This is a genomic window from Pseudomonas onubensis, from assembly GCF_965653655.1.
GTDB lineage: Bacteria > Pseudomonadota > Gammaproteobacteria > Pseudomonadales > Pseudomonadaceae > Aquipseudomonas.
Window position 1 is genome coordinate 1 of record NZ_CBFHAZ010000040.1, and the last position, 50,308, is coordinate 50,308.

45 protein-coding genes and 1 other RNA gene are annotated in these 50,308 nt (G+C 61.0%); 25 read left to right on the plus strand and 21 right to left on the minus strand.

From position 1 onward, the window contains the following. Positions 1-148 precede the first annotated feature (148 nt). From ACTD9P_RS15090 to ACTD9P_RS15105, 4 genes are all read right to left on the minus strand, one after another. Complete coding sequence (locus ACTD9P_RS15090) at positions 149-730, minus strand: BON domain-containing protein (RefSeq protein WP_017138196.1); 582 nt, start codon at positions 728-730, stop codon at positions 149-151. Then, entirely contained in the window at positions 727-1,320 is a 594-nt protein-coding gene (locus ACTD9P_RS15095; protein WP_007904374.1) for a phosphoheptose isomerase, read from the minus strand. Before ACTD9P_RS15095 ends, ACTD9P_RS15090 begins: the two co-directional genes overlap by 4 nt. Before the next feature lie 92 nt (positions 1,321-1,412). Further along, positions 1,413-1,784: a YraN family protein gene (locus tag ACTD9P_RS15100; protein WP_305459986.1), complete on the minus strand. Its 372-nt coding sequence runs from the start codon at positions 1,782-1,784 to the stop codon at positions 1,413-1,415. After that, positions 1,784-3,595: a penicillin-binding protein activator gene (locus ACTD9P_RS15105; RefSeq protein ID WP_438868287.1), complete on the minus strand. Its 1,812-nt coding sequence runs from the start codon at positions 3,593-3,595 to the stop codon at positions 1,784-1,786. Before ACTD9P_RS15105 ends, ACTD9P_RS15100 begins: the two co-directional genes overlap by 1 nt. 165 nt (positions 3,596-3,760) lie before the next feature. Between ACTD9P_RS15105 and rsmI the strand changes: the two genes are divergently transcribed. From rsmI to lpxC, 18 genes are all read left to right on the plus strand, one after another. Further along, a complete protein-coding gene (rsmI, locus tag ACTD9P_RS15110) occupies positions 3,761-4,666 on the plus strand; it encodes a 16S rRNA (cytidine(1402)-2'-O)-methyltransferase (protein ID WP_200430832.1) in 906 nt (301 codons plus the stop codon). A gap of 96 nt (positions 4,667-4,762) precedes the next feature. After that, an RNA gene (gene rnpB / locus ACTD9P_RS15115) (RNase P RNA component class A) lies at positions 4,763-5,116 on the plus strand. Positions 5,117-5,471: 355 nt separating this feature from the next. Beyond that, complete coding sequence (gene mraZ / locus ACTD9P_RS15120) at positions 5,472-5,927, plus strand: division/cell wall cluster transcriptional repressor MraZ (RefSeq protein WP_003171868.1); 456 nt, start codon at positions 5,472-5,474, stop codon at positions 5,925-5,927. Beyond that, positions 5,924-6,871, plus strand: coding sequence for a 16S rRNA (cytosine(1402)-N(4))-methyltransferase RsmH (rsmH, locus tag ACTD9P_RS15125; protein ID WP_017138192.1), 948 nt, complete (start codon positions 5,924-5,926; stop codon positions 6,869-6,871). Before mraZ ends, rsmH begins: the two co-directional genes overlap by 4 nt. Continuing rightward, positions 6,868-7,161: a cell division protein FtsL gene (gene ftsL / locus ACTD9P_RS15130; RefSeq protein ID WP_016974244.1), complete on the plus strand. Its 294-nt coding sequence runs from the start codon at positions 6,868-6,870 to the stop codon at positions 7,159-7,161. The genes rsmH and ftsL overlap by 4 nt, the downstream gene beginning before the upstream one ends. Continuing rightward, positions 7,161-8,903 (plus strand): peptidoglycan D,D-transpeptidase FtsI family protein, encoded by a 1,743-nt coding sequence (locus ACTD9P_RS15135; protein ID WP_438868310.1) that lies wholly within the window; start codon positions 7,161-7,163, stop codon positions 8,901-8,903. The genes ftsL and ACTD9P_RS15135 overlap by 1 nt, the downstream gene beginning before the upstream one ends. Further along, a complete protein-coding gene (locus ACTD9P_RS15140; protein ID WP_438868288.1) occupies positions 8,903-10,366 on the plus strand; it encodes a UDP-N-acetylmuramoyl-L-alanyl-D-glutamate--2,6-diaminopimelate ligase in 1,464 nt (487 codons plus the stop codon). Before ACTD9P_RS15135 ends, ACTD9P_RS15140 begins: the two co-directional genes overlap by 1 nt. Further along, on the plus strand, positions 10,359-11,729 hold the full coding sequence (locus tag ACTD9P_RS15145; protein WP_438868289.1) for a UDP-N-acetylmuramoyl-tripeptide--D-alanyl-D-alanine ligase: 1,371 nt from the start codon (positions 10,359-10,361) through the stop codon (positions 11,727-11,729). The genes ACTD9P_RS15140 and ACTD9P_RS15145 overlap by 8 nt, the downstream gene beginning before the upstream one ends. Beyond that, positions 11,729-12,811 (plus strand): phospho-N-acetylmuramoyl-pentapeptide-transferase, encoded by a 1,083-nt coding sequence (gene mraY, locus ACTD9P_RS15150; RefSeq protein ID WP_017138188.1) that lies wholly within the window; start codon positions 11,729-11,731, stop codon positions 12,809-12,811. The genes ACTD9P_RS15145 and mraY overlap by 1 nt, the downstream gene beginning before the upstream one ends. Before the next feature lie 6 nt (positions 12,812-12,817). After that, the gene (gene murD, locus ACTD9P_RS15155) at positions 12,818-14,164 is read left to right on the plus strand and encodes a UDP-N-acetylmuramoyl-L-alanine--D-glutamate ligase (RefSeq protein ID WP_438868290.1); all 1,347 of its coding nucleotides are present in this window, start codon (positions 12,818-12,820) and stop codon (positions 14,162-14,164) included. Then, positions 14,161-15,378 carry a putative lipid II flippase FtsW gene (ftsW, locus tag ACTD9P_RS15160; protein WP_138816789.1) on the plus strand — a complete coding sequence of 406 codons (1,218 nt, stop codon included), beginning with the start codon at positions 14,161-14,163 and terminating at the stop codon, positions 15,376-15,378. The genes murD and ftsW overlap by 4 nt, the downstream gene beginning before the upstream one ends. After that, a complete protein-coding gene (gene murG, locus ACTD9P_RS15165) occupies positions 15,368-16,438 on the plus strand; it encodes an undecaprenyldiphospho-muramoylpentapeptide beta-N-acetylglucosaminyltransferase (RefSeq protein ID WP_200430836.1) in 1,071 nt (356 codons plus the stop codon). Before ftsW ends, murG begins: the two co-directional genes overlap by 11 nt. Next, a complete protein-coding gene (murC, locus tag ACTD9P_RS15170) occupies positions 16,431-17,876 on the plus strand; it encodes a UDP-N-acetylmuramate--L-alanine ligase (protein WP_138816787.1) in 1,446 nt (481 codons plus the stop codon). Before murG ends, murC begins: the two co-directional genes overlap by 8 nt. Further along, positions 17,873-18,829: a D-alanine--D-alanine ligase gene (locus ACTD9P_RS15175; protein ID WP_219266757.1), complete on the plus strand. Its 957-nt coding sequence runs from the start codon at positions 17,873-17,875 to the stop codon at positions 18,827-18,829. Before murC ends, ACTD9P_RS15175 begins: the two co-directional genes overlap by 4 nt. A gap of 4 nt (positions 18,830-18,833) precedes the next feature. Next, the gene (locus ACTD9P_RS15180) at positions 18,834-19,703 is read left to right on the plus strand and encodes a cell division protein FtsQ/DivIB (protein ID WP_017138182.1); all 870 of its coding nucleotides are present in this window, start codon (positions 18,834-18,836) and stop codon (positions 19,701-19,703) included. A 15-nt stretch (positions 19,704-19,718) separates the two neighbouring features. Next, a complete protein-coding gene (gene ftsA / locus ACTD9P_RS15185; RefSeq protein WP_138816785.1) occupies positions 19,719-20,984 on the plus strand; it encodes a cell division protein FtsA in 1,266 nt (421 codons plus the stop codon). Positions 20,985-21,050: 66 nt separating this feature from the next. Beyond that, the gene (ftsZ, locus tag ACTD9P_RS15190) at positions 21,051-22,256 is read left to right on the plus strand and encodes a cell division protein FtsZ (RefSeq protein ID WP_056858975.1); all 1,206 of its coding nucleotides are present in this window, start codon (positions 21,051-21,053) and stop codon (positions 22,254-22,256) included. Positions 22,257-22,368: 112 nt separating this feature from the next. Then, positions 22,369-23,280: a UDP-3-O-acyl-N-acetylglucosamine deacetylase gene (gene lpxC / locus ACTD9P_RS15195; RefSeq protein ID WP_003171886.1), complete on the plus strand. Its 912-nt coding sequence runs from the start codon at positions 22,369-22,371 to the stop codon at positions 23,278-23,280. A 167-nt stretch (positions 23,281-23,447) separates the two neighbouring features. Here lpxC and ACTD9P_RS15200 read toward each other — a convergent pair whose 3' ends face one another. From ACTD9P_RS15200 to ACTD9P_RS15225, 6 genes are all read right to left on the minus strand, one after another. After that, complete coding sequence (locus tag ACTD9P_RS15200; RefSeq protein WP_438868291.1) at positions 23,448-24,938, minus strand: diguanylate cyclase; 1,491 nt, start codon at positions 24,936-24,938, stop codon at positions 23,448-23,450. A gap of 185 nt (positions 24,939-25,123) precedes the next feature. Next, positions 25,124-26,446, minus strand: coding sequence for an OprD family porin (locus ACTD9P_RS15205; RefSeq protein ID WP_438868292.1), 1,323 nt, complete (start codon positions 26,444-26,446; stop codon positions 25,124-25,126). 283 nt (positions 26,447-26,729) lie between these two features. Further along, on the minus strand, positions 26,730-28,094 hold the full coding sequence (locus ACTD9P_RS15210; RefSeq protein WP_438868293.1) for a heavy metal sensor histidine kinase: 1,365 nt from the start codon (positions 28,092-28,094) through the stop codon (positions 26,730-26,732). Continuing rightward, a complete protein-coding gene (locus tag ACTD9P_RS15215; protein ID WP_017138176.1) occupies positions 28,084-28,761 on the minus strand; it encodes a heavy metal response regulator transcription factor in 678 nt (225 codons plus the stop codon). Before ACTD9P_RS15215 ends, ACTD9P_RS15210 begins: the two co-directional genes overlap by 11 nt. A gap of 10 nt (positions 28,762-28,771) precedes the next feature. Continuing rightward, a complete protein-coding gene (locus tag ACTD9P_RS15220; protein WP_438868294.1) occupies positions 28,772-31,867 on the minus strand; it encodes a multidrug efflux RND transporter permease subunit in 3,096 nt (1,031 codons plus the stop codon). After that, entirely contained in the window at positions 31,864-33,030 is a 1,167-nt protein-coding gene (locus tag ACTD9P_RS15225; protein WP_438868295.1) for an efflux RND transporter periplasmic adaptor subunit, read from the minus strand. The genes ACTD9P_RS15220 and ACTD9P_RS15225 overlap by 4 nt, the downstream gene beginning before the upstream one ends. A gap of 218 nt (positions 33,031-33,248) precedes the next feature. On the opposite strand from ACTD9P_RS15225, the gene ACTD9P_RS15230 reads away from it, so the two are divergent. Both ACTD9P_RS15230 and ACTD9P_RS15235 read left to right on the plus strand, forming a co-directional pair. Beyond that, on the plus strand, positions 33,249-33,482 hold the full coding sequence (locus ACTD9P_RS15230; protein WP_438868296.1) for a hypothetical protein: 234 nt from the start codon (positions 33,249-33,251) through the stop codon (positions 33,480-33,482). Positions 33,483-33,651: 169 nt separating this feature from the next. Then, positions 33,652-34,434, plus strand: coding sequence for a transporter substrate-binding domain-containing protein (locus tag ACTD9P_RS15235; protein ID WP_438868297.1), 783 nt, complete (start codon positions 33,652-33,654; stop codon positions 34,432-34,434). 92 nt (positions 34,435-34,526) lie between these two features. Here the strand turns inward: ACTD9P_RS15235 and ACTD9P_RS15240 are convergent, their stop codons facing one another. The 5 genes from ACTD9P_RS15240 to ACTD9P_RS15260 form a co-directional block, all read right to left on the minus strand. Next, positions 34,527-35,270, minus strand: a complete 744-nt coding sequence (locus ACTD9P_RS15240; RefSeq protein WP_438868298.1) for a YkgJ family cysteine cluster protein — start codon at positions 35,268-35,270, stop codon at positions 34,527-34,529. Between the two features lie 108 nt (positions 35,271-35,378). After that, positions 35,379-35,861, minus strand: a complete 483-nt coding sequence (locus ACTD9P_RS15245; RefSeq protein ID WP_438868299.1) for a GNAT family N-acetyltransferase — start codon at positions 35,859-35,861, stop codon at positions 35,379-35,381. A 3-nt stretch (positions 35,862-35,864) separates the two neighbouring features. Further along, entirely contained in the window at positions 35,865-36,767 is a 903-nt protein-coding gene (locus ACTD9P_RS15250; protein ID WP_145166225.1) for a chemotaxis protein CheV, read from the minus strand. Between the two features lie 197 nt (positions 36,768-36,964). Then, positions 36,965-37,939 (minus strand): 2-hydroxyacid dehydrogenase, encoded by a 975-nt coding sequence (locus tag ACTD9P_RS15255; protein WP_438868300.1) that lies wholly within the window; start codon positions 37,937-37,939, stop codon positions 36,965-36,967. 117 nt (positions 37,940-38,056) lie between these two features. Next, a complete protein-coding gene (locus ACTD9P_RS15260) occupies positions 38,057-39,025 on the minus strand; it encodes a LysR family transcriptional regulator (protein WP_017138167.1) in 969 nt (322 codons plus the stop codon). 122 nt (positions 39,026-39,147) lie between these two features. Between ACTD9P_RS15260 and ACTD9P_RS15265 the strand changes: the two genes are divergently transcribed. Genes ACTD9P_RS15265 through ACTD9P_RS15280 form a run of 4 tightly spaced genes read left to right on the plus strand, consistent with a single transcriptional unit; the run spans position 39,148 to position 44,013 of the window. Further along, positions 39,148-40,767 carry an efflux transporter outer membrane subunit gene (locus ACTD9P_RS15265; RefSeq protein WP_438868301.1) on the plus strand — a complete coding sequence of 540 codons (1,620 nt, stop codon included), beginning with the start codon at positions 39,148-39,150 and terminating at the stop codon, positions 40,765-40,767. Between the two features lie 10 nt (positions 40,768-40,777). After that, positions 40,778-42,955: an FUSC family protein gene (locus tag ACTD9P_RS15270; protein WP_438868302.1), complete on the plus strand. Its 2,178-nt coding sequence runs from the start codon at positions 40,778-40,780 to the stop codon at positions 42,953-42,955. After that, positions 42,945-43,145 (plus strand): DUF1656 domain-containing protein, encoded by a 201-nt coding sequence (locus tag ACTD9P_RS15275; protein ID WP_003171907.1) that lies wholly within the window; start codon positions 42,945-42,947, stop codon positions 43,143-43,145. Before ACTD9P_RS15270 ends, ACTD9P_RS15275 begins: the two co-directional genes overlap by 11 nt. A 10-nt stretch (positions 43,146-43,155) precedes the next feature. Further along, positions 43,156-44,013 (plus strand): efflux RND transporter periplasmic adaptor subunit, encoded by an 858-nt coding sequence (locus tag ACTD9P_RS15280; RefSeq protein ID WP_438868303.1) that lies wholly within the window; start codon positions 43,156-43,158, stop codon positions 44,011-44,013. 18 nt (positions 44,014-44,031) lie between these two features. Here the strand turns inward: ACTD9P_RS15280 and ACTD9P_RS15285 are convergent, their stop codons facing one another. The 3 genes from ACTD9P_RS15285 to ACTD9P_RS15295 all read right to left on the minus strand — a co-directional run bounded on the left by ACTD9P_RS15285 (position 44,032) and on the right by ACTD9P_RS15295 (position 47,047). Beyond that, entirely contained in the window at positions 44,032-45,318 is a 1,287-nt protein-coding gene (locus ACTD9P_RS15285) for a delta-60 repeat domain-containing protein (protein ID WP_438868304.1), read from the minus strand. Positions 45,319-45,461: 143 nt separating this feature from the next. Then, entirely contained in the window at positions 45,462-45,866 is a 405-nt protein-coding gene (locus ACTD9P_RS15290) for a DUF4440 domain-containing protein (RefSeq protein ID WP_438868306.1), read from the minus strand. A gap of 2 nt (positions 45,867-45,868) precedes the next feature. Further along, complete coding sequence (locus ACTD9P_RS15295; RefSeq protein ID WP_438868307.1) at positions 45,869-47,047, minus strand: MFS transporter; 1,179 nt, start codon at positions 47,045-47,047, stop codon at positions 45,869-45,871. Positions 47,048-47,158: 111 nt separating this feature from the next. Here ACTD9P_RS15295 and ACTD9P_RS15300 point away from each other — a divergent pair, with 111 nt between their 5' ends. After that, entirely contained in the window at positions 47,159-48,016 is an 858-nt protein-coding gene (locus ACTD9P_RS15300) for a LysR family transcriptional regulator (protein ID WP_438868308.1), read from the plus strand. Here ACTD9P_RS15300 and ACTD9P_RS15305 read toward each other — a convergent pair. The 3 genes from ACTD9P_RS15305 to ACTD9P_RS15315 form a co-directional block, all read right to left on the minus strand. Further along, positions 48,013-48,825 (minus strand): SDR family oxidoreductase, encoded by an 813-nt coding sequence (locus tag ACTD9P_RS15305; RefSeq protein WP_438868309.1) that lies wholly within the window; start codon positions 48,823-48,825, stop codon positions 48,013-48,015. The two genes, ACTD9P_RS15300 and ACTD9P_RS15305, sit on opposite strands and share 4 nt — an antisense overlap. A 14-nt stretch (positions 48,826-48,839) precedes the next feature. Next, complete coding sequence (locus ACTD9P_RS15310) at positions 48,840-49,304, minus strand: multidrug transporter (protein WP_069786112.1); 465 nt, start codon at positions 49,302-49,304, stop codon at positions 48,840-48,842. Positions 49,305-49,465: 161 nt separating this feature from the next. Further along, positions 49,466-49,741 carry a DUF3077 domain-containing protein gene (locus ACTD9P_RS15315; RefSeq protein ID WP_177016454.1) on the minus strand — a complete coding sequence of 92 codons (276 nt, stop codon included), beginning with the start codon at positions 49,739-49,741 and terminating at the stop codon, positions 49,466-49,468. Positions 49,742-50,308 lie beyond the last annotated feature (567 nt).

Consider the following 50,308-nt stretch of genomic DNA (forward strand, 5'->3'; position numbering starts at 1 on the left):
AAGGAAGGAAAGTATTAATATCACGCATAAGAACGCCGGTTTGTTAGATGTGTTTGCTCGCACGAACATCATCAACCAAATCGGCGTTCTTGTTTCTGTGTTTCCCGGGATTCCGTGAAGAACCTTTTTTTTGTGGCTGGCGATTACATCAGTCGATGTATTCGAAGACCTTCACGATCTTCTGCACACCGGACACGCCCTGAACCAGGTTGGCCGCACGGGTGGCTTCCGCCTGGGTCAGCAGGCCCATCATGTAGACGATGCCATTATCGGTGACGATCTTGATGCGCGAGCCGGGTACACCACTGTCGGTAAGCATCTGCGCCTTGATCTTGGTGGTCAGCAACGCATCGTTGCTGATGGCCAGCAGCGTGATCGGGTCCATGACCTGCAGCTCGTTGTGGACCTTCTTGACCCGCTGAACCGTCGAGGCGGCTTGTTCGGCCTGGGCCTTGAGATCAGCTCGCGGCGTCTGCCCGGCCAGCAGCACCACGCCGTTGAAGCTGGTGACCACAATGCGCGAGGCACCGTTGCCCAGGTCGGTAGCGGCCTTGGCGACGTTGACCTTGACCTTGGTTTCGATCAGCGAGTCGTCGATGGTGCTGCCGAAAGTGCGTGTGCCCCGGTCATCCTGAATGGGTGTGTCACGTGTCGCAGTGATTGCCGTGCTGCAGCCGCTGATGGCGAGGCACAGCGTAATGGCCAAAAGGCTGAGGCGGTTAACGGTCATTCTTCACTCCCGAACAATTGGCTGTCGATCAGATCGCACAGGCAGTGGATCGCCAGCAGGTGGACTTCTTGAATGCGTGCAGTGACGTTGGCCGGGACACGGATCTCCACGTCCTCAGGCAATAACAGCGAGGCCATGCCGCCGCCGTCGCGCCCGGTCAAGGCTACGACAATCATTTCGCGGTCATGTGCGGCCTGGATCGCTTGAATAATGTTCGCCGAGTTGCCGCTGGTGGAAATCGCCAGCAACACGTCGCCGGGTTGGCCCAGGGCGCGAATCTGCTTGGAGAAGATTTCGTTGTAACTGTAGTCGTTGGCGATCGAGGTGATCGTCGACGAGTCGGTGGTCAGGGCGATGGCCGGCAGGCTCGGGCGCTCGCGCTCGAAGCGGTTGAGCAGCTCGGAGGAAAAGTGCTGGGCATCACCGGCCGAACCGCCGTTGCCGCACGAAAGCATTTTGCCCTCGTTGAGCAAGGCATTGACCATGACCTGACTGGCTTGCTCGATGTGCGGTGCAAGTACGTCCATCGCCTGTTGCTTGGTGTCGATGCTGGCCTGGAAAAGCTGGCGAATTCGGGATTGCATGTCCATCTGTGTGACCTTAAGTAGCGCGGCTGTTCGGCACAGAAATGTGCAGCCCGCAAAGCAAAGAGCAAAAGTGTGTGGTGAAGATATCCGGGCATTCAGCTGTCGAAGGCATTCTTGAGCCAGTTCAAATCAGCTGGGCCTGCCGGTGTGCTTTCCATGGCAACCACATCGAAACGGCAGGGGCTGTCAGCCCAGCGATGCTCTTTTTGCAGGAAAAACTGCGCGGCGAGTATCAGCTTCTGACGCTTGCGCCCGTCGATACTGGCGAGCGCGCCACCCCATTGTGCGTGTTTTCTGTAGCGGACTTCGACGAATACTACTGTATCGCCGTCAAGCATGACCAGATCAAGCTCACCGCGTTTACATAACCAGTTCTGCGCCAGAAGGCGCAGACCCTGTTGTTGCAGATAGTTCAGAGCTTGCAGTTCGGCGTCCTTGCCGCTTTGTGCGCTGGACCGCTCGGGCATCAGCGCGGGGTGTCCGGCAGGCGTTGAATCTCGCCACCGACGAACTTCGCCCATGGCATCTGGCGGTCGACACGCTGGTAGGCGCCGATGCCCAGGTTGCCCGACAGGCCGTCGACGCGGGTGTCTGGCAGTGCCTTGAGTTGGCCCAGGCGCGGTGCCAGGCGGTAGGCATCCACACCCATCGCATACAGGCGGCCAAGGCTGCCATTGGCCTGTGGCCATTGCGCGGCAACCTGGTTGCGCAGCGGGTCGGTGGTGTTAAGCAGCCATGGGGTTTCGCAGAACATCACGTTAGTCATGTCCAGGTACTGGTTTTTGTCGCCGCTGGCGCTGAACACATGGGACGTCGCATACACAGGCACATCACCGGCGTACTGGAAGTTCAGTGTCGGCTTGATCTGCTGGGCCAGTTGCGGGGTTACAGCCAGGAAGATGAACTCGATGTCCTGGCGGCGCGAAGGTTGCGCGGCGACGTCGGTGCCGACCGTGCTTTGCAGGCTCTTGGCGCGGCCTTCGCTTTTACGCAGTTGGAACAGGTCGGCAATCTGCTGGGCGAGGGCGACCGGCTGATCAACGTACTCGACGCCCACCACGGTGCCGCCATTGGCTTCCCAGTCCTGACGGAAGGCTTTATAAACACGCTCGCCCCATTCACCACGCGGCACCATGGCGGCGGCGCGGTGCAGGCCGTCGGCACGGGCGCGGCGCGAGACTTCGCGGGCTTCGTCTTCAGCGGCCAGGCCGAACTGGAACAGTTGCGGCGGGTTTTCGTTAAGTTCGCTGTAGTTGAGGCCCAGGGTGGTGATCGGCAATTGCCCGCGGGAGGCGAGCTGCTTGACCAAGGGTTTCTCCAGCGGGCCGACCACCAGTTGCACGCCGGCGGCCTGGGCCTTGGCGTAGAAGTCGTCGAGGGAGGTCAGGCGCGAGCTGTCATAGAACTCGATGACCGGCGGTTTCTGCCCGGCCTGTTCAGCCTGGAAGTGCGCGGCCATGAAACCTTCACGCAGTGCCTTGCCGACCGCCGCCAACGGGCCTTCCTGCGGCAGCAGCAACGCGATTTTGGTCAATGGCTGGCTGGCCAGCTCCTTGAGCTTGGTCAGCGGGGTCGGCAGGTCGATTGCCGCCGGGTGGCCTGGGTTCTGCGCGCGCCAGGTATCAATGGCGGCTTGCTGTTGTTCCAGGGTGCCGGCGCCTTTGATCGCCTGGGCCAGGGTGATCCAGCCGTCGAGGGTCGGGTTGCCGCTGGCTTGCAGTTGCTCAGCAGGCAGTGCGGCGACCAGCGCCCAGATGGCTTCGTGGTTGCTCTTGGCGGCATCACCCGTCAGCAAGGGGGCCATGGCGACCCGCTCACGCGCGGCAGCCAGGGTCTGGCCATCGGCTTCATAGGCGCGCGCATGCACGGTGCCGGTACGCACCTGCTGGTCAGTCGGCAGCTCCTTCAGGCTTTGCAGGCTGGGGTGGTTCAGGGCAGCGAGCGCAGCTTTGGGCTGGTTGCGCGCCATGGCCAGTTCCGCGGACAGGGTGCTGGCAAAGACTTGTGCGGCCGGCTTCAGGACATCCAGGGGCACCTGCGCAAGAATCTGCGCCGAGCGGCCAGGGTTGTTCTGGTGGTAGGCCAGGTCTGCCGCACTCAGGCGCAACATCGCGGCCTTTTCTGGCGTACTGGCGTTGGTGGCCTGTTCGAGCAGTTGCTCGATACTGGCATCTGGGGTCCGAGGGAGGTCGCCAAGGCTGGACGAGGGCGAGCTGGCGCACGCGGCCAGTAAGGCAGCGAGGCAGAGGGCGGAGAGCAGCCGCAGGCAAGCGATCATGTAAGTGTTCCTGATACCGATCAAATTAGCGTGGAATTGTACCCAAGCACTGGCCCAGGCGCGATGTTACTGGCGTGAAACCATCGATTTAGGTCGTGTAAATGTTGCGAACCGGCGTCGATGGCCGAACCCGAGGGCATATTATCGAGGCGCCTACGCGCTACAATGCGACTTTTCCTAACCATCGAGGTGTGCGTTTTGACTGCTCCAGGTCCTTTGAATTCCACTGCAGGCTCGCTTTTTGTCGTGGCGACGCCCATTGGCAACCTGGACGACATCAGTGCTCGAGCGCTGAAAGTGTTGCGCGACGTAAAATTGGTCGCGGCCGAAGACACACGGCACTCCCAGCGCTTGATGCAGCATTTTGGTATCAGCACGCCATTAGCTGCGTGCCATGAGCATAACGAGCGCGAGGAGGGCAGCCGTTTCATCACGCGTTTGCTGGCGGGCGACGACGTGGCGTTGATCTCGGATGCTGGTACCCCGTTGATTTCCGATCCCGGCTACCACCTGGTCCGCCAGGCGCGTGCCGCTGGTATCAATGTAGTGCCAGTTCCGGGAGCGTGCGCGCTGATTGCGGCATTATCGGCTGCCGGCTTGCCGTCTGACCGTTTTATTTTCGAAGGTTTCCTGCCCGCCAAGGCGGTTGGGCGCCGTGCGCGCCTGCAAGCCTTAAAGGAAGAGCCGCGCACCTTGATCTTTTACGAGGCGCCGCATCGCATTCTGGAATGTCTGCAAGACATGGAGTTGGTGTTCGGCGGTGAACGCCTGGCGCTGTTGGCGCGGGAGCTGACCAAGACCTTCGAAACCCTCAAGGGCTTGCCGCTGGAAGAGCTGCGGGCGTTCGTCGAGGGCGACAGTAACCAGCAGCGCGGTGAGTGTGTGGTGCTGGTGGCAGGCTGGACCGCGCCGGAAAATGAAGACGCGGTGGGCAGCGAGGCGATGCGCATCCTGGATCTGCTGCTTAAGGAAATGCCGCTTAAGCGTGCGGCAGCCCTCGCGGCTGAAATTACCGGCTTGCGCAAGAATGTGTTGTATCAAGTTGCGCTGGATAAGCAGAAGGCCGAATAGTTCCTGGGTTAAACCGGTCTTCCGTCTGAACGTGATGGCATTGCTGCACTTTTAATACTTGTCCTGAAGCCGCCGTGCCGTTAACCTGCGCGGCGGAGAGTCGATTGGACAGTCGCTGCCCTCTATGAAAATTAGGGGGGGGAGGAAAGTCCGGGCTCCATAGGGCGAAGTGCCAGGTAATGCCTGGGAGGCGTGAGCCTACGGAAAGTGCCACAGAAAATAACCGCCTAAGCACTTCGGTGCCGGTAAGGGTGAAAAGGTGCGGTAAGAGCGCACCGCACGTCTGGCAACAGTTCGTGGCTAGGTAAACCCCACTTGGAGCAAGACCAAATAGGGTCCCAAGGCGTGGCCCGCGCTGGGACCGGGTAGGTTGCTAAAGATGTCCAGTGATGGCCATCGTAGACGAATGACTGTTCAAGACAGAACCCGGCTTACAGATCGACTCTCCACCTTTTTTCCTTCTGTCCGAATCTCGTACAGAAACCTGGTAGTAACGCAAGAATCCCTCCCTGCCAAATCATTGGCAGATGCATCTTCGTAATACCAAAAAAATCTTACTCTTAATAAATCACTTTAACTTTAAGCCATAGCTCCATGAGCTATTTGCGGTTGTTGAGTCAAAAACATCGCTGAACTCGCGTTTCTCCTCCTTTTACGTTCCTAAATCTCCGTTCTGTAAGGCTTTTCCTTGAATCCGCGCCTTGACGGTGTGGTGGGCGCATTCCTATAGTGTGCGCAAGTGGCGGAAAGTGGCACAAAGTGGGTTTTTTGAACGTAAAACGCTAAAATTTGGAGAAACGCATCTGTGTTTCGCGGAGCTAACGCTATCAGTCTCGATGCAAAAGGCCGTCTCGCCATGCCGAGCCGGTATCGTGACGAGCTCATTTCGCGAAGTTCAGGCCAGTTAATCATCACGATTGACGCCGTTGACCCTTGTTTGTGTGTTTACCCCCTCGATGAGTGGGAGTTGATCGAAACCAAGTTGCGCGCTCTGCCTTCATTGCGAGAAGAAAACCGCCGCCTGCAGCGTCTGCTGATTGGTAATGCCGTCGACCTTGAGCTCGATGGCAGTGGTCGTTTCCTGGTGCCGCCGCGCTTGCGCGAGTACGCCAAGCTGGATAAGCGCGCAATGCTGGTGGGCCAACTGAACAAGTTCCAATTGTGGGACGAAGATGCCTGGGATGCTGTTTCTGCAGCAGACCTGGCTGCTATTCAACAACCGGGCGCTATGCCTGATGAACTGCGTGATTTGATCCTGTGACTATTGATAGCGGCTTTAACCACATCACCGTACTGCTTGACGAAGCCGTTGAGGCTCTCGCCGTACGCGCGGATGGCTGCTATGTGGATGGCACCTTCGGCAGGGGTGGGCACAGTCGGTTGATCCTCAGCCAGCTCGGCTCCGACGGCAAACTCCTTGGGTTCGACAAAGACCCTCAAGCGATTGCCACCGGGCAAGCGCTAGCGGCCGAAGACGGCCGCTTTGTCGTTGTGCAGCGCAGCTTTGCCGAGCTGGGTGCCGAAGTCGCCGAGCGCGGCATGGCAGGCAAGGTGGCCGGGGTTTTGCTCGACCTGGGCGTGTCCTCGCCACAGCTTGACGACCCGGAGCGCGGCTTCAGTTTCATGAACGACGGCCCGCTCGACATGCGCATGGACCCGACCCGTGGCATCAGCGCTGCGCAGTTCATCGCCACTGCGCCCCATGAAGAAATCACCCGCGTGTTCAAGGAGTACGGCGAAGAACGCTTCGCCGGCCGCATGGCGCGTGCCGTGGTTGAGCGCCGTGAAATCCAGCCGTTCGAGCGCACCGCCGACTTGGCTGAAGTGCTCAAGGTTGCCAACCCTGCGTGGGAAAAGGGCAAGAACCCGGCAACCCGTGCGTTCCAGGGCCTGCGTATTCACGTCAATAACGAATTGGGTGATCTGGAAGCCGGTCTTGAAGCCGCTCTGGACGCCCTGGAAGTGGGTGGTCGCCTGGTGGTGATCAGCTTCCACTCCCTGGAAGACCGCATCGTCAAACTGTTCATGCGTCGTCTGGTCAAGGGCGAGTCCGACAACCTGCCGCGCAACCTGCCGGTACGTTTCGAAGCCTTTGTGCCGAAAATCAAAATCCATGGCAAAGCGCAGTTCGCTTCCGAAGCTGAACTCAAGGCCAACCCACGTTCCCGTAGCGCCGTCATGCGCGTCGCGGAGAAGTTGCGGTGAGCAAGCTTTTCGCCAAGCCCCTCCCGGGCGGCAGCTTCTTTATGTTGCTGCTGTTTATCGGCGTGCTGGTGTCCGCGATTGCGGTGTCCTACAGCGCCCACTACAACCGCCAATTGCTCAACACCCTGTACGGGGAGTTGAGCGTGCGTGATAAAGCGCAGGCGGAATGGGGCCGGTTGATCCTTGAGCAAAGCACCTGGACGGCCCATAGCCGTATCGAAGTGCTGGCCACCGAACAGCTGAAAATGCACATTCCGGGCGCGGCCGAAGTTCGCATGGTGGCGCCATGATGAAACTCGAAGGCGCACTCTACCCGTGGCGCTTCCGCCTGATGCTGGGCTTGCTGGCATTGATGGTGAGCGCGATTGCCTGGCGGATCATCGACCTGCAAGTAGTCGACCGTGACTTCCTGATCGGTCAGGGCGACGCCCGTAGCCTGCGGCACATCCCGATTCCTGCGCACCGTGGTCTGATCACCGACCGCAATGGCGAGCCCCTGGCCGTGAGTACGCCGGTGACCACCTTGTGGGCCAACGCCAAGGAACTGCAAACCGCCAAGGAAAAATGGCCGGAACTCGCCGCCGCCCTGGGCCAGGACCCTAAAGCCTTGAGCGAGCGCCTGGAAGCCCAGGCCAACAAAGAATTCATCTATCTGGTCCGTGGGCTGACGCCTGAGCAGGGCCAGCAAGTGCTCGACCTTAAAGTCCCCGGTGTTTATGGCATCGAGGAGTTCCGTCGTTTCTACCCGGCCGGTGAAACCACCGCGCATATGGTTGGCTTTACCGACATCGATGACCACGGCCGTGAAGGTGTGGAGTTGGCCTACGACGAATGGCTGGCCGGGGTGCCGGGCAAACGGCAGGTCATCAAGGATCGGCGCGGCAGACTGATCAAAGATGTCCAGGTGACCAAAAACGCCAAGGCCGGTAAGCCCTTGGCGTTGTCGATTGACCTGCGCCTGCAGTACCTGGCCAACCGCGAGTTGCGTAACGCGATCATCGAGAACGGCGCCAAGGCCGGCAGCCTGGTGATCATGGACGTCAAGACCGGCGAGATCCTCGCCATGGTCAACCAGCCGACCTACAACCCGAACAACCGTCGCAACCTGCAGCCGGCGATGATGCGTAACCGCGCTATGATCGACGTGTTCGAGCCGGGTTCGACCATGAAGGCCGTGTCCATGAGCGCCGCCCTGGAAACCGGGCGCTGGAAGCCCAGCGACAAAGTCGAGGTTTACCCAGGCACCCTGCAGTTGGGCAAATACACCATTCGTGACGTGTCGCGCAGTGAAGGTCCAGTGCTGGATTTGACAGGTATCCTGATCAACTCCAGTAACGTGGGCATGAGTAAGGTCGCCTTCGATATCGGCGGTGAAGCCATCTACCAGCTTGCGCAAAAAATTGGTTTGGGCCAGCCCACGGGCCTGGACTTCCCGGGCGAGCGCGTCGGCAACCTGCCGAATTATCGTGACTGGAAAAAGGCCGAAACCGCCACACTGTCCTACGGCTATGGCCTGTCAGTGACCGCGATCCAATTGGCGCACGCTTTCTCTGTATTGGCCAATAATGGCCGCATGGTTCCACTGAGCCTGATCCATTTGGACGCCGCGCCGCCAGCCACTCAAGTTATTCCTGAAAATGTCGCCAAGACCATGCAGGGCATGCTGCAACAAGTGATCGAAGCACCGCGTGGCGTATTCCGTGCCCAGGTGCCGGCGTACCACGTGGCAGGCAAGTCCGGTACTGCGCGTAAAACAGCGGTGGGCACCAAGGGCTACGCCGAAAACTCGTACCGCTCGCTGTTCGCCGGCTTCGGCCCGATGAGCGATCCGCGTTACGCCATCGTCGTAGTGATTGATGAGCCCAGCAAAGCCGGCTACTTCGGTGGCCTGGTATCAGCGCCGGTGTTCAGCAAAGTGATGTCCGGCACCCTGCGCCTGATGAATATCACGCCGGACAACCTGCCGCCGACTCAACAAGCGAACGCCGGACCACCGGCCGCAGCTGTCAAAGCCAATGGAGGGCGCGGCTGATGTCTCTTAGCCTGAACAAGATTTTTGCCCACGCCGGACGCGATCTGCTGATTCGTGAACTGAGCCTGGACAGCCGTAACGTACGCGCCGGTGACCTGTTCCTGGCGGTGCCCGGTGGCAAGCTCGATGGCCGTGCGCACATCGCCGATGCCCTGCAACGTGGCGCGGCCGCTGTCGCCTATGAAGTCGAAGGCGCCACCGTGCTGCCGATCACCGACGCGCCGTTGATTCCGGTCAAGGGTCTGGCTGCGCAACTGTCGGACATCGCCGGGCGTTTTTATGGCGACCCGAGCCGTCAGCTGAACCTGATCGGCGTGACCGGCACCAATGGCAAGACCAGCGTGACTCAACTGGTTGCCCAAGCGCTTGACCTGCTGGGTCAGCATTGCGGCATCGTCGGCACCCTGGGCACCGGTTTTTACGGCGCGCTGCAAAGCGGCCTGCACACCACGCCAAACCCAATCGCCGTGCAAGCGACCCTGGCCGACCTGAAAAAGGCCGGAGCCAAGGCGGTTGCCATGGAAGTCTCATCCCACGGCCTCGACCAGGGCCGCGTGACGGCTTTGGCGTTTGACGTGGCGGTGATGACCAACCTTTCCCGCGATCACCTCGACTACCACGGCACCATGGAGGCGTACGCCGCCGCCAAGGCCAAACTGTTTGCGTGGAATGACCTGAAGTGCCGGGTGGTCAACCTGGATGACGCATTCGGCCGCCAACTGGCTGCCGAACACAGCGAAGCGCGCCTGATCACCTACAGCCTGGAAGACTCCAGCGCGTATCTGTATTGCCGCGAAGCCCAATTTAATGACGAAGGCGTGCTCGCCACGCTGGTCACGCCCCAGGGCGAACACCACTTGCGCAGCACCTTGCTGGGGCGTTTCAACCTGAGCAACGTGCTGGCAGCTGTGGGCGCATTGCTGGGCCTGGATTACGCCCTGGACGAAATCCTGCGGGTACTGCCCAAGCTCGAAGGCCCGGCCGGTCGCATGCAGCGTTTGGGGGGCGGTTCACAGCCACTGGTGGTGGTCGATTACGCCCACACCCCGGACGCGCTGGAAAAAGTCCTCGAAGCCCTGCGCCCCCATGCCAAGGGCAAGTTGCTCTGCCTGTTCGGCTGCGGCGGTGACCGTGATCGCGGCAAACGCCCGCTGATGGCGGAGATCGTCGAGCGCCTGGCCGATGGCGTGCTCGTCACCGACGACAACCCGCGCAGCGAAGACCCGAGCCAGATTTTCGACGACATCCGTGTCGGCTTCAAAGACGCCACCAAGGCCACCTTCGTTGCCGGTCGCGGCGCCGCCATTGCCCAATTGATCGCCAGCGCCACTGCTGACGACGTGGTGGTGCTGGCGGGTAAAGGTCACGAGGACTACCAGGAAATCAACGGCGAACGCCATGCCTTCTCCGATCTGGTTGAGGCTGATCACGCCCTGACTGCCTGGGAGGTCGCCCATGCTTAAGGCGATGAAGTTCAGCGAACTGACCCAGGCCCTATCGGCCCGCGTAGTGTCGAGCGATTGCCGCTTCGACGGCGTCAGTATCGACAGTCGCAACATCCAGCCGGGGCAACTGTTTGTTGCACTGGCTGGCCCGCGTTTCGACGGGCACGACTACCTGAACGAGGTGGCCGCCAAAGGTGCCGCAGGTGCCTTGGTGCAGCGTGAAGTGACGGATTCGACGCTGCCGCAGTTGCTGGTTGCTGACACCCGTCTGGCCCTTGGTCAGTTGGGCGCGCTGAACCGCGCCGCATTTGATAAGCCGGTTGCAGCCATCACTGGCTCCAGCGGTAAAACCACGGTCAAGGAATTGCTCGCTGGCGTGTTGCGCACGCGCGGGCCGGTACTCGCCACCCGTGGCAACCTGAACAATGATTTCGGTGCGCCGCTGACCCTCCTCGAACTGGCCCCGGAACACACGGCGGCGGTGATCGAGTTGGGCGCTTCGCGCATCGGCGAAATCGCCTACACCGTGGCGCTGACCAAGCCCCACGTTGCGATCATCAACAATGCCGGCACCGCCCACGTCGGCGAGTTCGGTGGCCCGGAAAAAATCGTCGAAGCCAAGGGCGAAATCCTCGAAGGCCTCGATGCCTCGGGCACGGCTGTATTGAACCTCGACGACAAGGCCTTCGAGACCTGGCGTGTACGCGCCGCCGGTCGCAAGGTGCTGACGTTTGCCGTGCTCAACGCGGCCGCTGATTTCCACGCAGCCGACATCACTGTCGATGCCCGTGGTTGCCCGTCCTTTACCTTGCACACACCGCAAGGCAGCGAGCACGTGCAACTGAACCTGCTGGGCAACCATAACGTCGCCAATGCCTTGGCCGCCGCCGCTGCCGCATCGGCCTTGGGTGTGTCGCTGTTCGGTATCGCCACCGGCTTGGGCGCGGTACAGCCCGTCAAGGGTCGCACCGTGGCGCAACTGGCGACCAATGGCATGCGTGTGATTGATGACACCTACAACGCCAACCAGTCCTCCATCTGCGCCGCTATCGACCTGCTCAAAAGCTTCGCCGGGCGCAAGGTGCTGGTGCTGGGCGATATCGCTGAACTGGGCGACTGGGCCGAGCAATCTCACCGCGAAGTCGGTGCCTACGCGAGCGGCAAAGTCGACGCGCTCTATGCCGTCGGCCCGAATATGGCCCACGCCGTCGACGCCTTCGGCCTCGGTGCGCGGCATTTCGCTACCCAGGCCGAGCTGATTCAGGCATTGGTGGCGGCTGAACACGACCAACAAACAACCATTTTGATCAAGGGATCGCGCAGCGCGGTGATGGAAAACGTCGTCGCGGCCTTGTGTGGCTCAAGTACGGAGAAACATTAATGCTGCTGCTGCTGGCTGAGTATCTGCAACAGTTCCACAAAGGCTTCGCGGTCTTTCAGTACCTGACCCTGCGCGGGATCCTGGGTGTGCTGACTGCGCTGTCTTTGTCGCTGTTCCTGGGGCCGTGGATGATCCGCACCCTGCAGAACCTGCAAATTGGTCAATCGGTTCGTAATGACGGCCCGCAGTCGCACCTGTCCAAATCCGGCACCCCGACCATGGGCGGCGCGCTGATCCTGTCTTCCATCGGCATCAGCACCTTGTTGTGGGCCGACCTGCACAACCGCTACGTGTGGACAGTGCTGCTGGTGACCCTGTTGTTCGGCGCGATCGGCTGGGTCGACGACTACCGCAAAGTGATCGAGAAAAACTCCAAGGGCTTGCCAAGCCGCTGGAAGTATTTCTGGCAGTCAGTGTTTGGCCTTGGCGCCGCGATCTTCCTGTACATGACCGCGCCAAGCGCCGTCGAAACCACCTTGATCATTCCGATGCTCAAGGACGCCAGTATTCCACTGGGCGTTGGCTTCGTGGTGCTGACCTACTTCGTGATCGTCGGCTCCAGCAACGCGGTGAACCTCACCGACGGCCTCGACGGCCTGGCGATCATGCCGACCGTGATGGTCGGCGGTGCGCTCGGCATCTTCTGCTACCTGTCGGGTAACGTGAAATTCGCTGAATACCTGCTGATCCCGTATGTGCCGGGCGCGGGTGAATTGATTGTGTTCTGCGGCGCGCTGATCGGCGCGGGCCTCGGCTTCCTGTGGTTCAACACCTACCCCGCACAAGTCTTTATGGGCGACGTCGGCGCGCTGGCGCTGGGCGCAGCCTTGGGCACCATCGCGGTCATCGTCCGCCAGGAAATCGTGTTGTTCATCATGGGCGGTGTGTTTGTGATGGAAACCCTGTCGGTGGTCATCCAGGTGGCTTCCTTCAAATTGACCGGGCGTCGTGTGTTCCGCATGGCGCCGATTCATCACCACTTTGAACTCAAGGGCTGGCCCGAGCCGCGCGTGATTGTCCGTTTCTGGATCATCACCGTGATTCTGGTACTGGTCGGCCTTGCCACCCTGAAACTGAGGTAGAAACGAGTGTCCCTGATCGCTTCAGACCACTTCCGCATCGTTGTCGGCCTCGGCAAGAGCGGCATGTCCCTGGTTCGCTTCCTGGCGAACCGGGGCACGTCGTTTGCTGTGGCCGACACGCGGGAAAATCCACCGGAGCTGGTCACGCTGCGCCGTGACTACCCGCACGTGGAAGTGCGTTGTGGCGAGCTGGATGTCGAGTTTCTGTGCCGTGCCGACGAGCTCTACGTGAGCCCCGGCCTGGCCTTGGCGACACCGGCCCTGCAAGCCGCTGCGGCACGTGGCGTGAAGCTGTCCGGCGACATCGACCTGTTCGCGCGTAACGCGAAGGCACCGATCGTGGCCATCAGCGGCTCCAACGCAAAAAGCACCGTGACCACTCTGGTCGGCGAGATGGCGGCTGCGGCCGGCAAGCGCGTGGCCGTGGGCGGTAACCTCGGCACGCCAGCGCTGGACCTGCTCAGCGACGACATCGAGTTGTACGTGATGGAGCTGTCGAGCTTCCAGCTCGAAACCACCCACGACCTGGGGGCCGAAGTCGCCACCGTGTTGAACGTGAGTGAAGACCACATGGACCGCTACAGCGGCCTGCCGGCGTATCACCTGGCCAAGCACCGGATTTTCCGGGGTGCCAGGCAATTTGTGGTCAACCGCCAGGATGCCCTGAGCCGTCCGCTGATGGGCGAAGGCATGCCCTGCTGGACCTTTGGCCTGGGCAAACCTGATTTCAAAGCCTTCGGCATTCGCGAAGAGAACGGCGAGAAATTCCTGGCCTTCGAATTCCAGAACCTGATGCCGGTGCGTGAGCTGAAAATCCGTGGTGCACACAACCAATCCAATGCCTTGGCGGCCTTGGCGTTGGGTCACGCCGTCGGCCTGCCATTTGACGCGATGCTGTCGAGCCTGCGCACGTTTGCTGGCCTGGAGCATCGCTGCCAGTGGGTACGCGACCTTAATGGCGTGAGCTACTACAACGATTCCAAGGCCACCAACGTGGGCGCCGCACTGGCCGCCATCGAAGGGCTCGGCGCTGATATCGACGGCAAGCTCGTGCTGATCGCCGGTGGCGACGGCAAGGGTGCCGACTTCAAAGACCTTAAAAGCCCGGTGGCTGCATATTGCCGCGCCGTCGTGCTGATCGGCCGTGACTCGGACTTGATCGCCGCCGCGCTGGGCGATGCTGTACCGCAGGTACGCGCCACCTCGCTGGACGATGCTATTACCCAATGCAAAGCCCTGGCTCAGCCGGGCGATGCGGTGTTGCTGTCGCCGGCGTGCGCCAGTTTCGACATGTTCAAGAACTACGAAGAGCGCGGCCAGCTGTTCGCTCGCGCCGTGGAGGCCTTGGCATGAATTTCCGAAATATTATCAAGCCGTACCCATCGCCGATCATCACGGGCCGTGGCGTCGACCTCGACTTCCCGATGCTCGCCGGCTGCCTGGCGTTGCTGGGCCTGGGGTTGGTCATGATCACCTCGGCATCCTCGGAAGTGGCCGCCGTGCAGTCGGGCAACACCCTGTACATGATGATTCGTCACCTGGTGTACCTGGTGATCGGCCTTGGCGCCTGCATCGTCACCATGATGATTCCTATCGCCACCTGGCAGCGCCTGGGTTGGCTGATGCTGATCGGCGCGTTCGGTTTGCTGATCATGGTGATCCTGCCCGGCATCGGCCGCGAGGTGAACGGTTCGATGCGCTGGATCGGCTTCGGCGCGTTTAACGTGCAGCCGTCGGAAATCGCCAAGGTGTTCGTGGTGATCTACCTCGCCGGTTACCTGGTGCGTCGCCAAAAAGAAGTGCGCGAAAGCTGGATGGGCTTCTTCAAGCCGTTCATCGTGCTGCTGCCGATGGCTGGCCTGCTGCTGATGGAACCCGACTTCGGTGCCACCGTCGTCATGATGGGGGCGGCGGCGGCGATGCTGTTCCTCGGCGGCGTCGGGCTGTTCCGCTTCACCTTGATGGTGGTGCTGGCTGTGGCCGCCGTGACCGTACTGGTGCAGGCGCAGCCTTACCGGATGGCGCGTCTGATCACCTTTACCGACCCATGGTCCGACCAGTTCGGTTCCGGCTACCAGTTGACCCAGGCGCTGATCGCCTTCGGTCGCGGCGAGTGGCTCGGCGTTGGCCTGGGCAACAGCGTGCAAAAGCAGTTCTACCTGCCGGAAGCACACACCGACTTCGTGTTCTCGGTGCTTGCCGAAGAACTCGGCGTAGTGGGTTCGCTGTGCACCGTCGCACTGTTCGTGTTCGTGTGTGTACGCGGCATGTACATCGGTTTGTGGGCCGAGAAGGCCAAGCAATATTTCGCCGCGTATGTGGCGTATGGCTTGTCGTTCCTGTGGATCGGCCAGTTCCTGATCAATATCGGCGTGAACGTCGGCCTGCTGCCGACCAAGGGCCTGACCTTGCCGTTCCTCAGTTACGGCGGCAGTTCGTTGGTGATTTGCTGCGCGTGCCTGGGCTTGTTGCTGCGCATCGAGTGGGAGAGTCGAACTCATCTGGGCAGCGAAGAGATGGAATTCAGCGAGAGCGATTTTGCCGAGGAGCCGAACCATGGGCGCTAACGTGCTGATCATGGCGGGCGGCACCGGGGGCCATGTGTTCCCGGCCCTGGCGTGTGCGCGTGAATTCCAGAACCGTGGCTACACCGTGCATTGGCTCGGTACGCCGCGCGGCATCGAAAATGAACTGGTACCGAATGCCGGCTTGCCGCTGCATTTGATCAACGTCACCGGCTTGCGCGGCAAGGGCAAACTGTCCCTGCTCAAGGCACCGTTTGTGTTGCTCAAAGCCGTGTGGCAAGCGCGTAAAGTCATCCGTGAATTACAGCCGGTGTGCGTGCTCGGTTTCGGTGGTTATGTGACCGGCCCTGGCGGTGTTGCCGCCAAGCTCGCTGGCGTGCCGGTGATCGTGCACGAACAGAACGCCGTTGCCGGTACTGCCAATCGCCTGCTGGTGCCGTTGGCCAGCCGCGTGTGCGAGGCGTTCCCGAAAACCTTTGGCGCCTCGGACAAATTACGCACCACCGGTAACCCGGTGCGCACCGAACTGTTCATGGCCATTGCTCGCCAGGCCCTGGAAGGGCGCAAGCCGCACCTGCTGATTCTGGGCGGAAGCCTGGGTGCCGAGCCGCTGAATAAGTTACTGCCTGAGGCCCTGGCGCTGCTGCCCGTGGACCTGCGTCCCGAGGTGTTCCACCAGGCCGGCAAAAACCACGATGAAATCACCGCTGCCCGCTATCGCGAGGCCGGTGTCGAGGCGAACGTACAGCCTTTCATCAAAGACATGGCCCATGCCTATGGCTGGGCCGACCTGGTGGTCTGCCGCGCTGGTGCGCTGACCGTCAGTGAACTGGCCGCCGCCGGTCTGCCGTCCTTGCTGGTGCCTTTGCCCCACGCTATCGACGATCACCAGACCCGCAACGCCGAATATTTGGCCGGGGAGGGCGCTGCCTTCCTGCTGCCGCAAAGAACGACTGGCGCCGCCGATTTGGCCGCACGCCTGACCGAGGTTTTGATGCAACCGGAACGACTCAACAGCATGGCGAGCACCGCAAGCCGCCTGGCTAAACCTGACGCAACCCGCACCGTGGTCGATATCTGCCTGGAGGTGGCCCATGGTTGAGAATCAGAAAGCCATGCCGCAGCCGGAAATGCGCCGCATCCGTCGTATCCACTTCGTCGGCATCGGCGGCGTGGGCATGTGCGGGATTGCCGAAGTACTCCTGAACCTGGGCTATCAGGTGTCCGGCTCGGACTTGAAAGAGTCGCCAGTGACCGATCGCCTGAAAACCTTTGGCGCACAGATCTTTATCGGCCACCGCGCCGAGAACGCCGCAGAAGCTGACGTGCTGGTAGTATCCAGCGCCGTGAACACCTCCAACCCGGAAGTGGCCACCGCCCTTGAGCGCCGTATTCCAGTGGTGCCACGTGCCGAGATGCTGGCTGAGCTGATGCGCTATCGCCATGGCATCGCCGTCGCCGGTACTCACGGCAAAACCACCACCACCAGCCTGATCGCCTCGGTGTTCGCCGCCGGTGGCCTGGACCCGACCTTCGTGATTGGTGGCCGCCTGAATGCAGCCGGCACCAATGCCCAGCTCGGCACCAGCCGTTACCTGATCGCCGAAGCCGATGAAAGCGATGCGAGCTTCCTGCACCTGCAACCGCTGGTCGCCGTGGTTACCAACATCGACGAAGACCACATGGCCACCTACGACGGTGACTTCAACAAGTTGAAGAAAACCTTCGTCGAGTTCCTGCACAACCTGCCGTTCTACGGTTTGGCGGTGGTGTGCCTGGACGATCCGGTGGTGCGTGAAATCCTGCCATCGGTCAAACGCCCAACCGTCACCTACGGCTTCAGCGAAGACGCCGACGTGCGCGCGATCAATGTGCGCCAGGAAGGCATGCAAACCTTCTTCACCGTGCTGCGCCCTGACCGCGAGCCGTTGGACGTGTCGGTGAACATGCCGGGCAATCACAACGTGCTCAACTCGCTGGCGACCATCTGCATTGCGTCCGATGAGGGCGTCAGCGATGAAGCCATCGTCGAAGGCCTGTCGCGTTTTGCCGGTGTTGGCCGGCGCTTCCAGGTCTACGGCCAACTGCCGGTAGACGGCGGCGACGTGATGCTGGTGGACGACTACGGCCACCATCCGACCGAAGTGGCTGCGGTGATCAAAGCCGTGCGCGGTGGCTGGCCGGAGCGCCGCCTGGTGATGGTTTACCAGCCGCACCGCTACAGCCGCACCCGCGACCTGTACGACGACTTTGTGAATGTATTGGCTGATGCCAACGTGCTGCTGCTGATGGAAGTTTACCCGGCAGGTGAAGAGCCGATTCCGGGCGCCGACAGCCGCAAGCTGTGCAACAGCATCCGTCAGCGTGGCCAGTTGGACCCGATCTACATCGAGCGCGGTGTGGACCTGGCGCCGATCGTCAAACCGCTGCTGCGCGCCGGTGACATCCTGCTGTGCCAGGGCGCCGGTGATATCGGTGGCCTTGCGCCCAAGCTGCTCGCCAGCCCGCTGTTTGCGGCGGCAAAGGGGAAGTCGAAATGATCACGCATTACGACGCCCTGTTCTCGACCATCACGCCTGCCGACTTCGGCCGCGTGGCCGTGTTGTTCGGCGGTAAAAGCGCTGAGCGCGAAGTCTCGCTCAAGTCCGGCAATGCCGTGCTCGAAGCGCTGCAAAGCGCCGGCGTAAATGCATTCGGCATCGATGTGGGCGACGACTTCCTCGCCCGCTTGCAAGCCGAGAAGATCGACCGTGCCTTCATCATCCTGCACGGCCGTGGCGGTGAAGACGGCAGCATGCAGGGCTTGCTGGAGTGCCTGGGCATTCCTTATACCGGCAGCGGCATCCTCGCTTCGGCACTGGCCATGGACAAGTTGCGCACCAAGCAGGTGTGGCACAGCCTGGGTATTCCAACCCCGCGTCACAGCGTGCTGTGCAGCGAAGACGATTGTATTTCTGCAGCCAAGGAACTGGGCCTGCCTTTGATCGTCAAACCTGCCCATGAAGGCTCCAGTATCGGCATGGCCAAAGTGAACTCGGCCGCCGAATTGATCGACGCATGGAAAGCGGCAAGTACCTACGATTCGCAAGTGTTGGTGGAACAGTGGATCCAGGGTCCCGAGTACACCATCGCCACCCTGCGTGGCCAGGTATTGCCACCTATCGCATTGGGCACGCCCCACACCTTTTACGACTACGACGCCAAGTACGTGGCTTCCGATACTCAGTACCGGATCCCGTGTGGCCTCGACGCAACCAAGGAACAGGAATTGATGGACCTCACGGCGAAAGCCTGTGAGGCATTGGGTATCGCCGGTTGGGCGCGGGCAGACGTGATGCAGGATGACCAAGGGAATTTCTGGTTCCTTGAAGTCAACACCGCTCCGGGCATGACCGATCACAGCCTGGTACCTATGGCAGCCCGTGCTGCCGGTCTGGACTTCCAGCAGTTAGTGCTGGCGATCCTGGCCGCAAGCATTGAGCCAAGAGGCTAACCCCATGAACGGCGCATCGCTTCGTCATCAGCAACCTCCAGTGCCCAGCCGCAAGCCGGTGCCCCGAGGTGCCAGCCGAATGGTGGCTAAAGAGCCGATGTCGGCGCGCCTGCCGAAAGCCAATTTTGGTTTTCTCAAAGCGCTGTTCTGGCCGGTGTTGCTGGTGGCGTTGGGCTTCGGCACTTACGAGGGCGCACAACGCCTGTTGCCGTATGCCGACCGGCCGATCACCAAGATCAGCGTGCAGGGCGATTTGAGCTACATCAGCCAGCAAGCGGTACAGCAGCGCATCGGCCCGTACCTGGCGGCGAGCTTCTTCACCATCGACCTGGCCGGTATGCGCGCAGAGCTGGAACAGATGCCGTGGATCGCCCACGCCGAAGTCCGCCGTGTATGGCCGGACCAGGTGACGATCCGCCTGGAAGAACAACTGCCCGTGGCCCGTTGGGGCGATGGCGCGCTGTTGAACAACCAGGGCCAGGCGTTTGCGCCGCGTGAAGTGGCCAACTATGAGCACCTGCCGCAGCTGTTCGGGCCGCAGCGGGCGCAGCAGCAAGTGATGCAGCAGTACCAGGCGCTGAGCCAGATGCTGCGGCCACTGGGTTTCTCCATCGCACGCCTGGAATTGCGTGAGCGGGGCAGCTGGTTTTTGACCACCGGGGCAGGCAGTTCCGGCCCGGGCATCGAGTTGTTGCTGGGACGCGACCGCTTGGTGGAAAAGATGCGCCGCTTTATTGCCATCTACGACAAGACCTTGAAAGAACAGATTACGAACATTGCGAGCGTCGACCTGCGTTACGCCAACGGCCTGGCCGTCGGCTGGCGTGAACCAGCTGCGCCGACGACAGCCAAACCCGCTGTCGCGAAGAATTAAGAAGAGGCAGGACCCATGGCAAACGTGCAAAGCGGAAAAATGATCGTCGGTCTCGATATCGGCACCTCCAAAGTGGTGGCGCTGGTCGGCGAGGTCGGGGAAGACGGTGTGATCGAAATCGTCGGTATCGGCACGCATCCGTCCCGGGGCCTGAAGAAGGGCGTGGTGGTGAACATCGAGTCCACCGTGCAGTCGATCCAGCGCGCCATTGAAGAAGCGCAGCTGATGGCCGGTTGCCGGATTCACTCGGCGTTCGTCGGCGTGGCCGGCAACCATATCCGCAGCCTGAACTCCCACGGCATCGTGGCGATCCGCGACCGTGAAGTCAGCTCGGCCGACCTTGAGCGCGTGCTCGACGCTGCCCAGGCTGTGGCGATCCCGGCTGACCAGCGCGTGCTGCACACCCTGCCGCAGGACTACGTGATCGACAACCAGGAAGGCGTGCGTGAGCCGCTGGGCATGTCGGGCGTACGCCTGGAAGCCAAGGTTCACGTGGTGACCTGCGCCGTCAACGCCGCACAGAACATTGAAAAATGCGTGCGCCGCTGCGGCCTGGAAATCGACGACATCATTCTTGAGCAGTTGGCCTCGGCCTACTCGGTACTCACCGACGACGAAAAAGAGCTGGGCGTGTGCCTGGTCGATATCGGCGGCGGCACCACCGACATTGCGATCTTCACCGAGGGTGCGATCCGTCACACTGCCGTGATCCCGATTGCCGGCGATCAGGTCACCAACGACATCGCCATGGCGCTGCGTACACCGACCCAGTACGCCGAAGAAATCAAGATCCGTTACGCCTGCGCCCTGGCCAAGCTGGCCGGTGCCGGTGAAACCATCAAGGTGCCAAGCGTCGGCGATCGCCCACCGCGTGAGCTGTCGCGCCAGGCCTTGGCTGAAGTGGTCGAGCCGCGCTACGACGAGTTGTTCACCCTGATCCAGGCTGAACTGCGCCGCAGCGGCTACGAAGATTTGATCCCGGCCGGCATCGTGCTGACCGGTGGCACCTCGAAGATGGAAGGCGCGGTCGAACTGGCCGAGGAAATCTTCCACATGCCGGTTCGCCTGGGTGTACCCCATGGCGTCAAAGGCCTGGGCGATGTGGTGCGCAACCCGATTTATTCCACCGGTGTGGGCTTGCTGTTGTACGGGCTGCAAAAGCAGACCGACGGCATTTCCCTGTCGGGCCCGAGCATCCGTGACAGCTACCGCAACAACGATGACGAAGCGAAAGCACCGTTGTTCGAGCGGTTGCAGGCTTGGGTAAAAGGCAATTTCTAAAGATTTACCGCAACACCGCAGTAAGCAGTAGGCGAAAAAACTAGAGAAAATGAAAGGAGAGGGAACATGTTCGAACTCGTAGACAACATCCCCGCAAGCCCGGTTATCAAAGTAATCGGTGTTGGCGGTGGCGGCGGCAACGCTGTCAACCACATGGTCAAGAGCAACATTGAAGGCGTTGAATTCATCTGCGCCAACACTGATGCCCAGGCGCTGAAAAGCATCGGCGCGCGGACCATCCTGCAATTGGGCACAGCCGTGACCAAGGGCCTCGGCGCTGGCGCCAACCCGGAAGTCGGCCGTCAAGCCGCGCTGGAAGACCGCGAGCGTATTGCTGAAGTGCTGCAAGGCACCAACATGGTGTTCATCACCACCGGCATGGGCGGCGGTACCGGTACCGGTGCGGCCCCGATCATTGCCGAAGTGGCCAAGGAAATGGGGATTCTGACCGTTGCTGTCGTGACGCGTCCGTTCCCGTTCGAAGGCCGCAAGCGTATGCAGATCGCTGACGAAGGTATCCGTCTGCTGTCTGAAAGCGTCGACTCGTTGATCACCATTCCCAACGAGAAGCTGCTGACCATCCTGGGCAAAGACGCCAGCCTGCTGTCGGCGTTCGCCAAGGCTGACGATGTACTGGCCGGTGCCGTACGCGGTATCTCCGACATCATCAAGCGCCCAGGCATGATCAACGTCGACTTTGCCGACGTGCGTACCGTGATGAGCGAAATGGGCATGGCGATGATGGGCACTGGCTGCGCCAGCGGTCCGAACCGTGCACGCGAAGCCACTGAAGCGGCGATCCGCAACCCATTGCTCGAAGACGTGAACCTGCAAGGTGCACGCGGCATCCTGGTGAATATCACCGCCGGTCCTGACCTGTCCCTGGGTGAGTACTCCGACGTGGGTAGCATCATCGAAGCCTTCGCTTCCGAGCACGCGATGGTCAAAGTCGGTACCGTTATTGATCCGGACATGCGCGATGAACTGCACGTGACCGTGGTTGCTACCGGCCTGGGCGCAAAAATCGAGAAGCCTGTGAAGGTCATCGACAATACCGTTCATACCAGCCACAACAGCCACGCCAGCCAGCAAGCTGCCGCTCCAGCGCCTGCGCGCCAGGAACTGCCGTCTGTGAACTACCGTGACCTGGACCGTCCGACCGTGATGCGCAACCAGGCTCAGGCCGGTGCTGCGGCGTCCCGTAGCCTGAATCCGCAAGATGATCTGGACTATCTGGACATCCCGGCATTCTTGCGTCGTCAGGCCGATTAATGGAATGTATCAGGGCTATGAAGGTGATTGGTGTTCAGCAAAGGTCTGGTCTGTTATTATCGCCAGCCTTTGTTGATACCAGTTCGCAATTTGCGCTGAAGCGGTCCAAGCCATGATTAAACAACGCACCCTGAAGAATATTATCCGTGCCACAGGTGTAGGTCTGCACTCCGGGGAGAAGGTATACCTGACCCTCAAGCCCGCACCTGTCGACACCGGCATCGTGTTTGTTCGTGCCGACCTGGACCCTGTGGTGCAGATTCCTGCTCGCGCGGAAAATGTTGGCGAAACCACGATGTCGACCACGTTGGTCAACGGTGACGTCAAAGTGGACACGGTGGAGCACTTGCTCTCGGCCATGGCTGGCCTGGGCATCGATAACGCCTACGTCGAGCTCTCCGCGTCCGAAGTCCCCATCATGGATGGCAGCGCTGGACCCTTCGTATTCTTGATTCAATCTGCCGGCCTGGAAGAACAGGACGCAGCCAAGAAGTTCATTCGCATTCTGCGGGAAGTGACAGTAGAAGACGGCGACAAGCGCGCCACCTTCGTCCCGTTCGAAGGCTTTAAAGTGAGCTTTGAGATCGATTTCGATCACCCGGTATTCCGTGACCGCACCCAAAGTGCAAGCGTGGATTTTTCCAGCACTTCGTTCGTAAAAGAAGTCAGCCGCGCCCGTACCTTTGGTTTCATGAGTGACATCGAGTACCTGCGCAAGCACAACCTCGCACTCGGCGGCAGCGTTGAAAACGCCATTGTGGTCGACGCGGATGGTGTACTGAACGAAGACGGCCTTCGCTATGAAGACGAATTCGTGAAGCACAAGATCCTCGATGCAATCGGTGACCTCTACCTGCTGGGCAATAGCCTGATAGGCGAGTTCAAAGGCTTCAAGTCGGGCCACGCCCTTAACAACCAGCTGCTGCGCAAGTTGATTGAGCAGACAGACGCTTGGGAAGTCGTGACCTTCGAAGATGCCAGCACCGCACCGATCTCTTACATGCGTCCCGTTGCGGCGGTGTAAGTAACAACTCTCTTTCTTTAGTTTTGAAAGGCCACCTTCGGGTGGCCTTTTTTTTGCAGATCGTTCCCACGCTCCGCGTGGGAATGCAGCCCTGGACGCTCCGCGTCCCGAAGCCCGACGCGGAGCGTCAGAAGAGGCATTCCCACGCGGAGCGTGGGAACGATCACCTAGAGGGCCGCAGCCTCCACAATCCGATTGCGCCCGGTGTGCTTGGCCTCATACAGCGCCTGATCGGCATTGAGCAGCAAATCCTCAAGGGACATGCGGCTGCGTTTTTGCCAGGTGCTCATGCCGATACTCACTGTAATAGGCCCTTCGGCAGCGGCCACTCGTGGCAAATGCTCGACACTGCTGCGGATGTGTTCGGCAATCAACCAGGCGCCTTTGGCGTCGGTATGTGGCAGCACCACCGCAAACTCTTCGCCACCGTAGCGCGCCGCCAGGTCAGCCGGGCGGCGGATGTTGTCTTCGATCACCTGGGCAACTGCGCGCAATGCCTCATCGCCGCCGTGATGGCCATGCAGGTCGTTGAAGGCCTTGAAGTGGTCCACGTCGATCATCAGCAGGCTCAGCGGCTCGGTCGAGCGTTGTGCGCGGTCCCATTCCAGGCGCAGGCGCTGGTCCAGAGTGCGGCGGTTAGCGAGGCCGGTGAGGGCGTCGGTGGCTGCCAGTTCTGACAGCACTTGCTCGGCGCGGTGCCGGCGGCGCAGCTCCTTGCTCAGCATCCAGGTCAGCCACAACAGGCCGATGCACAACACGCCCGTGGCCATGCTGACCAGCCAGGCTGCACGCCGCCATGGGGCAAAGACCTCATCGCTGGACAACGCCACCGCGACAATGAGCGGCAAGGTGCCCACATTCGAAAAACTATACAGCCGTGGCTGGTTATCGACGCTGGAGACGCCACGAAAGCTGCCATTGCGTTCAAGCAGCATGCGCGCGACATTGGGGCGTTGGCTCAAGTCCTTGTCGATCATGTCCACTTCCAGCAGCGGTTGTTGCGCCAGCAGGATGCCTTGGTGGTTGATCAGGTTGATGGTGCCGTTGCCGCCGATGTTCAGGCTGCTGAACAACTGTTGGAAGTACGACAGGCGCATCGAGGCCACCGCCACGCCCAGAAAGCGCCCGTCCGGCGATGACACGCGGCGGCTGAATGCGATGCGCCACTGGTCATCACACACGCAACGGGCCAGGAATGGGCGGCTGATATACAGCCCCAGGTCCGGTTTTTTGCGGTGTGCCTGAAAGTAATCGCGATCAGCAAAGTTGCCGGTCTTGGGTGTGAGCAGCGAGGAGTCGGCGATCACTTCACCACTGGGGTCCAGTAACAGAATGTCGCCCTTGAAGGGGGCAGCGGCAGAGCGATCGAACAGCACCAGGTGGCGGATATTGGCGGACACGCCCTGTAGGTCGCTGCGCTCGGTAGCGGCGATCAGGCCCTTGAGGGCCATGTCATAGAGTTCGACATTGCGCAGTACGTCGGCGTCGATCAGTTGAGTGATGTTATTGGCGGTGCGCTTGGCGGTCTGCAAGGTATTGGCGTGTTCACGAATCAGCAGCGCGGTGACGATCCCCACGATCACGAAGACCGTGAGGCAACTGCCCAGGATCAGCAAGCGTTCCGGGCGACGGGTGGGTCGGTTGAGACTTGGGCTCATCGGGCGTACTTCTGCTTCGAGGATGCCAATAGCGTAGTAGTAACTCTGGAGTTTGGCGCAGGACTAAATGTGGGAGCGGGCTTGCTCGCGAAGGCGGTCTATCAGTAACCAATATACTGACTGACCCACCGCATTCGCGAGCAAGCCCGCTCCCACTTAGCTATTCATCGTCAGGCAGATTTTGCTCAGAACACGTTGATCGGGTAATCCACGATCACGCGGTATTCATCCACATCCCGGTCCACCGCCGAGTAGCCGTTGCCACCGCGGTTGGTTGCCCACTGCAGGCGCATGGCCAGGTCCCTGGCTTTGCCGCCTTGCACCACGTACTTCACGTCGATGTCACGTTCCCAGTGCTTGGCGTCTTTGCCGTCGGCACTGTACCAGGCGCTGTAGCCACGGCTGTTGGGGTCGACCTTGGTCAGGTCGGTCTTGCCGCTGATATAGGACACGGCGGACGTCAGCCCAGGTATGCCGAGGCCTGCAAAGTCATAGGCGTATTTGAGCTTCCACGAGCGCTCGTTGGGGCCGTTGAAGTCGGAGTATTGCTGGGAGTTGTCCAGGTACACGCTGTCGCCCTGGGTGATGTAGTCGAACGGCGTGTTGCCGTTGACCCGCTGGTATGCGGCGGTGACGCTGTGGTTGCCCACGCCCACGGTGAAATGCAGGCTGTAGGTGTTGTTGTCGATGCTGCCGAGCAACGACTGGCCGGTGTCCTGGGTGTGGTAGTAGTGCAGGCCCGGATTGAGGCTGACCAAGTCGTTCAGCGCGTAGGTGTAGTCCAGGTCGTAGTAATACTGGTGCCACACGTCCTTGAGTTCGGAGGCGTACAGGTTGCTGGTCAGGCCCGGGATGCCGCTGAAGGACACGCCAGCCCAGTTCAGGTGCTGGCTGTCGGCGTTGGCGGGCAACGTACCGTAGCTGGTGCCGATACGTCGGTGACCGCTCTGGTTGTAGAGTTTGGTAAAGCTGGCCTGGCCGCCCTCGAACATCCACCCGTCGAAGCTGTGGTTGGCCAGGCTCACGCCGCGAAAAGTCTGCGGCAACATGCGGGTCATGCCGCCAGCGATCACCGGGTTGTTAAGGAACATGTCGCCGGCTTTGAGCTCGGTGTCGAAGGCGCGCATTTTCAAGGTGCCGCCTGCGGTGGAGAACGAGCCAGGCGCTTTGCCGTTGCCGCTGCCGTAAGGCAGGATGCTGGAACCATCAGTGCCACCGCCGCCGTCGAGCTTGAGGCCGAGCATGGCATTGAGGTCCAGGCCAAAGCCGACGGTGCCCTGGGTGTAGCCGGATTCGAACGTGCCAATGAAACCCTGGCCCCATTCTTTGCTGTCATCGGTGTGAATGTCGCGGCGGTCGCGGTTCATGTAGTAGTTGCGGGTGTTGATCTTGAGGCTAGAGCCTTCGACGAAACCGTCAGCGGGGGTCGAGTCTGCCGCGTGGGCAAAGGGGATGATCGTTGCTGCAATCGCGAGGAATAACGGGGTGAACGTCAGCGAGTTCTTCACCGGTTTAGCTCCTTTGGTCAATCGAAAACGGCCAATGTCGTGAGTGTGTGCCTGGCCTTTTTTACGGCAAAAAAAAGCCGCTGAAGTCAGCGGCTTTAAACAGATTCCCAGTGTAGAGCCCTGGAAATAAGTCGAGGGAAATTCGGGTGAGCGGGAAGCTGCCTTGCCGTCGCGCTCATCGGTGCGTCAAAGTAACGCAGGTGAGCGGTGCGATATAGAGTGTAACAAGATAATGACTGTTGCCCAAACCGCAACAGTCGGGGGCCGGAGGTGTTCTGAATAGTTAGACTGGCAGGGTAATGCCAAAAGTATTGCCACCGCCCTCACTGCGTACAAACACATCACCGCCGTGCATCAATGCAATCGCCTTGACGATCGCCAGCCCCAGCCCGTGATTCGCGCCGCTGTTGCTGCGCGACGCGTCCACCCGGTAGAAGCGTTCAAACAAGCGTGGCAAATGTTCACGGGCGATCTCGTCGCCGGGGTTGGTCACCCCAATCGCCACCCAATGTTCCTGCACCTCAATATTCACTTCGATGATCTGCCCCGGCGCGGTGTGCTGCACTGCATTGCTCAGCAGGTTGATCAAGGCGCGGCGCAGGTGGGCTTTTTCGATGTGCACCATGGCATCGCCGCGCACGCGCACGTTGACCTGGGCGTCTTCGAGGATGAAGTCCAGGTAGTCGAGGGTGGTGGCGACTTCATCGGCCAGGGAGCTTTCGATCAGTTTGGTGGCCTTGCTGCCTTGGTCGGCGCTGGCCAGGAACAGCATGTCATTGATGATCGAGCGCAGACGCTCCAGCTCTTCGAGGTTCGATTGCAGCACCTCGAAGTAATGCTCGGCCGAACGACCACGGGTGAGCGCCACTTGGGTCTGGCCGATCAGGTTGGTCAGCGGCGAGCGCAGTTCGTGGGCCACGTCGGCATTGAACGACTCCAGGCGCGAATACGCCTGTTCGACCCGATCCAGCGTGGAGTTGAACGAGTTGACGAACTGGCTCAGCTCCGGCGGCAAGGGCGACAACTGCAGGCGCCCGGAGAGTTTGGGCGGTGCGAGTTTTTGCGCTTCATCCGAGAGTTTACCCAGCGGCTTGAGGCCGATACGCGAGACCCAAAAGCCCAGCAGCGCCGCCAGCGCGACGCCGACACAGGCCAGGCCGATGAGCGCCATCAACAGATGGTGCTGAGTGGCGCGGAAGTTCTCGGTGTCGATGGCGATCATAAAGCGCAGCGGCGGGCGTTGATCCTTGGCCGCGAACTGGCTGAGCAACACCTTGAACGGGTATTCATGCCCAGGCAGGCGCAAGTCGCGTTTGCCGGTCGGCCCTTGGGCGAATGCGCGGATCTGCGCGTCGGGGTTGCCGTATTCGTAGCTCGGGTCGCTGCTCACCACCCAGAAGCGGATGCGCGGGTCTTCTTCGCCGAGCAACTTCAACTTGGCGGTGATTTTTGCCCAGTGGTCCGGCGTGCCGAAGCGGTTCACCGAGGATTCCAGCACGCTGTAGCGCGCATCCAGTTCGGCGCCCGGCAACAGGCCCAGGCCGCGATCCACTTGCTGGTACAGCGCGCCGCCGATCAACACGAAGATCAGCAGCGCCACCAGGGTGAACATGCCGCTCAGGCGCAGGGCGATGGAGTTAGCCGACACTTCGGCTCTCCAGCACATAACCCATGCCACGAATGGTGTGCAGCAATTTGTGTTCGAACGGCCCGTCGAGCTTGGCGCGCAGACGCTTGATCGCCACTTCCACCACATTCGCGTCGCTGTCGAAATTGATGTCCCAGACCATTTCCGCAATCGCGGTCTTGGACAGGATTTCACCCTGGCGCCGCGCCAGCACGCTGAGCAATGAGAACTCCTTGGCGGTCAGGTCCAGGCGCAGGCCGTTGCGGCTGGCCTTGCGGCTGATCAGGTCGATCCACAGGTCGGCCACGGTGACTTGCACCGGCTCATGCCCGCCGCTGCGGCGGGTCAGCGCTTGCAGGCGCGCCACCAGTTCGAGGAACGAAAACGGTTTGCCCAAATAGTCATCGGCGCCTTCACGCAGGCCGCGAATGCGGTCTTCCACACGCTCGCGGGCGGTGAGCATGATCACCGGCGTCTGCTTGCGCGCCCGCAGTGCGCGCAACACACCAAAGCCGTCGAGGCCGGGCAGCATCACATCGAGCACGATCACCGCGTAATCGTTCTCCAGCGCCAGGTGCAAACCCTCGACGCCTTCGCGTGCCACATCCACGGTGTAGCCTTGTTCGGTCAGACCACGGTGCAAGTAGTCTGCGGTTTTTTCTTCATCTTCAATAATCAGGACGCGCATGACCCCGCCTTTAGTGTGTGGTCGCCAGCGCCGGCGCTGGTTTGGGCCTGTGGAAAAACTTCTCAAGGTACAAGTATATGACCGGTGTGGTGAACAGCGTCAGCGCCTGGCTCACCAACAGGCCGCCGACGACTGCGATACCCAGTGGCTGGCGCAGTTCCGCGCCTGGCCCGGAGCCCAGCATCAACGGCACCGCACCGAGCAGGGCGGCGAGGGTGGTCATGATGATCGGCCGGAACCGTGTGACGCAGGCTTCATAAATCGCCTCTTCAGGTGGCAGCCCGCGCACGCGCTGGGCTTCCAGGGCAAAGTCGATCATCAGGATGCCGTTTTTCTTGACGATACCGATCAGCAGCACCAGCCCGATCAAGGCCATGATCGAAAAGTCCTGGCCCAGCAGCCACAGCATGATCAACGCGCCCAGGCCTGCCGAGGGCAAGGTGGAAATGATGGTCAGCGGGTGTACGAAGCTCTCATACAGCACGCCCAAAATAATATAGACCGCCACCAGCGCCGCCAGGATCAGCCACGGTTGGCTGGCCAGCGAACTCTGGAACGCCTGGGCGGCACCCTGGAAGGTGCCGATCATGGTGGTCGGCATGCCGATTTCATTCTTGGCCTGGTTAAGCATGATCACCGCATCGCCCAATGCCACGCCGGGTGCCAGGTTGAACGACAGGTTGGCCGCCGGGAACATGCCGTCATGGCTGATGGACAACGGCCCCACGCTGGGCGGGTCGACCTTGGCCAGTGCCGACAGTGGCACCATCTCGTTGGTCAACGGTGAACGCAGGTAAAAGTAGTTCAGGCTTTCGGCCTTGCCGCGTTGCTGGGTGTCGAGTTCCAACACCACCTGGTACTGGTTGATCTCGGTCTGGAACTCGTTGATCTGGCGCTGGCCAAACGCGTCATACAGCGCCTGGTCGACATCGGTAGCCGTGAGGCCGAAGCGTGCCGCCGCCAGGCGGTCGATGCTGATGTGGGTGATGCTGCCGCCCAGTTGCAGGTCGTTGGACAGGTCGCGAAAGGCCGGGTTGGCGCGCAGTTTTTCGGTCAGGCGTTGGGTCCAGGTATTGAGCGTCGGGCCGTCGTTGCTCTTGAGCACATATTGGTACTGGGCGCGGCTTGGGCCGGAACTCAAGTTGATGTCCTGGCCGGCGCGCAGGTACAAGACGATGCCCGGCACCTTGGCCAGTTTGGGGCGGATGCGGTCGATGAACTGGCTGGCGGACACGTCGCGATCACCGCGGTCTTTCAAGGCGATCCAGAAACGCCCGTTGGCGATGGTCTGGTTGCTGCCGGTCACGCCCACCGAGTGGGAAAACGCCTCCACCGCCGGGTCGTCCTTGACGATCTCGGCCAGGGCCTTGTGCTTGGCGACCATGTCCGGGTACGACACGTCGGCCGCCGCCTCGCTGGTGCCGAGTACAAAACCGGTGTCCTGCACCGGGAAGAACCCCTTGGGGATAAACACGTAGCCGACCACGGCCAACGCCAGGGTCACCATGAAGATCGCCGCCATGCTGCGTTGATGCGCCAGCGCGCGGCGCAGGTTGCGCGCGTAGCCGGCGAGCAGGCGCTCGCTGAAGCCCGGTTTGTCATGGGCATGATGAGTCGGCGCGCGCATGAACAGCGCGGCCAGCGTTGGCGCCAATGTCAGCGAAACCACCACCGAAATCAGGATGGTCGAGGTGGCCGTCAGCGCAAACTCCTTGAACAGCCGCCCGACCACGCCGCCCATGAACAGCAGCGGAATAAACGCCGCCACCAGCGAGAAGCTGATGGACACCACGGTAAAACCGATCTCGCCGGAGCCCTTGATCGCCGCCTCGCGTTTATCCAGGCCGGCCTCCAGGTGACGGTGAATGTTCTCCACCACCACGATGGCATCGTCGACCACAAAGCCCACGGCGATCACGATCGCCACCAGCGTGAGGTTGTTCAAGCTGAAGCCGAGCACATACATCAGCGCGAAACTGGCGATCAGCGACACGCCGAGCACGCTGGACACAATCAGCGTGGCTGACAATTGGCGCAGGAACAGTGCCATCACCGCCACCACCAGCAAGATGGCGATCAGCAGCGTCACTTCCACTTCATGCAAGGACGCGCGGATGGTCTTGGTGCGGTCGGTCAACACGCTGACCTGCACCGAGGCCGGCAGCATGCCTTCCAGGCGCGGCAGCTCGGCTTGAATGCGGTCCACGGTCTCGACAATGTTGGCGCCGGGCTGGCGCGAAATCACCAGGTTGACCCCGGGCGTATCCCCGGACCAGGCCTGTACGTAGGCGTTTTCCGAACCGTTGACGACTTTGGCAATGTCACGCAGTTGCACCGGCGCGCCGTTCTTGTAGGAAACGATCAGTTGGCCGTATTCCTCCGGGTGAAACAGCTGGTCGTTGGTGGATAACGTCGACACGCTGTTCTCACCGTAAATCGCACCTTTGGCCAGGTTCAGGCTGGACTGCTGGATGGCCAGGCGCACGTCGGCGAGGGTCAGGCCGATGGCCGCGAGTTTGTCCGGTGAAGCTTGTACGCGAATTGCCGGGCGTTGCTGGCCGGTGATATTGATCTGGCCAACGCCGTCAATCTGGCTGATCTGGCGCGCCAGCAGGGTTTCCACATAGTCGCTCAGCTCGGTGCTGGGCATGCTGTCGGAACTGACGCTGAGGATCAGCACCGGGCTGTCGGCCGGGTTGACCTTCTTCCAGGTCGGCAGGCTCGGCATGTCGCTGGGCAGTTTGCCGGACGCGGTGTTGATCGCCGCCTGCACTTCCTGCGCGGCGGTGTCGATGCTTTTGTTCAGAGTGAATTGCAGGGTCAGCAGGCTTGAGCCCAAGGCGCTGCTGGAGGTCATTTGGGTCATGCCGGGGATGGCGCTGAATTGCACCTCCAAAGGCGTGGCCACGGAGGAGGCCATGGTGTCCGGGCTGGCGCCGGGCAAGGTGGCGCTGACCTGGATGGTCGGGAATTCCGCTTCCGGCAGTGGTGCCACGGCCAGGCGGGGGAAGGCAATCAGCCCCAACAGCACCAAGGCAAAGGTCAGCAGCAGGGTGGCAACCGGGTGGTCGACGCACCAGGCGGACGGCGAGCGGCTGCCGCTCATGGTTGCACCTTGGCTTGGGCGGTCTGGATCACTTGCGGTGGCTCTTTGAGCACCTCGATCTGCGCGCCGGCCTTGAGCCGCGACTGGCCATCGCTGACCAGCACATCACCGGCTTGCACGCCCTTGATGATGTTCACGTCGCTGTCCTGATAGGCCACCTGCACCGGCACGATCTCAACCTTGTCACCGTTGACGCGGTACACAAAATGCGCGTCGAGCCCACGTTGCACCACGGTCGGCGGCACCACCAGCGCATTTTTGTCGAGGGCGGTCTGGATCTTGATGGTCACCAGTTGCCCCGGCCACAGGCGCTGCGAAGCGTTGTTGAATTCAGCCTTGGCGCGCAGGGTGCCGGTGGTGGAGCTGATCTGGTTGTCGATCAGGCTCAAGTGGCCTTCACCGAGCAGGTCGCCGGTCTGGCCGTCGGTGTCGGCGCCCATGTAGGCATCGACGCTGGCTTGGGTAGGCGCGGCGATCAAGCCTTGCAGGGTTGGCAGCATTTGTTGCGGCAGCGAGAACTCCACGGCGATCGGATCGATTTGCGTCACCGAGAACAGGCCTTGGGTATCACTCATGCGCAGGAAGTTGCCTTCATCCACAGTGCGAATGCCGACACGGCCGGTGACGGGCGAGCGAATCTGAGTGTAGGAAAGCTGTACCTGGGCCGAATCAATCGCGGCCTGATTACCTTGCGCCGTGGCCTTGAGCTGGTTGACCAGCGCTTGTTGCTGGTCATAGGTTTGCTTGGAAACGCCGTCGTCGACGCTCAGTTCTTTGTAGCGTTTGAGGTTCACCAACGCCACTTGCAGTTGTGCCTGGCTTTCGCCCAGTTGTGCCTTGGCCTGGTCGAGGCTGGCGCGGATCGAGCGGTCATCGATGGTCGCCAGCAGGTCACCTGCCTTGACCAGTTGGCCTTCCTTGACCAGCAGCCTGGTGAGGATGCCGTCGATTTGCGGGCGGATCACCACGCTGTGCAGCGACAGCACCGAGCCGATACCGCTGACAAATCGAGGAATGTCCTGCTGTGTGACGCTCACCACCCGCACCGGGATGGCGGTGGACACCGCCAGTTTGGTTTTGGCCGGTCGGTTGAAGGCCCAGGCTGCAATTGCCACGACCACCAGGGCACCCACGATCAGGGCGGTTTTTCGTTGAATGTGCATGGGAAGACGCCGTAGGCGCAGTTGCAAGTTTAAAGTTGCAAGCTGCAAGTTAAAGTCTGGATCACTGCTTTATAGTCCTGTGACCCGGTCAGAATCGTGACGGCTAACTGACAGCCATGACAGCTAACGCTCTTAACTTGCCGCTTGAAGCTTACCGCTCGCAGCTCCGGCCCCGCTATACTCCTACTTTTACACCTATAAGCAGCGCCGGAGCCCTTATGCCTTCCCCGACACAACCCCCTGTTGAAGCGGCCGACCTCGTCGATCCGGCCGACGCTCAAAGCGTTGAAAAAGCCCAGATCCCGGCGTTCAAGTTTCCGTTCAAGCCGGGTGAACTGGCCGGGGCCAAGAACGCCGCCCAGCCTTGGTACAAGAATGGCGCCAAGAACGGCCACACCAAGTCGCCAGGCATGGCGCCGCCGGGCACTCGCCGCTCGATGGGTAAACGCTGAGAATAGAACGATCCGCGTTTTATCAGTCGTGGCCTACAACCCCTGATGATATTTCTGATTGAAGACCCACGACCGTTTCTAGAAAGCTTGCACAGCCTTGATTCCACCCCCGACCGTTCAGATCGGGCCGGGTGGCCAAGGCTGGTCTTTCTGGAAAAGGATGTTTCCCGTGGCTTTGATACCCCTGTGTGCAGCACTTGCCCTCTTGCTGTCGATCGACGCCGTGGCCGACGATGATCAACCCCGGCGCGAAATCCGCTTTGCTGTTGCCGCGCAGTTCCCGCCCTTTCAGAGTCGTAGCCCGCAAGGTCAATTGGTGGGCTTGAACATCGACTTGGGCAATGCCCTGTGTGCACAGTTGAATGTGCGCTGCACCTGGGTCGATCAGGTGTTTGTCGAAGACTTCCCGGCTCTCGAAGCGCGGCAGTTCGATGCGATCATGGGCATGGCCGCCACCTCTGGGCGTCGCCGGTGGGTGGGGTTCACCGATAACCTCTACCCCTTTACCACGCGTCTGGTGGCCCACAAAGACTCCGGTTTGTTACCCGACCCACGCTCGCTCAAGGGTAAGCGCGTCGGTGTCCTGCTGGGCAGCAACCGCGAAGCCTTTGCGCGGTCGCAGTGGGCACCGGCAGGCGTCATCATCAAGAGTTTCTGGCTCAACGACGAACTGGCCCGCAGCCTGGTGGCCGGCACTATTGATGCGACGCTGCAAGGCACTGTGGAAATTCGCAAGGCGCTGCTCGACACCCCGGATGGCCAGGATTTCGACTTCATGGGGCCGGCCTTGTCCGGCGAACTGCTGGGCAATGGCATCGCCATTGCCGTACGCAAGTTTGATTCCAGCTTGCGTAAGGACCTCAACCACGCGCTTGAACAACTGATGCACAACGGTGAATACCAGCGGATTCTGGCGCGTTATCACTTGGATGAGCCGCCCTCTATTCAATGATGGGCAATTAAGTGTGCGGAACATGAGCTGGATCAGTGTTTTGCAGGCCATGGCCGACAGCCGCTCCCACATCCACACTGGCCGCATCGAGCCTAAGCCGCCCTTAACGAGATAAACGCATAGTTGGCCGGCACCTCAGTGGCAATCTGCGCCCCCGCATCCAGCACCTGCTCGGCGATGTCCAGGCCGGACACATGAAACACCCACTCATTAACCATCGATGGCTGCTCAACCGCCAACTCAATCGCCTGGGCAAAGGCAGCCATGTCCGGCAGGTACGCGGTAAACCCATCGCCCTTGAGCGCTGTAGTACGGATACCCAGCAAGGCGCACACGGCCTCCTTGGTCTGCACGTCGTCACGGTCGGCCTGGCGGGAGCGGCGGATCAGCTCAGCCAGCTCTGCATCCATCAACTCACCGCCGACGATCAGCGCCGGACCCTGTTCCCAGGACTCCGGCGGGCAATCCTTGGCGGCGGGGTTCAAGGGAATGTGCGGGTTGATTTCCATCGGGTAGATGCGACACACCAGCGGACGGCGTTCGTAGATGCCGCAACGGTTGTCTTCGTCAAGATTCCGGCAACGCCCGGCGTTGTAGGCGGCAAAGGTGATTGCCACAAACGCCTCGGTATTGCCGCTCGGCACTATCACTGAACGGCGTTCGGCATGCTCGCGTTGTTGCACCGGCAAACCCAGGCCACTGCCGAGAAAACCTTCCACCAGCACAATGACGTTACCGCCGTCAGCCGCCCAACTGCGGGCTTCTTCGAGGGTCAGGGGCACGTGATGGTCGCTGCAGCATTTGCCGCAACCCACGCAGGAAAATTGAGTGTTCATGGAGGATCTGTCACCAGGCAAGGTCAGAGGGCACTCTTGAACGGTGACGGGTTTTTGCCTCTATTCACTGTTCAGGCTCAGTGGAAGCAAGTTATGCGCCAGCGGCTGTCAGCCCTCGGGCACCTGGTCACGCAGCACAAACACCATGCCGGCACTTTCGTACAACTGCCGCGCGCGTTGGTTGCTTTCCAGCACCTTCAGGTCCACATAGGGTTCGCCGCGTTGCTTGAACACGTGAAAGGCGTGCAGCAACAAGGCCCGCCCCAGCCCTTGGCCTTGGGCGCAGGGATGGATCGAGAGGTTCTTGATAAACGCGCTGGTCCAGCACTGAGCCACGCCAAGAATGCCGTCTGCGTTACTGGCTACCAGGCACAGCGTGGGGTCGAATTCGGCGTCGGTGATGAACTGCCGGCGCCATTCTTCCAGGCTGGGGACACGGCCGCCGCCCTGTTCCTGGGTCATGCGCAATACGGCATGGATGGCCGGGGCCAGCTCATCGCGGTAATGATCCAGCCGGGTATCGGCCGGCCACTGCGGTGCAGGCAGGCTGGCGGTAAGGTCGCTGCGCAGCAGTTGAAAATACTCCGCCACCGCTTACAGACCCTTTTGCGCCACAGTTTGCGCGGCAACCACCAGGCATTTGGTCAGCTCGGGCGACGAGAACTTGGTGAGCACCGCGTCGGCACCGGCCAGGCGGGCCTTCTCGCTGTTCATCGCGCTGTCCAACGAGGTGTGCAGCAGCACGTAAAGCTCCTGGAAATCCGGGGTTTCGCGCAGCGTGCGGGTGAGGGCGTAACCGTCCATTTCGGACATCTCGATGTCCGACACCACCACATTGATCTGCTCGGCCGTGCCTTGCAGCTCCAGCAGCACATCAATGGCTTCCTTGGCACTGCGCGCGGTGTGGCACGTCAGGCCGAGGTTGCGCAGGGTGTGTACCGATTGCTGCAGGGCCACCTGGCTGTCGTCCACCACCAGGATTCGCGCGTTGCCGAGCACTTCGGCTTCTTCCATGGTCAAGTCGGTCGGCGCCGCTTCAACGGGGGCCGGGGCAATACCGTGGATGACCTTTTCGATATCCAGCACCTGCACCAGGCCGCCTTCGACCTGGGTCACGCCGGTGATAAACGAGCGATTGCCGCCGGAGCCATAGGGTGGCGGGCGGATGTCGGTGGTCAGGCAGTGCACGATCTTGCTCACCGCCTGCACATGCAGGCCCTGCTTGGAACGGCTGACGTCGGTGACGATCAGGCAGCCGCCGTTCGGGTCTTGCAGCGGCATTTCACCGAGGGCGCGGCTCAGGTCGATCACCGACAGTGAGGCACCGCGCAGGGTGGCGATGCCTTTGACGTGAGGGTGCGACTCCGGCAGCTTGGTCAGCGGCGGGCAGGGGATGATTTCACTGACTTTGAGCAGGTTGATGGCCATCAGCTTGCCGCTGCGCAAGGTAAAGAGCAGAAGCGAGAGTGAATCTGCGCGGGCTTTGGTGGTGGACATAAAAACCTTCTGTGGATCAGGGATGACGATCTATAGAGGGTTATCGACTCAGACCCTGGAAACTGTAGGGTGGACGCGTGTGGCGAGGGAGCTTGCTCCCGCTGGGCAGCGCAGCGGCCCCAAAAGCCTGGGAGCGCTGCGCACTCCAGCGCGAGCAAGCTCGCTCGCCACAATAGTTCGTTCCTGCCGTGGTGTGTTCAGCCCTTCCAGACCTGTGGGTTAACCAGATCCTGCGGACGCTGCCCCAGCAAGGCGCTGCGCAGGTTGTCCAGGGCGCGATTGGCCATGGCCTCACGGGTTTCATGCGTGGCCGAGCCAATATGCGGCAGGGTTACTGCATTGCTCAGTTGGAACAGCGGCGATTCTGCCAGTGGCTCTTGCTCATACACATCCAGCCCGGCGCCACGGATTTTCTGGGTTTGCAGCGCTTCAATCAGCGCCGGTTCATCCACCACCGGCCCACGGGAAATGTTGATCAGGATCGCACTGGACTTCATCAGCGCCAATTCGCGCGTGCTGATCAAGTGGCGGGTCTTGTCGCTCAACGGCACCACCAGGCAGACAAAATCCGCCTCGGCCAGCAACTGTTCCAGGCTGCGGAACTGCGCGCCCAGCTCCTGCTCCAGCTGGATCTTGCGGCTGTTGCCGCTGTACAGAATCGGCATATTGAAGCCCAGGCGCCCGCGCCGGGCCACGGCTGCGCCGATGTTACCCATGCCGACGATGCCAAGGGTCTTGCCGTGTACATCGCAACCGAACAGCGGCGCGCCAACGCTGGCTTTCCACTCGCCGGCCTTGGTCCAGGCATCCAGCTCGGCCACGCGGCGCGCACTGCTCATGAGCAGGGCAAAGGCCAGGTCGGCGGTGCTTTCGGTGAGTACGTCCGGGGTATTGGTGAGCATGATCCCGCGCTCGTTGAAGTACGGCACGTCGTAATTGTCGTAGCCCACCGACACGCTGGACACCACTTCGAGCTTGCTCGCGCCTTCCAGCTGCGCACGCCCCAGCTTGCGGCCCACGCCGATCAAGCCATGGGCGTGGGGCAGGGCTTCGTTGAATTGAGCATTGATGTCACCCAGCTTGGGGTTCGGCGCGATCACCTCGAAGTCCTGTTGCAGGCGTTCGATCATTTGCGGGATGACGCGGCTGAAGGCAAGGACAGTCTTTTTCATTGCAGGCGGGCTCATCGACTACGGGAGAATGGTAAGCACGCTAACATTCCTGCCGACAATTGTCAGGACACCGCCGACCCCATGTGTACACAGTTGATCTGTGTTGCCAGGTATAAATCAGTTCGCCAGGCGTGTGCCGCCGAGGCTGCCGCTCAACTCGTACGCCACCAACTCCGCCTGATGCGCCGCCAGAATCTCCGGCAACGAACCACGCAGGTATTCCACCCAGGTCTTGATCTTCGCATCCAGGTACTGGCGCGACGGGTAGATGGCGTACAGGTTCAGCTCCTGCGAGCGGTAATTGGGCATCACCCGCACCAGCGTGCCGTTACGCAAACCTTCAATCGCCGCATACACCGGCAGGAGGCCGACGCCCATGCCGCTGGTGATCGCGGTTTTCATTGCATCGGCCGAGTTGACCAGGAACGGCGATGTATTGATCGCTACGCTTTCCTGGCCTTCGGGGCCGTTGAAGGTCCATTTGTCCAGCTGGATCACCGGGCTCACCAGGCGCAGGCAGGCGTGGTTGAGCAAATCCTGTGGCCGCTGTGCGCAGCCTTTGGCCTTGACGTAATCCGGCGAGGCACACGCGATGCTGTAGGTGATGCCCAGGCGCTGGGACACAAAACCCGAATCCGGCAGCTCGCTGGCCAGCACGATGGACACGTCGTAACCCTCGTCGAGCAGGTCCGGCACGCGGTTGGCCAGGGTCAGGTCGAAGGTCACGTCGGGGTGGGTGCGACGGTAACGCGCAATGGCATCAATCACGAAATGCTGGCCGATACCGGTCATGGTGTGCACTTTCAACTGCCCGGCGGGGCGCGCGTGGGCGTCGCTGGCTTCCGCCTCGGCTTCCTCGACATAGGCAAGGATCTGCTCGCAACGCAGCAAATAGCGCTTGCCGGCCTCGGTCAGCGCGATGCGGCGAGTGGTGCGGTTGAGCAAGCGGGTTTGCAGATGGGCCTCAAGGTTGGAGACCGCGCGCGAAACGTTGGCGGTGGTGGTATCCAGTTGCACGGCGGCGGCGGTGAAGCTGCCGGCCTCGGCCACGCAACTGAAGGCGCGCATATTTTGCAAAGTGTCCATGGAGTGTTCTCAAGGGAGATAGCAAATTGTGACAGAAAGTTACGCCGTCCAGTGATCCCTACCAACGGATTATCGCCTGAACGGTAACAAAGATTCACAGGAATGCCAGCTTATCGTTCCCCATGGCGCCCCCTAGAATTGCGCCACCTTCCCCGCCTCACCACCTCAGGAATTCGTTCGCCGTGCCGCGTCGCATCAGCAGAGAGCTGAAGGCTCTCATCAACAGAGCGCTGAAGGCTCTCATCAACAGAGCGCTGAAGGCTCTCAGTGTTTTGGCCTTATCGTTAGCAATCAGCGGCTGCATCGGAACCGGAGGAATCGCCCCCCAAGGCCAGGCCCTCAACGCCAATACCCTGGCCACCGACGCCGCGATCCAGAGTGCCGCGCAGGACGCCCACTGGCCCACCACGCAATGGTGGCAAGCCTACGGCGACGCGCAGCTCAACCGCTGGGTCGACCTCGCCACGCAAAACAGTCCGAGCATGGCCATGGCCGCCGCGCGGGTGCGGGAAGCGCGGGCCATGGCCGGGATTGCCGAGGCGGCCGAGTCGTTGCAGATCAGCAGTGACACCACCCTCAAGCGCCACAGCTGGCCGAAAGATCAGTTCTACGGGCCGGGCGCGTTGAGCGGTGCCAATACCTGGGACAACACTTCGTCCCTGGGCCTGAGCTACGCCCTCGACCTGTGGGGCCGCGAAAGCAATGCCAGCGAACGCGCCGTCGACCTGGCGCACATGAGCGCCGCCGAAGCGCGTCAGGCCCAGCTCGAATTGCAGAACAATGTGGTGCGCGCCTATATCCAGCTGTCATTGCACTTCGCCAACCGCGATATCGTTGCCGCCACCCTGGCCCAGCAACAGCAGATTCTGGATCTGGCCAACAAACGCCTGAACGCCGGGATCGGCACGCATTTCGACGTGAGCCAGGCCGAAACACCGCTGCCGGAAACCCATCGCCAGCTCGACGCCCTCGACGAAGAAATCGCCCTGAGCCGCAACCAGCTGGCGGCGTTGGCAGGCATTGGCCCAGGCGCAGGCGCGCAACTGCAACGCCCGAGCCTGTCCCTGGCCGCGCCGCTGAAGCTGCCCTCGAGCCTGCCCGCGCAATTGCTCGGCCAACGCCCGGACGTGGTTGCCAGCCGCTGGCAGGTCGCCGCGCAGGCACGTGGCATCGATGTGGCGCATGCCGGGTTTTATCCCAACGTCGATCTGGTCGGCAGCCTGGGCTATGTGGCCACCGGCGGCACGATGCTGGGGTTTCTCAGCGGGCAGAAATTCAACTACACCGTCGGCCCGGCGATCAGCTTGCCGATCTTCGACGGCGGTCGTTTGCGTGGGCAATTGGGCGAAGCCAGCGCCGGTTATGACATCGCCGTGGCCAAGTACAACCAGACGCTGGTCAATGCGCTCAAGGGCATCAGCGACCAGTTGATCCGCCGCGAATCCATGGACAAGCAAGCCACCTTTGCCACGCAGTCGATAGCTTCGGCGCAGAAAACCTACGACATCGCCATGATCGCCTACCAGCGCGGCCTCACCGATTACCTCAATGTGCTCAACGCCCAGACCCTGCTGTTCCGCCAGCAACAGGTCGAGCAACAGGTGCAGGCCGCGCGCCTGAGTGCGCATGCTGAATTGGTTACGGCACTGGGCGGCGGGCTCGGCGCCGGTAACGACGTACCACTGGACGCCAAGGCGCTCCCGAGCAAAACCCCGGCGGCGCTCGCCGTGTTTGATCACTGAGTAGATTGTAATGACTCCCTTGCCTGCACCGCTGCGCTGGTTGCACTCCCTTGAGTGGCGCCGTGGTTTTTTCGACTGGGTACGCAGTGATGGCGTGACCTGGGTGTATATCTTCAAGGTGCTGATCGCCGCGTTCCTGACGCTGTGGCTGACCATGCGCCTGGAGTTGCCGCAACCGCGCACGGCGATGATCACCGTGTTTATCGTGATGCAACCGCAGAGCGGCCAGGTGTTTGCCAAAAGCTTTTATCGCTTCCTCGGCACCTTGGCGGGCTCGGCGGTGATGGTGTTGTTGATCGCTTTGTTTGCGCAGAACACCGAGTTGTTCCTCGGCGCGCTGGCGATCTGGGTGGGCATCTGCACCGCTGGCGCCACGCGCAATCGCAACTTTCGCGCCTATGGTTTTGTGCTGGCCGGCTATACGGCGGCGATGGTCGGTTTACCGGCATTGGCAAACCCGGACGGCGCATTTATGGCGGCGGTCTGGCGGGTGTTGGAAATCTCCCTGGGGATTATCTGCTCCACCGTGGTCAGCGCCGCGATCCTGCCGCAAACCTCCAGCGCGGCGATGCGCAACGCCTTGTATCAGCGCTTTGGCGTATTTGCACTGTTCGTCACCGACGGCCTGCGCGGGCGCAGCCAGCGTGAAGGTTTCGAGGCCAGCAACGTGCGTTTTATCGCCGAAGCGGTGGGCTTGGAAGGGCTGCGCAGCGTCACCGTGTTTGAAGACCCGCATATGCGCCGCCGCAATGGTCGGCTCAGTCGCCTCAACAGCGAGTTCATGAGTATCACCACGCGCTTCAACGCCTTGCACCAGCTGCTCGAACGGCTGCGCGCCGATGCGGCCGATCACGTGGTTGCGGCGATCAAGCCCGGTTTGCAGGACCTTGCCGAAGTGCTCGACGGTTTCTCCGGCCGGGCGCTCACCAGCCCCGACGCCGCACGGCTGGTCAACCAACTCAGCGCCTACAAAGACGAGTTGCCCACCAAGGTGCGTGCCCTGCGTGCAAGCTTTCAAGAGGCCAACCCAAGCGAAGCCGAACAGCTGGATTTTCATACCGCCTACGAGCTGCTTTATCGTTTTGTCGATGACTTGCACAACTACGCGCTGACTCACGCATCCCTGGCCGAACACAGCCATGAACGCGAACAGTGGAGCGAGACCTTCATCCCCAAGACCAACTGGCTGGCCTGCGCGGCTTCGGGGATTCGTGCGGCGTTCATCCTCATCGTGCTGGGCAGTTACTGGGTGGCCACCGCCTGGCCCAGCGGCGCAACCATGACGCTGATTGCCGCCGCTACGGTTGGCTTGTCCGCCGCCACACCCAACCCCAAGCGCATGGCCTTCCAGATGGCCTGCGGCACCTTGATCGGCGCATTGGTGGGCTTTGTCGAAATGTTCTTTGTGTTCCCCTGGATCGACGGCTTCCCGCTGCTGTGCGTGATGCTCGCGCCGGTGATCATCTTCGGCTCGTTCCTGGCTTCACGCCCGCAATATGCCGGCGTGGGCGTGGGCCTGTTGATCTTCTTCAGCACCGGTTCGGTACCGGACAACCTCACGGTCTACAACCCCTACACCTTTATCAACGACTACATCGCCATGATCATCGGCATGCTGGTGTGCGCGGCGGCGGGCGCGATAATCCTGCCGCCCAACAGCCGCTGGCTGTGGCGCCGCCTGGAGCAGGACCTGCGCGAGCAAGTGGTGTACGCGATCAGCGGCAAGCTCAAGGGCCTGGCCTCGAGTTTTGAAAGCCGCACCCGCGACCTGCTGCACCAGGCCTATGGCCTTGCCGTCGGCCAACCGCACGTGCAGCGTGACCTGCTGCGCTGGATGTTCGTGGTGCTGGAAGTCGGCCACGCCATCATTGAGCTGCGCAAGGAACAGGCGATTTTGCCGGTGCACCCGGCGTATGCCGAATCCCAGCCGTGGCGCCAGGCGATCCGCGTGATGGGCCGCTCGCTGGTACGGCTGTTCCTGCAGCCCAGCAGCAGCAACCTGGAGCGCGGCCTGGTCGCTGTCGACCACGCGATCAGCCGCGTGCAGGCCACCGACGAACCCTTTGCCCCGCACTTCGATACCTCGGCCCTGCGTCGGGTCAAGAGCTACCTGCACTTTATCCGCACCTCGTTGCTCGACCCGCAATCGCCACTGGCGGCCCTGAAAGGAGCCCCGCATGCCCCGTGAAATCGCCTTCCATGGCCTGTACATGCCGACCATGACCCTGATGTTTTTGATTGCGGCCGTGCTGGCCTGGGCGCTGGACCGCTTCCTGGCCGGGTTCGACCTGTACCGTTTTTTCTGGCACCCGGCGTTGCTGCGCCTGAGCCTGTTCGTTTGCCTGTTCGGCGCCCTGGCGCTGAGCGTCTACCGTTGAGAATGCCCCGATGAAAAAGTTTTTCAGCCTGCTCGCGACCTTGCTGGTACTGGCTTTGGCGATCTGGATTGGCCGCACGTTGTGGGTGCATTACATGCAAACGCCCTGGACCCGCGATGGCCGCGTGCGCGCCGACATTATCAATGTGGCGGCGGACGTCACCGGTGAAGTGGTCGACGTGCCGGTGCGTGATAACCAGTTGGTGAAAAAGGGCGACCTGCTGATGCAGATCGACCCTGAGCACTACCGCATTGCCGTCAAGCAGGCGCAGTCGCTGGTGGCTTCGCGCAAAGCCACCTGGGAGATGCGCAAGGTCAACGCCCATCGCCGCGCCGACCTCGACGCTTTGGTGATCTCCAAGGAAAACCGCGACGACGCCAGCAACATCGCCGACTCGGCCCTGGCCGATTACCAGCACGCGCTGGCACAACTGGAAGCCGCCGAGCTGAATTTGAAACGCACACAAGTGGTGGCGGCAGTGGACGGCTATGTCACCAACCTCAATGTGCATCGTGGCGACTACGCACGCATCGGCGAGGCAAAAATGGCCGTGGTGGATATGAACTCGTTCTGGGTCTACGGCTTCTTCGAGGAGACCAAGCTGCCGCACGTCAAAGTCGGCGACAAAGCCGATATGCAACTGATGAGCGGCGAGACGTTAAAGGGCCACGTGGAAAGCATCTCGCGGGGTATCTACGACCGTGATAACCCCGAGAGCCGTGAGCTGATCGCCGATGTGAACCCGACCTTCAACTGGGTGCGCCTGGCCCAGCGGGTGCCGGTGCGGATACACATTGATGAAGTGCCGGAGGGTGTGTTGTTGGCCGCCGGCATCACCTGCACCGTGATTGTCGATCGCGACCTGTGAGTCGCCTTGATATTCAAGTTATCCAAAGAAACACTGCAGAGACCCTATGCCCTCTGGTTCTACACCGATTATGTTGGCACCGATGAGGATTCTCTGTTCGGCTAGTTCGGTTAGCAGCACAGGGTCGTTTCGGGCGGGGGAACCCAAGTCGTTATAGCCTTGGTTGTTGAAGGCCTTATTCAGTGTGCCGTCGGCGCTGAATTTGGCTATGTAGATCAAGTTGCCCGATGAGGCCGTGACAAGGTCGCCTGCGGCTGTACTCATGATGGCGTGCCAGCCATTGTCGTAAGCGCTATTGAATTGGCTGACCAAGGGCTTGCCATTATTGAACAACTGATGCGCCGCGCCATTGGGGGTAATGGCACACAGTAACCCGCGTGTAGCGTCGACATAGTTCATGCCCACTTGGCCGGCACCTACAAGACTGCGGTCTGCGCGCTCCGTGAGACCGTTGAAGGTAGTGTGGTCGGTAATGTCAAGTATGCGGTAGACACCCGGGTTTTGCGGATCACCAAAGGTTTCGTCCAACGTGCCGTCGTGGTTGAGGCGGGCGAACATTGCGGTATGGAGTGCAGGGGTGAATCGGGCATGGCCAGCAATAACGATTTTCTGGTCGTGGCCCTGGCTGATACAGGCGTTAACGGCAGTCGCGGCAGCGGTATTCTTCAGTTTGAAGTCTAGTCTGCCATTGCCGTTAAGAACGGTGTCCAACTTACCATTGGGCTGCAAGCGAAACACAGTGCCCACTGTCGAGTGCGAATTGTAGCGCTTGGAGTAATTGGCGCTGACCAGAATGTACCCATCATCCTGTACGTGCACGGTCGTCGAGTCTGCCGTCAACCCTTCGTCGTTATGGGTGAGTAGAGTGCACATGCCTTGATTGGCAAAAGCTGTGTCAAATGCGCCGTTGCTTTCGAAGCGCGCAACGACCACGTCCGCCCAACCATTGCCCTTGTCACGCCATGTCCAGCCCACCATCAGGATTTTTCCGTCGGGTTGGACTGTCAGCCTCGAACCTCCGGCCGGCACTGAGGGGAAGAAGTTACCGGTAACCAGACCCTTGTTGCCAAACGTTTTATCAAGTTTGCCATTGGCGTCTAAGCGGCCTAAGCCAAATATGTTATTGAGGCCGTGTTGAAATAAGTTGGCACAGAACAGAATGTTGCCTTCCTTATCGGTCGTCAGCCCTTTGAAGAGATGCAACACGACCAGTTCAGGATGCTCCGCCAGGATCTCATATAATGTGATTTCTCCATTGACGCCAAAGCTTGGGTCCTTAGTGCCGGAGCCGTTAGCCACATTCATGTTGGTATGCCTCTATCTGTCAGCGGGGCGCTGCCATGTCGGCGCGGGACGTTCATAGCCGAAGCAACAGTTTTGAGTCTGTTCTTTGGGGGCATACCTCGTCTACTGTCAGATCTGACAGGTATTAAGGGGTTATTGCTTGCTCAAGGGAGTAACACATAGGTCTCATGCAAATGCCGCCACAACAGCGCGCCACTCGCCTGCTTCTCGAACACCACGGTTGCGCGTCGATCGGTCTGCGTGCCGCTGTCATCAATCTGATGTTCGCGATAAGTCACCGTAGCGCCGCGCGCATGCCGGTCAATCCCGGTCATTTCGCTCAGGGTGATCTTCAGCCCTGGGCGCATGCCGCCCAAGCGGGTGAACAGCGCATTCACACCGGCCGCATTGACCCGTGCACCGGTGGCAGGCGCAACCATGCTGAACTCAGGCGAAAAGCGTGCGAGCAAGTTCTGCAACGTGCCTTCAGGCGCAACCCCGGCAAGCCATTGTTCGATCTCGACGTGGGTCTGGATCACTTCTTCAAAAAAATCGCTGTAGTCAATCATGGCTATGCCTCGCTGGCTGGGTGAAGCAGTGTCCGTACTCTGGACGCATCCAGGCGCAGCACCGCGAAAAGGGGCAGCAGTGTCAGGGCTGCGGCTATCGTGAAGGTTATGGCGAACGAATCCAAGGCCGACAACAGCGCACTGAGTGCCGCCGTGCCCAGGCAAAAACTCACCTGCCGGTTGATGTTCCACAGGGCGCTGGCGTGGCCCATGCGCTCGGCGCCAATGTCGAGAAACGCCAGCGTCTGCGCGGTGCTGCTGCATAGACTGCCGCCCAGACCCATCAACGCGTAGGCGGGAATCGCCCAGGTTGGCTGGTTCAACAACAGTATGCCAACGCATTGCAGGGCCATGCCCACCAGCAACAACGGTTTTGGACCGCAACGGTTGAACAGTTTTTTACTCAGGTAAATCGCCAGTGCCGATGCCATTGCCCACGGCAGCATCAGCGCACCGGTCTGTGTGGCGTCATAGCCCAGGCCGCGCAGGTAGAGGATGGCGATCAGGCTGGTGCCGATAAACACGCCAGGGATGCACAGGTATACAAGCATCGCCACGCGCAGCATCGGGCTGCGGATTTGCCTGAAGATACTCCCCACATCGAGTGCCGGACGCACGGTTGCGGGCACGTCGGGTTTTATCCACAGCATTGCCAGCAGCAAGGTGATCAATGCCAGCGGCAGGTTGGCGTAGAAGATCCAGCGCCACGAGACGCTGTCGACAATCACGCCACCCAACGCTGGAGACAACGCCGGCACCAGCAGGGCCACCGACATGACGCGTGCCGTCAGTGAGCTGCGTTCTACGGCTGGAAAATGTCGATACGCCAAGGCTTGCCCCACCGGGATCAGCAAGCCGCCGCCCAAGCCTTGCAGCAAACGCCAGCCGATCAGCGCTTCAATCGAGCCGGCCTGGCCAACCATCACCGAGGCCCCAGCGAACAGCAACAGGCTGGTGGCAATCAAGTTGCGTTCGCCCAGCATGGCGGCCAGCCACACGCTAAAAGGAATGATCACGGTCAACCCGAGCATGTAGGCGTTGCTGACCCTGGCCAATTGCGTCACCGAGGCGTGCAGCTCCAGGGCGATATCCGGGTAGGCGATGGTGGCGACAAACATGTTCACCAGGTCCAGGGCAAAGCCCAGCAGAAAGATCCAGGCGACTTTCGAGCGGTAGGTCATAAACGCGATCCTGCGAGTGAAGCGGGCAGGGTAGGCGCGATGCAGGGTTTGGGATACGTCGGTTTGCCTGTTAGTTTGTCAAAATTATTTTGACAAAGGAACGTGAGGCTTATGGTCAGCCTGGACCGATTCGACACCTTCAAAGCCGTGGTCGAGGCTGGCTCGCTCACCGCCGCTGCCGATCGGCTGGGCCAGACCCGCGCCGTGGTCAGCTTCAACCTCAAGCGCCTTGAGGCAGAACTGGGCGTGACCCTGTTAACCCGTAACACCCGCCAATTAGCGTTGACGGATGCCGGCGAGCGCTTTTACCTGCGTTGTACGCGCATGCTCGAAGAAGCCCGGCTGGCAGTGGAAGAAGCCCGCTCTGAACATGCCCAGCTCAAAGGCACCTTACGCATCACCACCACGGTGGAATACGCGCTGGCAGTCGTTGCCCCAGCGGTGGAGGCTTTTCGGCGGCTGCACCCGGACTTGAACATTCACTTATCCACATCCTCCACCCATGCCGACTTGATCTCCGAGCGCTTTGACGTGGCGATTCGGCTGGGGCGACTGCTCGACTCCAATCACCGGGCGGTGCAGCTGTCGACCTTTGAGGTGTTTGCCGTAGCCGCACCGGAGTTTGCCAAGGTGCAAACCCTGGATGCGTTGGAACGCGTGCCCAAGCTAGGCCATGGCCGCTTGACGGAGCTGAGCCTGACCGACCCGGCCGGCGACGGGCATCAATACCGTTCCGGCCCTGCTGCGCTGGTGGCTGACAGTGCGTCTGTGCTCCAGGCTTTTGCCGTGCGTGGGCATGGTGTGGCGGTACTGCCGCAATGGCTGGTGCAGGGTGATCTGGAGGCGGGGCGGTTGGTGCGCTTACTGGCGGATCATCGGTTTACCCCGCAAGGGATTTACGCCATGTACCCGGATACGCGGCATTTGCCGCTGAAGGTGCGGGCGTTTATTGATTTTATGAAGGGCTAGAGTGAGCCCGAGAGTCCAAAGCGCTTCTTCAGGACTTTCTCCAGCAATCCTTTTGGCAACAACGCCGCCATCAACGGCAACGCTCGGCTGCCATTGCCCGCACGCAACATCCGTGGCGGTTTTGGTTGTTGCACAGCCTTAAGCACTTGAGCTGCAAAATGCTCGGCCGAGGTCGGGTTGCCCTGTGAGGCCTGGGAGCGCGCGCGAATGCCTTCGCGCAACGGCCACCACGGCGATTGTTCGTTGATTAGCAGTTCGGCCTGGGCGCCGGCGTTTTTCGCGAAGCTTGTGTTGATGGCTCCCGGCTGTACTTCCAACACACGAATCCCAAAGGGTGCCAGTTCCATGCGCAAGGCATCGCTTAAGGCATGCACCGCCGCTTTCGATGCGCAGTAGGCACCGGCAAACGGCGTGACCAGTACACCCGAAACGCTGCCGATATTCACCACTAAACCTTTACTGCGCCGCAGCGCGGGGAACAGCGCCTGGGTGACGCCGACGATGGAAAACACGTTGGTCTCGAACTGGCGCTGCATGGCTTCGGTGCCGCCGTCGAGCAATGGTCCCATGGCGCCGTAGCCGGCATTGTTGATCAGCACATCCAGTTCACCCAATTGTTCGGCCAGGCGCTGCAAGGCCGCGCTGTCGTTGACGTCCAGTAGCACGGCATTGAAGCCGGCAGCGGCAAGTGCGGCGACATCGGCTTCGCGGCGGGCGCTGGCCCACACGTCGAAGCCGGCGGATTTGAAGGCGTCAGCGAGCGCGCGGCCAATGCCACTGGAACAACCGGTGATAAGTACGTTGGGCATGGGTCAATCCTTTGTCAGTCCGAGAAACTGCCTTGCAGGTGCTCGGCGCGAAATTCCAGGGTTTGCGGGCGGTAGCCGGGGCGCAGCGGCGGCGTGGGCAGGCAGTCGTCCCAGGTGGCGCCGGCCTGTAGTTCGCCGGGGCCGCGATAGCGCGGGGCAGCATAAACGTTATCGGCCAGGTTCACCGTGTCGCCCGGCGCATAGGCTGCGAGGCGCCAGCGCAATTCGGTGAGCGGCACGTCGTTGCCGTTGATCAGTACCAGTTTTAACGGGCGGTCGGCCGGGCATTCCTGCGGCGCATAGCTGATGCGCAGTTCCAGGCGCGCCAGTTGCGAGGCTTCGCGGCTGTCCAGCCACACCACCCAGATGGCGACGAAACCCAGGCCGACGGCGGCGGCCAGCGATACCGGCAGGGCCTTGGCGGGGTAGCGCAACAGCAGGATCAGCCAGGTGATGATCAGGAGAACGCCGAAGAACATGGAGACCACCTCGAATAGGGAACCAGCATCCTAACTTAAGCGTAGGTGGGATTGGGTAGCTTGAGGGGTGTGTTGGCTGGGCGGACGCTTTCGCGAGCAAGCCCGCTCCCACAGTTGGACCGCGTTCCCCTGTGGGAGCTGGCTTGCCTGCGAAGACTTATTTACTGAGCAGAAGAATCCGCCTGCAAGCCTTCGATGGAAGCCTCAACCAGTGCCAAGCCGGTTTCAGCCAATTGCAGGCTGGCCCAGTTCAGGTAGCTCTGGTGTTCGGTGCACAAGTCTTGAGCCGCCAAGGTGAGCACGCGCGCGGTGCCTAAAACATAGCTGGCATGTTCCAGTGCATGTTCGATGGGAATGCCGGGTTGTACGCAAAAAAGAGGTTCTTCACTGCGGTCGCTGGGGCCGAAGGTGGTGGGGCGGGTGGTTTGTTTGGACATGGTGGATCTCCTGATGAAAATGGGATCCTATGAGTTCGCGAGGCCGTCAAACCTCATCACGAATGAGTCGTGACAGGCGCGAGGATAGGCAGGATGGGGCAAGGGTCAATGCTGGCGGGATGCTTTATCGATCGTTCCCACGCTCTGCGTGGGAATGCATCCCGTGACGCTCTGCGTCACCCATGCACCGGGCGTGAGTCGGGACGCGGAGCGTCCCAGGCGGCATTCCCACGCGGAACGTGGGAACGATCAGTGGGCAGGAAGGCGGCAGGGGTCAATGCTGGCGGGGTGCTTTGTCGATCGTACCCACGCTCTGCGTGGGAATGCATCCCGTGACGCTCTGCGTCACCCATGCACCGGGTGTGAATCGGGACGCGGAGCGTCCCAGGCGGCATTCCCACGCGGAGCGTGGGAACGATCAGTGGGCAGGAAGGCGGCAGGGGTCAATGCTGGCGGGATGCTTTATCGATCGTTCCCACGCTCTGCGTGGGAATGCATCCCGTGACGCTCTGCGTCACCCATGCACCGGGCGTGAGTCGGGACGCGGAGCGTCCCAGGCGGCATTCC

Coding starts and splice junctions, on each gene's coding strand:
- ACTD9P_RS15100 (WP_305459986.1), bottom strand. CDS start 1,784: ATGCCCGAGCGGTCCAGCGCACAAAGCGGCAAGGACGCCGAACTGCAA.
- ftsZ (WP_056858975.1), top strand. CDS start 21,051: ATGTTCGAACTCGTAGACAACATCCCCGCAAGCCCGGTTATCAAAGTA.
- ACTD9P_RS15145 (WP_438868289.1), top strand. CDS start 10,359: ATGCTTAAGGCGATGAAGTTCAGCGAACTGACCCAGGCCCTATCGGCC.
- ACTD9P_RS15135 (WP_438868310.1), top strand. CDS start 7,161: ATGAAACTCGAAGGCGCACTCTACCCGTGGCGCTTCCGCCTGATGCTG.
- ACTD9P_RS15240 (WP_438868298.1), bottom strand. CDS start 35,270: ATGAACACTCAATTTTCCTGCGTGGGTTGCGGCAAATGCTGCAGCGAC.
- ACTD9P_RS15095 (WP_007904374.1), bottom strand. CDS start 1,320: ATGGACATGCAATCCCGAATTCGCCAGCTTTTCCAGGCCAGCATCGAC.
- ACTD9P_RS15285 (WP_438868304.1), bottom strand. CDS start 45,318: ATGAATGTGGCTAACGGCTCCGGCACTAAGGACCCAAGCTTTGGCGTC.
- ACTD9P_RS15175 (WP_219266757.1), top strand. CDS start 17,873: ATGATCACGCATTACGACGCCCTGTTCTCGACCATCACGCCTGCCGAC.
- ACTD9P_RS15265 (WP_438868301.1), top strand. CDS start 39,148: ATGGCGCCCCCTAGAATTGCGCCACCTTCCCCGCCTCACCACCTCAGG.
- mraY (WP_017138188.1), top strand. CDS start 11,729: ATGCTGCTGCTGCTGGCTGAGTATCTGCAACAGTTCCACAAAGGCTTC.
- ftsW (WP_138816789.1), top strand. CDS start 14,161: ATGAATTTCCGAAATATTATCAAGCCGTACCCATCGCCGATCATCACG.
- ACTD9P_RS15275 (WP_003171907.1), top strand. CDS start 42,945: ATGCCCCGTGAAATCGCCTTCCATGGCCTGTACATGCCGACCATGACC.
- ACTD9P_RS15200 (WP_438868291.1), bottom strand. CDS start 24,938: ATGAGCCCAAGTCTCAACCGACCCACCCGTCGCCCGGAACGCTTGCTG.
- ACTD9P_RS15255 (WP_438868300.1), bottom strand. CDS start 37,939: ATGAAAAAGACTGTCCTTGCCTTCAGCCGCGTCATCCCGCAAATGATC.
- ACTD9P_RS15180 (WP_017138182.1), top strand. CDS start 18,834: ATGAACGGCGCATCGCTTCGTCATCAGCAACCTCCAGTGCCCAGCCGC.
- ACTD9P_RS15230 (WP_438868296.1), top strand. CDS start 33,249: ATGCCTTCCCCGACACAACCCCCTGTTGAAGCGGCCGACCTCGTCGAT.
- ACTD9P_RS15280 (WP_438868303.1), top strand. CDS start 43,156: ATGAAAAAGTTTTTCAGCCTGCTCGCGACCTTGCTGGTACTGGCTTTG.
- ACTD9P_RS15300 (WP_438868308.1), top strand. CDS start 47,159: ATGGTCAGCCTGGACCGATTCGACACCTTCAAAGCCGTGGTCGAGGCT.
- ACTD9P_RS15260 (WP_017138167.1), bottom strand. CDS start 39,025: ATGGACACTTTGCAAAATATGCGCGCCTTCAGTTGCGTGGCCGAGGCC.
- ftsA (WP_138816785.1), top strand. CDS start 19,719: ATGGCAAACGTGCAAAGCGGAAAAATGATCGTCGGTCTCGATATCGGC.
- ACTD9P_RS15215 (WP_017138176.1), bottom strand. CDS start 28,761: ATGCGCGTCCTGATTATTGAAGATGAAGAAAAAACCGCAGACTACTTG.
- ACTD9P_RS15270 (WP_438868302.1), top strand. CDS start 40,778: ATGACTCCCTTGCCTGCACCGCTGCGCTGGTTGCACTCCCTTGAGTGG.
- murG (WP_200430836.1), top strand. CDS start 15,368: ATGGGCGCTAACGTGCTGATCATGGCGGGCGGCACCGGGGGCCATGTG.
- ACTD9P_RS15310 (WP_069786112.1), bottom strand. CDS start 49,304: ATGTTCTTCGGCGTTCTCCTGATCATCACCTGGCTGATCCTGCTGTTG.
- lpxC (WP_003171886.1), top strand. CDS start 22,369: ATGATTAAACAACGCACCCTGAAGAATATTATCCGTGCCACAGGTGTA.
- ACTD9P_RS15290 (WP_438868306.1), bottom strand. CDS start 45,866: ATGATTGACTACAGCGATTTTTTTGAAGAAGTGATCCAGACCCACGTC.
- ACTD9P_RS15295 (WP_438868307.1), bottom strand. CDS start 47,047: ATGACCTACCGCTCGAAAGTCGCCTGGATCTTTCTGCTGGGCTTTGCC.
- rsmI (WP_200430832.1), top strand. CDS start 3,761: ATGCGACTTTTCCTAACCATCGAGGTGTGCGTTTTGACTGCTCCAGGT.
- ACTD9P_RS15225 (WP_438868295.1), bottom strand. CDS start 33,030: ATGCACATTCAACGAAAAACCGCCCTGATCGTGGGTGCCCTGGTGGTC.
- ACTD9P_RS15090 (WP_017138196.1), bottom strand. CDS start 730: ATGACCGTTAACCGCCTCAGCCTTTTGGCCATTACGCTGTGCCTCGCC.
- ACTD9P_RS15220 (WP_438868294.1), bottom strand. CDS start 31,867: ATGAGCGGCAGCCGCTCGCCGTCCGCCTGGTGCGTCGACCACCCGGTT.
- ACTD9P_RS15105 (WP_438868287.1), bottom strand. CDS start 3,595: ATGATCGCTTGCCTGCGGCTGCTCTCCGCCCTCTGCCTCGCTGCCTTA.
- ACTD9P_RS15140 (WP_438868288.1), top strand. CDS start 8,903: ATGTCTCTTAGCCTGAACAAGATTTTTGCCCACGCCGGACGCGATCTG.
- ACTD9P_RS15315 (WP_177016454.1), bottom strand. CDS start 49,741: ATGTCCAAACAAACCACCCGCCCCACCACCTTCGGCCCCAGCGACCGC.
- ACTD9P_RS15250 (WP_145166225.1), bottom strand. CDS start 36,767: ATGTCCACCACCAAAGCCCGCGCAGATTCACTCTCGCTTCTGCTCTTT.
- ACTD9P_RS15305 (WP_438868309.1), bottom strand. CDS start 48,825: ATGCCCAACGTACTTATCACCGGTTGTTCCAGTGGCATTGGCCGCGCG.
- murC (WP_138816787.1), top strand. CDS start 16,431: ATGGTTGAGAATCAGAAAGCCATGCCGCAGCCGGAAATGCGCCGCATC.